We start from the raw sequence: 46830 nt of genomic DNA on the forward strand, positions 1-46830 counted from the left end.
CGGCCCGGGGCTGCCCGACGGGGCCGTGCTCGGCCCCGGCACCGGAGACAACGCCGCCGCCGCGCTCGGGGTCGGCGCGGGGCCGGGCGACGTGGTGCTCTCCATCGGCACCTCCGGCACCGTGTTCAGCGTCGCCGACACCCCCGCCGCCGACCCGACCGGCGCGGTCGCCGGTTTCGCCGACGCCACCGGCCGCTTCCTGCCGCTGGTCTGCACGCTCAACGCCGCCCGCGTGCTCGACGCCGCCGCGGCCCTGCTCCGGGTCGACCTGGAGGAGTTGGCCGCGCTGGCGCTCGCCGCCCCCGCCGGCGCGGACGGCCTGGTCGTGGTGCCCTACCTCGAGGGCGAGCGGACCCCGGACCGACCGCTGGCCACCGGCGCGGTACACGGGCTGACCCTGCGCACCTCGACCCCGGCCCACCTGGCCCGGGCCGCCGTCGAGGGCCTGCTCTGCGCCCTCGCCGACGGCCTCGACGCGCTCACCGCCCAGGGCGCCACGGTGCGCCGGGTGATCCTCGTCGGCGGGGGAGCCCGCTCGGTGGCGGTGCGCCGGATCGCGCCCGAGGTCCTCGGGGTGCCGGTGGTCGTCCCGCCGCCCGGGGAGTACGTCGCCGACGGCGCCGCCCGCCAGGCCGCCTGGGTCGCCCTGGGCGGCGCGGCGCCCCCCACCTGGTCGGTCCGGGACACCGAGGAGTACGCAGCAGCGCCCGTCCCCGCCGTCCGCGAGCGGTACGCCGCCGCCCGCGACCGCTTCCTCGACCGGCTCGACCGCGCCCCGGCCGGCGAGGGGTAAACGACTGTACGGGCGCGCCCCGGCTCGCGATCATCGACGGATGCGAACCACCCCCCAAGCGGACGAGGCGCCGGTGACCGTCGGGACCGGCATCCCCTCGATGCTCCAGTACGACGACGCGGACACCCCCTGCGACGTCATCGACGCGCTGGTCCTGGCTGACTTCGTCACCGGCCGGCACCCGTGGTCGCACACGGTCCGGCTCTCCCGGGTGCGCCCCGACGCGCCCCTGACCGCCCCCGACGGGCGGCTGCTGCGTACGGCGGTGGAGAACCGGCAGCGGTCCCGCCTGCTGGCCGGCGACGGCTGGACGGCCCGGGTGGTCACCTGGAAGGGGCGGGGCGCCGAGGTGACCGTCACGGCGGTGACCGAGGAGGTCGGCCGGGCGGCCCTCGACCGGATCGTCGACGGCGCCGCCGAACCGGAGGACCCGGGCGCCGGCCGGATCGGCTTCTGGCACCAGAACCCCCGCCGGGGCAGCCAGCGGGACGTGCGGTCGATCGCCGCGCCGGAGTGGGCGCAGATCCGGCCGAACTACGCCGCCGGGGCGCGCACCGCGCTCGACGCGCTGATGGCGACCACCCCGGAGCAGCTCGCCGGCCGGTTGGTGCTCCTGCACGGGGCGCCCGGGACGGGGAAGACCACGGCGCTGCGCGCCCTCGCCCGGGCATGGCGCGAGTGGTGCCAGGTCGACGCCGTGCTGGACCCGGACGTGCTCTTCGCGGACCCGGCGTACCTGTCGGAGGTGGCGGTCGGGGACGAGGACGGCGAGCCGGGCACGGGCCGCCGGTGGCGGCTGCTCATCCTGGAGGACTGCGACGAGCTGATCCGGGGCGAGGCGAAGCAGGCCGCCGGCCAGGCGCTGTCCCGGCTGCTCAACCTGACCGACGGGCTGCTCGGGCAGGGGCGCGACGTGCTCGTCGCCATCACCACGAACGAGGACCTGTCCCGGCTGCACCCGGCCGTGGTCCGCCCGGGGCGCTGCCTGGCCCGGATCGAGGTGGGCCCGCTGCCGTACGAGGAGGCGACGGGTTGGCTGGGCACGTCGGCGGGGGTGCCGCCCCAGGGGGCCACCCTCGCCGAGCTGTACGCGCTGCGTGCGGGCACGCCGGCCACGCCCGCGGCCCCGCCCGCGATCGGCGGCTACCTCTGAGTCGCTGACGCCCCCACGCGACCGGATCGCCCGGACACCGGACGGCGCCTGCCCGACCCGCCCGCGCGCCGTCACCCGCTCGTGACCTGACCCTGGTTGGCTGCCGCTCATGACCTTGATCAGGGGCGGGGCGGCGCGGGCCTGGGGCGGCTCGGCCGCGCACCGGTTCTACAGCGTCGTGGTCTTCGTGCTGCTCGCCTCGCTGGACAACGTGGCGATCGGCCTGGTGCCCCCGCTGTACGGGCCGATCGCCGACGCCTTCGACGTGCCGCGGCGGCTGCTCGGCCTGGTCACCGCCGTGAGCTTCCTGGCCAGCGCGGTGGCGGCGGTGGGCTGGGCGTACGTCGGCGACCGCGCGAACCGCAAGCCGCTGCTGATGGTCGGCACCCTGATCTGGGCGCTGGGCACCGGCGGCAGCGCGGTCGCGGCGAACTACCCCGCGTTCCTGGCCGCGCAACTGCTGGCGGCGGTCGGGCTGGGCGCCGTCGGGTCGGTCGGGTTCTCGGTCGTCACCGACCTGATCTCACCCCGCCGGCGGGGGCTGGTGATGAGCTTCTGGGGGCTGTCCCAGGGGGTCGGCACGCTGGCCGGCACGCTGGTCGGCGGGCTGCTCGGGGCGGCCGACTGGCGGCGGCCGTTCCTGGCGCTGACCGTGGTCGGCCTGCTGGCGACCGCCGCCTACCTGTTCACCTACGACATCCGCCGCGGCCAGAGCGAGCCGGAGTTGGCCGACGCGCTCGCCACCGGCGCCGAGTACGACTACCGGATCAGCCGGGCGGACCTGCCGAGGATCCTCGGCCGGCGGACGAACCGGTGGCTGATCCTGCAGGGCCTCACCGCGCAGGCGGCCTTCGGGTCACTGGTCTGGCTGCCCGTGCTCTTCGCCGAGCGGGCCGAGGACCAGGGCTACTCCGCCGCCACCGCCGTGGTGGTGGGCAGCGTCTTCGCCACCCTGTTCCAGCTCGGCGGGGTGCTCTCCATCGTCGGCGGGCTGGTCGGCGACGCCCTGCAACGCCGTACGCCGAGGGGGCGGGCGCTGGTCGCGGCGGTCGGCATCCTCGCGGCGCTGCCGTTCTACCTGGTGCTCTTCTTCGTGCCGATCCGCATCGACGTGCCCGACGGCGCCGGCGCGGGGACGGTGGTCCGGGCGGTGCTGGCCAGCGTGGTCACCGAGCCGACGGTCGGGCTGAGCCTGCTCACCGCCGTGGTGGCGTTGGCGCTGACCTCCGCGAACTCGCCGAACTGGTTCGCCCTGATCGCCGACGTCAACCCGCCCGAGCACCGGGGCACCGTCTACAGCCTCGGCAACCTGGTGAACGGCGTCGGTCGGGCGGCCGGCAACGGGCTGGTCGGGGTCGCCTTCCACGGGCTGCGGGCGGCCTTCCCGCCGCCGCTGAACTACGCCGTCGGGCTGGCCGCCTTCCAGCTCTTCTTCATCCCGACCGGGATCATGTACTGGCTGGCGTCGCGGACCTCGCCGACGGACATCGCCGACGTCCACGACCTCCTGCACACCCGCGCCGAGCGGCTGTAAGGAAGGGCCCCTTGTTAACGCTATGCGTTAACAAGGGGCCCTTCCTTACACGTCAGGCCGGCCGGACCCAGACCGTCACGTCGGTGGGCACCGCGTTGTCGGTGTCGAGCGGGGCGCTGGCGTGCACCAGTTCGGTGCCGGCCGGCAGCGGCACGGCGGCGTCGCCGAAGTTGGTCAGCACGGTCAGCCCGCCGTTGCGGAAGGAGAGCACCTCGTCGCCGCTGGCGAGCCACTCCAGCGTGCCCGCGCCGAGGTCGTGCTCGCGGCGCAGCCGCAGCGCCGTCCGGTACAGCTCGTACGTCGAGCCGGGCACGCCCCGCTGCCGGTCCAGGGCGTGCTCCGCCCAGACCGGTGGCTGCGGCAACCAGCTCGCGTCGGTCGGCCCGAAGCCGTACGACGGGGCGTCGGCCTCCCACGGGATCGGCACCCGGCAGCCGTCCCGGCCCCGCTCGGTGTGCGCGCTGCGTACCCAGGTCGGGTCCTGCCGCGCCTCGTCGGGCATCGTGGTGTGTTCCGGCAGGCCCAGCTCCTCGCCCTGGTAGAGGTAGGCCGAGCCGGGCAGGGCGAGCATCAGCAGGGTGGCCGCCCGGGCCCGGCGCAGGCCGAGCGCGGCGTCCGGCTGCGGGTCGCCGATGCCGATGCCGTTGGGTCGCCTGCCGCCGACGGGCAACCCGAGCCGGGAGGCGTGCCGGACCACGTCGTGGTTGGACAGCACCCAGGTGGTCGGGGCGCCGACCGCGTCGGTGGCCTCCAGCGAGCGGGTGATGACCGCGTACTGGGCGGGCGCGGTCCACGAGGCGAGCAGGTATTCGAAGTTGAACGCCTGGTGCATCTCGTCGGGGCGCACGTACCGGGCCAGCCGCTCGGCCGGCTCGACCCACGCCTCGGCGACCAGGATCCGCTCGCCCGGGTAGCCGTCCAGCAGCCGGCGCCACTCCCGGTAGATGTCGTGCACGCCGTCCTGGTCCCACATCGGCGGGCGCGGCTTGTCGACCTCCCGCCCGGAGAGGATCTCCTGCGGCTCCTGCCAGTCGGCCAGGTCGGCCTGCTTGATCAGGCCGTGCGCCACGTCGACCCGGAAGCCGTCCACGCCCCGGTCCAGCCAGAACCGCAGCACGTCCAGGAACTCCGCCCGCACCTCGGGGTTGTCCCAGTTGAGGTCGGGCTGCCCGGTGTCGAACAGGTGCAGGTACCACTGGCCGGGTCGGCCGTCGGGGTCGGTGACCCGGGTCCAGGCCGGCCCGCCGAAGACGCTCTGCCAGTCGTTCGGCGGCCGGTCGCCGTCCGGTCCCAGGCCGTCGCGGAACACGTACCGGTCGCGCTCCGGGCTGCCCGGGGCGGCGGCGAGCGCCGCGGTGAACCAGCGGTGCGCCGACGACGTGTGGTTGGGCACCAGGTCGACGATCACCCGCAGCCGGCGCGAGTGCGCCTCGGCGATCAGCCGGTCCGCGTCGGCGAGGCCGCCGAAGAGCGGGTCGACGTCGCGGTAGTCGGCCACGTCGTAGCCGGCGTCGGCCTGCGGCGACGGATAGAACGGCGACAGCCAGAGCGCGTCGACGCCCAGCTCGACGAGGTGGTCGAGGCGGGCGGTGATGCCGGGCAGGTCACCGATCCCGTCGCCGTCCGAGTCGGCGAAGGAGCGCGGATAGACCTGGTAGATGACGGCCCGCGTCCACCAACCGGTGGCCGCGTCGGCGGGCGTGTCCTGGTGTGTCGGGTTGCTGTTCAGGGCCTTCTCCCGTATGTCGAGCCGTACGGTCGGGTGCGTGGTGCCGGGGGATCGGCGGTCCCCGTCAGTGTGCCCGGGGCGGCGCGGTCGATTCCCGCACGATCAGTCGAGTGGGCAGGATCACGGGCGTCTCCGGCGTGTCGCCGGATGCCCGCCGGGCCGGGGCGAGGCCCGCGCCTGCGTCGGGGCCGGGCGGCTCCGGTCGCCGGCCGACGAGCGGGTCGAGCAGCATCCGGGCGGCCAGCCGGCCCTGCTCCGCCGCGGGCTGGGCGATCGTGCTCAGGCCGACGACGCGGGCCAGGTCGTGGTCGTCGACGCCGATGACGCTGACGTCCTGCGGCACCCGCAGGCCGGCGTCCCGCAGCGCCGTCATCGCCCCCATCGCCATCTCGTCGCAGGCCGCGAAGATCGCCGTCGGCGGCTCGCCGCGGCGGAGCAGCTCCTTGGTGGCGCGCGTGCCGCCGTCGATGGTGAACTGCGACTCCACGTCCAGGCCCGGGTCCGGGGCGAGGCCGGCGTCGCGCAGCGCGTCCCGGTAGCCCCGCCGCCGGTCGAGGTGGGTGGTGAAGGCCAGCTCGTCCTCCGGGTCGCCGGAGATGTGCGCGATCCGGTGGTGGCCCAGGTCGAGCAGATGGCGGGTGGCGGTCCGCGCGGCGTCCACGTCGTCGATGCGTACGCAGGGCCAGCCCGGCACGACGGAGCCGGAGCTGACGGTCACCCCGGGCAGCTCCAGCTTCGTCAGGGCGATCAGGTCGGCGGGGCGCAGCGGTGTGGCGACCAGCATGATCGCGTCCACCCGCTTGTGCAGGTTGGCGGCGCGCAGCACCCGCTGGCGGGTCTGCTCCCGCCCGCCGAGGTTGTGCAGCAGCAGGTCGTAGCCCGACTCATGGAGGAACTCCTCGACGGCCTCCACGACGGTGGCGAAGAACCACCGGGTGATCCGCGGGACCACGACCGCGATGGCGCCGGTGCGCCCGCCGGCCAGCCGGGAGGCGCTCGGCGAGACGGCGTACTCCAGCTGCTCGGCCGCCGCGAGCACGCGCCGCCGGGTCGCGGCCGAGACCGCCGGGAGCCCGCGCAGCGCCCGGGAGACGGTGGCCGTGGAGACCCCGGCCAGGCGTGCGACATCATCGATTTTCGTCACGGTACCCCCGCTTCGCGCCGGCTCCGCCGCCGCCGGTGTCCCGGCGGCGGCGGAGAGGCGTCAGCCCTTGACGCTGCCGGCGAGCAGGCCCCGCACGAAGTAGCGCTGGAGGGACAGGAAGACGATCAGCGGTACGACGATCGAGACGAACGCGCCGGCGGTGAGCCGCTGCCACTCGTTGCCCCGGGTGCCGGCCATCTCGGCGAGCCGGACGGTGAGCGGGGCGGTCTCGTCGTTGCCCCCGGCGAAGATCAGCGCGACGAGCAGGTCGTTCCAGACCCAGAGGAACTGGAAGATGCCGAACGCGGCCAGCGCCGGGGTGATCAGCGGCAGGACGATGGTGCGGAAGATCTTCGGGTGGGTGGCCCCGTCGACCCGGGCCGCCTCCATCAGGTCACCCGGGAGCTGCGAGATGAAGTTGTGCAGCAGGAAGACCGCGAACGGCAGCGCGAAGCAGGTGTGCGCGAACCACACCTGCGCGAACTTCTGTTCGTCGACCAGGTCCCAGGCGGGCAGCACGGTGACCCCGCCGACGGTGACCCCGGTGGAGAAGAACTTCAGCAGCGGCACCAGCGCCATCTGCAGCGGCACGATCTGCAGCGCGAAGATCGCGATGTACACCCAGTCCCGTCCCCGGAAGTTGATCCAGGCCAGCGCGTACGCGGCCAGGGCCGCGAAGGCGAGCGGGAAGAGCACCGACGGGATGGTGATCGCCAGCGAGTTGATGAAGTAGGTGGCGAGCTGCGGGGACGACGAGGAGCTCCCGAACAGCACCTCCTGGTAGTTCTCGAAGGTGAACTGCGGGTCGGTGAAGAAGGTCCACCACCCGCTGGTCTTGATCTGGTCCTCCGGCCGGAACGACGAGATGAACAGGCCGAAGGTCGGGATGGTCCAGAGCACCGCGATGACGATCGACACGAGGGTCGCGGTGCGGCTGTTCAGCCGCTTTCGCACCCGTGCGGCGCGGGACGTGGTGTGGCCGTTGGTCTTCTGGGCGCCGGCGGCGACGGTGGGCGTTGCGGTGGTCATCTCAGCCCTTCCGCTGCTGTCGGATGTTGCGGATCTGGTAGATCACGATCGGCACCACCAGGACGAACAGGAAGACCGCCAGCGCCGAGCCCTGCCCGTTCTCTCCGTACCGGAACGCCTGGTTGTACATCTCGTTGGCGATCACGCTGGTCTCGTAGTTGCCGTTGGTGGCCGTCCGGACGATGTCGAAGACCTTGAGGGTGGCGATCGACAGCGTCACCACGACCACGATCAGCGCCGGCCGGATGCTCGGCATGGTGATCTGCCAGAACATCTGCCACGGGGTGACCCCGTCGAGGCGGGCCGCCTCCACGATGTCGGCGGGGATGGCCTTGATGGCGGCGGAGAGCACCACCATGGCGAAGCCGGCCTGGATCCACACCATGATCACGATCAGCAGCAGCGTGTTCAGCGGCGACTCGAGCAGCCACTGCTTCGGTTCGCCGCCGAGGCTCACCACGATCTGGTTGAGCAGGCCGATCTGTTCCTGCCCCTCCCCCCGGTACGCGTAGACGAACTTCCAGATGATGCTGGCGCCGACGAAGGAGATCGCCATCGGCAGGAAGATCAGCGACTTGGCGACCGCCTCGAACCGGGCCTTGTCCACCATGACCGCGTAGATCAGGCCGAACGCGGTGGCGACCAGCGGGACGAGCAGCACCCAGACCAGGGTGTTGACCAGGACCCGGACGATCGAGTCCTCCGAGAACATCCAGCCGTAGTTGCGCAGCCCCACCCAGTCGTTGCTGCCCGCGTCCATGAAGGAGAGCATCGTGGTGCGGATGGCCGGCACCACCAGCCCGATGGTGAGCAGCAGCAGCGTCGGCAGCAGGAAGAAGAGCGCGAACACGCCCTCGCGCGGCTTGCGCCGGCGGGGGAGCGGGGCGCCGCTCGCGGAGGCGGCGACGAGCTGCGCCTCCCGGCGGCGGGCGAACCAGGCCGGCACCACGTCGAGGAGCAGGAGCAGGCCACCCACCACCAGGACGAAGGCGAGCAGCCCCCATCCCAGCATGATGAACTTGTCCTTCTCCTCGATGAAGTCGAACTCCATCGACCCTCCTTATAAGGGTTCGGTCACGGAGCGGTGGGCCGGCCCGCGCCTGCGGACCGGCCCACCGTTCAGATCACTTCCAGCTGCTCTCGATGCCGTTCAGCACCGTCGCGGTGTCCTTGCCGTTGATCCAGTCGACCATGCCCTTCCAGAACGTCCCCGCGCCGACCGTGGCCGGCATCAGGTCGGAGCCGTCGAAGCGGAAGACCGAGCTCTTGTCCTGGAGGATCTGGACGGAGAGCTTGTCGATCGGGTTGGCGACGTTGGCCAGGTCGAGCTTGTTGTTCGCCGACACCCAGTCACCGATCTTGGCGCGGCTGTTGGCGTACTCGCCCGAGGCGAGGTAGGTCTGCACCGCCTGGACCTCGGGGCGGTCGGTGAAGGCCGCGACGAACTCGCCGCCGCCCAGCACCGGCTTGCCCTTGGCGGGATCGATCGCCGGGAAGTAGAAGGCGAAGACGTCGCCGTCCTCGGCCACCTTGGTGCCCTTCGGCCACTGGTTCGCGTAGAAGGACGCCTGCCGGTGCAGCGCGCACTTGCCGGTGGTGATCGGGATGCCGGCCTCGCCGAAGGCGGTGGTGGCGATGCTCTTCACGCCGCCGTAGCCGCCGTTCATGTACTTCTCGTTCTTGAGGATGGTGCCGGCCTTGTCGACGGCCTCGGCGACCTTCGGGTCGTTGAACGGGATGCCGTGGGTGGTCCACTGGTCGTAGACCTCGGGGGTCTGCGTCCGCAGCATCACGTCCTCGATCCAGTCCGTGGCCGGCCAGCCGGTGGCGTCACCGGACTCGATGCCGGCGCACCACGGCTTGGTGCCGCTCGCCGCGATCTTGTCGCTCAGGGCGATCAGCTGGTCCCAGGTGCTCGGGACGGTCCAGCCCTTCTCCTTGAAGGTCTTCGGCGAGTACCACACGAACGACTTCACGTTCGAGCCGAGCGGGGCGCCGTAGAACTGGCCGTTGACGGTGCTGTACTTCAGCCAGTCGGCCGGGTAGTTCTCCTCGGCCATCTTCTTGGTGTCGGCGCCGACCGGCTTGAGCTTGCCCGAGTCGACGAAGCGCTTGAGCAGACCCGGCTGCGGGATGAACGCGAGGTCGGGCGCGTTGCCGCCGTCGACCCGGACGCCGAGCTGCGCCTCGAACTCCGCGCTGCCCTCGTGGTCGATCTCGATGCCGGTGCACTTCTCGAACTGCTTCCAGGACTCCGCCAGGCGGTCGGCCTCGATGTCCCGGATCGACGAGTAGATCGTGACCTTCTTGCCGTCGATGTCGCCGTACTTCTCGTATGCGGCGCACTCCGCGGAACCCGCGGCGTCACTCTTCTTGTCGTTGCCGGTGCCGCAGGCGGTGACGCTCAGCGCCAGCCCCAGTACGCCGGCGATCGCGAGAGCCTGGCGTGATCTGGCAAACGCCATGCCGTTCTCCTTCCTTGCCGGCGCGTGGGGGAATCGAACGCGCGCCGGTCCGATTAGGCATCAACACATGTAAGCGCTTGCATCCGACCCGGTCCACCCCAGACCGGACACGACCGAGTAACAATCCGGAAACCCTGTCGTTGCCGCATGGGCACGCTCCCATGACGCGCGTCCGCATCTTTTCAGGAGTGGCGATTTCTGTCACGCTGGAGGTAGGTATAGAAGAATTTCAACATTGGAGGTTCTGGATGCGTAAGCGATGGCTCAGCCTGCTCGCGACCGGTCTGTTGGCCGTGGGCGCGCTGCTCCCGGCGGCCCCGGCGATGGCCGCGCCGACGTTCAAGGTGCCGTTCCCCTGCGGGCAGTCCTGGTCCGGCCAGACGCGGACCGGCCACAGCCCGGCGTACGCGATCGACTTCAACCGCACCGACGACCTCGGCGACCCGGTGGTGGCCAGCGCGCCGGGCACCGTCGACCGGGTCACGGACCTCGGCGGGACCAGCTACGGCAAGTACGTCCGGATCGACCACGGCGGCGGCTACAGCACCTACTACGCCCACCTCAACGGCTTCAACGTCTCCGTCGGGCAGACCGTCGGCTACGGGAAGGTGATCGGCTGGGTCGGCAGCACCGGCGGCTCCACCGGCCCGCACCTGCACTACGAGCAGCGGCTCAACGGCAACGACATCCAGGTCCGCTTCAACGGCGCGCTCGCCCTCTACTGGGGGACAAAGACCTACACCAGCGACAACGGCTGCGGCAGCACCACCGGCTCCGGCACGGTCAACACCAGCGGGACCCCGCTGACCGTCCGCTCCGGCCCCGGCACCGGCTACGAGGCGGTGGGCACCGTCGCCGACGGCACCCGGGTGACCATCTACTGCCAGACCAGCGGCACCACCGTCACCGGCACCTACGGCACCAGTTCGATCTGGGACCGGATCGGCAGCGGACGCTACATCGCCGACGCGTACGTCTACACCGGCCACGACGGCTACATCCCCAACGTGCCCCGCTGCTGAGCGCAGGACGGGGCCCCGGGGCCGTCCGGGGCCCCGTCATCCGGCACCCGCGCCGGGAGGGGCCACCCGCGGACAGCACTGCGCCGGGATCGTCGGGTCCGGATGCTCCCGTCGGGAGGACGGAGTTCCGGTCACGACGACCCCGGCGGGTCCCGGTCGGCGGCGGACGGCCGCCACGTCAATTGAAGATGCTCACACCACCCGGCCCGACCAGCAGGCCCACCACGATGAGGACGATGCCCCACAGGATCTGCCGGCGGAACAGCGCGAGGATGCCGGCGACCACGAGTACGACTGCGAGAATCCAGAGAATCAGCTCCATGATTGCTGGATACCCGAGCCGCCGACGCGGGAAACCTCCGGTTGATCGAGGTGGTCGCCCAAATGGAAGATGCTGTAGGCCTGCTTGATCACGGGGTGGGCGACGTTGCGGACGCGTACCCCGCCGGGCGTGGTGCCCCGCTCGGTCCCGGCGTGCGCGTGCCCGTGCAGCGCCAGCGCGGTCGGCGCCGAGTCGATCGCCTGACCGAGCTGGTACGACCCCAGGAACGGGTAGATCTCCAGCGGCTCGCCGGCGAGCGTGTCCGGCACCGGCGAGTAGTGGGTGAGTGCCACCAGCACGTCGCAGTCCAGCCCCCGCAGCGCCGCGGCCAGCGCGTCCGCGCTCTCGGTGGTGGTCCGGACGAACGCCTTCATCTCCGGCTCGCCGAAGTCGCTGGCGCAGCGCCCGGCGAACCCGCCGCCGAACCCCTTCACCCCGGCGACGCCCAGCCGGCCGCCGGCGCAACCCAGCACGACGCCGTCGCCCTCCAGGACCCTGATCCCGGCGCTCTCCAGCACCTTGACCACCTGCGGCACCTGGTCGCACTGGTGGTCGTGGTTGCCGAGCACGGTCACCACCGGCACGCCCAGTCCGCCGAACTCGGTGGCCACGCACCGCGCCTCCGACTCCGTCCCGTGCCGGGTCAGGTCACCGGCGAGCAGCAGCACGTCGGCGTGCTCGGGCAGCTCCTCCAGCGCCGGCCGGAACCGGCCGACCACGTCCTCGTCCAGATGCACGTCACCCACGGCGGCGATCCGGATCACCATGGCACCTCCTCAGGGCAGTTGCTCGATCTCCGTGGGCGCCTGCGCGCGGATCACCCCGATGTCGCTGGTGATCGGCACGTCCGGGAAGCGCTCGGCCACCCGGCGCAGGATCTCCTCCCGCCGGTGCGGGCTCTCCACCTCGCCGTACAGCACGAGGCCGCGTTCCCGGCGGACCACGGTGATCCCCTGCTCGGCCACGTCCGGGTCCTCGGTGAGCAGCCGGTGTATCTCCGCCTCGACGTACTCGTCGGGCGGCCCGGTGGCGACGTCGCGGTGCTCGGTCACGGTGTCCCCTCTCCCTGTGGGGTGCCGGAGTACGGCACCACGTCCAGCCGGTCCAGCAGCACCAGGAACGCCTCCGCGTACGGCGAGTGCTGCGTCTCCTTGCGTACCCGTTCCCAGTCGATCTGCTCCCGCAGGGAACGGGCGAGTGGCAGGCCCCGGGCGAAGTCGCAGTAGTGCTGCGAGAAGCTGAGCAGCTTGTGCACCATCAACTGGGTGGCCGAGAGCACCGGCATGTGGATCGCGTCTACCGGCCGGACCATCGTGTCGGCGAACGTCTCCTCGGTCACCGGCGTCTCGATGGGCCGATGGATGAGGTCGACCATCCGCCCGTCGTCGAAGACCTTGACCAGCCAGTCCTCGGGCGGGCGCTCGGCCGTGAAACCCGCCGCGACCAGGGCCTCCAGGGCGCGTTCCACGTCGACCTCCCGGATGAGGAAGTCGACGTCGTGCTCGCTGGAGTGGCCGCCGTGGGCGTACACGGCGAAGCTGCCGCCGAGCGCGAAGGGAATCTCTTCCTGCTTGAGCACGGCGGCGACCTTCTTCAGCGTGTGCACCAGGCTCTCGTCCCCGCGCTCGGCCATTGGCGTCTCCCGTCGATGGTGGTAGGCGGGCTGATCCAACTCCGGTACCCGGCATCCCGGGGGGCCACACCTGGCAGGAGGCGCGGGTGGGGCCAACCGGGAGCAGACGGTACAAATCTCCGGCAACGCGAGCGCGGATCGGATAGCCTGTGCAGGGTGTCCAGATCACCGGAGGCACGGCGCGGGAGGGCCCGATTGCGCGCCGTCGCCCTGATCGGCATCGACGGCTCGGGCAAGACCACCCAGGCGTACCGGCTCGCCGACGCGCTCACCGCGGCGGGGCACCCCGCCACCTATCACCGCAACGCGGGCGGGCGCCGCTGGCTCGGCCGTGTCGCGCACCGCCTCGGCCGGCCGGACGCCCAGCGTCTCGTCGGGCGCGGCGGCATGCTCGCCGTGGAGTCCGTGCTGCGCTGGCTCGCCATCGCCGCCGCCCTGCTCGGCTGCCTCGCCACGGGCCGGATCGCGGTCATGGACCGCTACTCCGCCTGCCAGTACGCGAGCATCCGCGCCCACGGAGGCCAGCGCTGGGAGCGGCTCGCCCGGGTGGGCTACCGGGTCTTCCCGCGGCCGCAGGTGACCTTCCTGCTGACCGTCGACCCGGCTGAGGCATACCGGCGGATCGAACAGCGCGGCACCGACCACGAGAGCATGCGGTACCTGACCGCGGCGGACGCCGCGTACCGGGCGTTGCCGGAGCACCCGACCTTCGTGGTGGTCGACGCCGGGCGCCCGCCGGAGGAGGTGTCCCGGCAGATCAGGGGTCACCTCGCCGGCTGGCTCGACGCCGCCGACGGGCGCGACGGCCCGTCCCACGCGGTGGCCGGCCCCGCCGTCGTGGCCGCGCCGGCCGTGGCGCCGGTCGCGGCGGGCCGCCTGACCGTCTGACCCCGGCGTGACCGGCCGGCTGGTCGCGGGCGACCGGGCCGGTCAGGCGCGGCCGTAGACCGGGATGCTCGCGCCGCTGGTCGGCGCCGACTCGTCGGAGGCGAGGAAGCGGACCACCGGCGCGATCTCGGCCGGCGTGGCCCAACGCGAGTGGTCGGCGGTGGGCTGGGCCGCGCGGTTCGCCGGGGTGTCGATGACGCTCGGCAGCACCGTGTTACAGCGCACCCCGGCCGCCCGGTACTCCACCGCCACCGCGTTCGCGAAGGCGAGCACGGCTGCCTTGGCGGTCACGTAGCCGGCGGCGCCGGGGAAGGGGGCGACAGCCGCACGGGAGGACACGCAGACCACCGCGCCACCGCCGGCCGCGACCAGGCGCGGCAGCGCCGCCCGGGTCACCAGCCAGGTCGGTCGCAGGTTCACCGTCAGCATCCGGTCGAACTCCTCGACCGGGGTCTCGTGCACCAGCCCGCCGCCGGCGTACCCGCCGACGAGGTTGACCACCGCCCGCAGCGGTGCCGCGGGATCGTCGGCGGCCGCAGCGACCGCCCGCTCCGCGCCGGCCGGGTCGGTGAGGTCCGCGACCAGCCGGACCGGAGCGCCCGCCGCCGGCTCCGTCGCCGGCGGTCGTTCCCGCCCGGGTACGACCACCCGCCACCCCGCGTCGAGGAAGGCGGCCGTGACCGCCCCGCCCAGTCCGCCCGTTCCCCCGGTGACCAGCACACTGCGATTCGCCATGCGCCACACGCTAGTGCTGGCCCGGCCCCGGCGCCGCCCGTCGCGAGGTCGTTCCGGAGGCGTGGGGCGGTCCGGGGCGCCGCCGCGATGACGGGGCGTCGCGGAAGGCGGAAAGGTGGCATGGTCGTTCGGAAGACGGTGGTCGACGGCGGCCGACGGGCAGGGGCCGGACCGCCCTCCCGGGGGAGGCGACGGCGTCGGGGGAGTGGCACCCTGAGCAGATCCGACGGTCCCGGCGGGCGGTGTTTTCCCCAACACGTGGAGTCATGGTTGACGCTCACGCCTCATGAAAGTAAGTTTCATCCGTGGCGAAGAGTCCGAAGATTTCTGCGAGTCACGAGCCGGGTGGACTGATCGTCCACATCAGCGGCCTGCTCCCGTCGTTGTCGCCGGCCGAGCAGCGGGTCGCCCGGCTGGTCGTCGCCGACCCGGCCGACGCCGCGCGTCGGACCATCACCGACCTCGCCACCGCAGCCGAGACATCCGAGGCGACCGTCATCCGGTTCTGCCGGTCGGTCGGCATGGACGGCTACCCACAGCTGCGGATCCGGCTCGCCGCCGAGGCCGCCCGCCGGGTCGAGCCGCCGGACGCCCGGGTCGTCGGCGGTGACATCCCGCCCGGCGCCGACCTCGCCCAGATCATCGCCACCATCGCGTTCAACGACGCGCGCGCCGTCGAGGAGACGGCCGAGCAGCTCGACCCGGCGATCTGCGAGCAGGTCGTCGAGGCCATCGCGGGCGCGGGCCGGATCGACGTCTACGGCGCCGGCGCCAGCGGCTTCGTCGCCTCGGACTTCCAGCAGAAGCTGCACCGGATCGGCCGCACCGCCTTCTACTTCCCGGACGTGCACACCGCGCTGACGTCGGCCGCGCTGCTCGGCCGGGGCGACGTCGCGGTCGGCATCTCGCACACCGGCACCACCTCCGACGTGGTCGAGGTGCTGGAGCAGGCCCGGGCCCGGGGCGCCGCCACGGTGGCGCTGACCAACTTCCCCCGCTCGCCGATCACCGAGGTCGCCGACTTCGTGCTCACCACGGCGGCCCGCGAGACCACCTACCGTTCCGGCGCGATGGCGAGCCGGCTCGCCCAGCTCACCGTCGTCGACTGCCTCTTCGTCGGGGTGGCGGCGCGCAACCGGTCGCGGGCCCGCAAGGCCCTCGAGGCGACCGCCGAGGCGGTCCAGTCGCACCGGGTCGGCTCGGGACGGAGGCGGGCATGACGGCCGGCGCGGTGGAACCGCAGGACGTGACCACCCCGGTGGCGGCCCGCCCGGTGATCCGGGTCGGCGCGCCGACGGAGCGGCGCAATCCGCACAGCGTCGACCTCGACCTGATGTCGACGCGGGACGTGCTCTCCGTGATCAACGAGGCGGACCGGCGGGTGCCCGGCGCGGTCGCGGACGTCCTGGACGAGATCGCCGCGACGGTGGACCTGGCGGTGGCCGCGCTGCGCGGCGGGCACCGGGTGCACTACTTCGGCGCCGGCACCTCCGGCCGGCTCGGCGTGATCGACGCCGCCGAGCTCGCCCCCACCTTCAACTCGCCCCGGCACTGGTTCTGCGCGCACATCGCGGGCGGGCCGGAGGCCATGTGGCGGGCGGTCGAGGACGCCGAGGACGACGACCGGGGCGGGGCGGCCGAGGCCGCCGACTGCGTACGCGCCGGCGACCTCGTGGTCGGACTCGCCGCGAGCGGGCGCACGCCGTACGTCCTGGGGGCGCTCGCCGCGTCCCGGGCCAAGGGCGCCTCGACCGTGCTGCTCTGTGCCAACCCGGAGGCGGAGGCCGCCCGGTCGGTGGACGTCTTCATCGGCGTGGACACCGGACCCGAGGTCGTCACCGGGTCGACCCGGATGAAGGCGGGCACCGCGCAGAAGCTGGTGCTCAACACCTTCTCCACGGCGGTCATGGTGCGGCTCGGTCGGGTCTACTCGAACCTGATGATCGACATGGTGGCCACCAACGCCAAGCTCCGCGGCCGGATGATCTCGATCCTGATGGAGGCCACCGGCTGCTCCGAGGAGATCTGCCGGCGGGCCCTCGGCGAGGCCGACGGCGACATGAAGACCGCGCTGGTCTCGCTCGTCTCCGGGGCCGAGGTGTCGGCCGCGCGGGCCGCCCTTGCCCGCTCCGCCGACCAGGTCCGCGGCGCCCTGGCCCTGCTGGTCTCCTGACCGCGGCGCCCGCCGTCACCCTTCGGCCCACCCACGCCTTCATCCCGCCCCCGCGTCACCCCTGACCTCACCCGGCCGCCCGTATCAAGCCCGTTGCCCGAGTCACCCCGCACCTCGCCCGCCGCCACGTCGCAGCGCCTCGCGTCGCCGTGTGGCCCCTCGCGCCGGTCGGCGTGGCGCTGCTGGACCCCGCCCCCGGCAACGCCGCACCGCCTCCCGTTCGCCCCTTCCTGCGAGCTGCGTCACGTGCCGGGCATAGATCTGGGGCGCGGATTGTTCATCGGGGGGTGGGGTATTACCACGGGCGTGGATGAACCGACCGGCCCACGGGCGCGTGTCTGGCTAGTGACCAGGATCGCAGCGCTGCGGTGAGCCGGGTCGCTGTGCCACCGGGGTGGGCGATGTTGCCATAGACCGGGGAAACGGCGACGCGTCGACCCGCCGACCCCGCGTGGTGCCCATCGGAGCGTCGCCACACGGGGTGCTGACAGCAAACGTGGATCGTGCTCTCAGCGGATTATCAGGCATTCGTGACACTTTCGACTCACGACAAGGAATCCCCGACGCGTCTCATCTGTTGTGTAGGTGTCAGCACCGGTGGGCACAGCGGAAGTTACGGGGGAGGGCTGATGGACGTGGGGATGGCAAGGAACCGGGCAACCGGCGCGAGCGAGGGGACCGTGGGCAACGTGGACAAGAACATCGGCATGCGAACCGACGAGGTTGCCGAGGAGCGCGACCTGGTCGGCGTCTACCTTCACGAGATCTCCCGGACGCCACTGCTGGACGCCGCCAAGGAGGTCGACCTCTCCAAGGCCATCGAGGCCGGCCTCTACGCCGAGCACCTGCTCGGCGAGGACCGCGTCCCCGCCGGTGCCGACCGGGAAGACCTGGAGCGGCTGGTCGCCGAGGGTGAGCGGGCCAAGGACCTGTTCATCCGGGCCAACCTGCGGCTGGTCGTGTCGATCGCCCGCCGCTACGTCCGCTCGGGCATGCCCATGCTGGACCTGATTCAGGAGGGCAACACCGGCCTGGTGCGGGCGGTCGAGAAGTTCGACTACGAGCGCGGCTACAAGTTCTCCACCTACGCGACCTGGTGGATCCGTCAGGCCATCAGCCGGGCGATCGCCCAGCAGGAGCGCACGGTGCGCCTGCCGGTGCACCTGGTCGAGGACGTCAACCGGATGCGCAACGTGGCCCGGCAGCTCACCCGCGAGCTGGGCAGCGACCCGGAGCCGGAGCAGATCGCGGCGGCCCTCGGGGTCACCGTCGAGCGGGTCAACGAGCTGGTCCGCTGGTCGCAGGACACGGTGTCGCTGGACACCCCGGTCGGCGACGACGGCGACACCAACCTCGGCGACCTGGTGGCCGACAGCGACGCCCCGTCGCCGGAGGAGATCGTCCTCACCGGCCTGGAGCGGCAGCGGATCGAGGGCCTGCTCAACCACCTCGACGACCGGTCGGCCGGCATCATGCGGGCCCGCTACGGGCTGGAGGACGGGCGTGAGCACTCCCTCACCGAGGTGGCCTCGCGGTTCTCGCTCTCCCGGGAGCGGATCCGGCAGCTGGAGATCCAGGCGCTCGGCCGGCTCCGCGAGCTGGCCCGCGCGGAGGGGCTGCAGGCAGCCTGAGCTGGTAGGAATGACGGCGAACGGCCGGCGTCCGATAGGGGGACGCCGGCCGTTCGCCGTCTGCGGGTACTGGCGCGGTGCGGTCAGCGCACCCGGCCGTAGCCCTGGATGGGCATCAGGTTCATGCCCCGCTTGAGCACGTTGCGCCCCGCGCTCGGCGCGTCGATCACCTGGCCGCCGCCCACGTACAGCGCGACGTGCCCGAGCCCGCGGTAGAAGACCAGGTCACCGGGGCGCAGCTCGCCCTTGCTGATGTGGGCGACCGCGCCCCACTGCATGCGGGCGTTGTGCGGCAGCGACTTCCCGGCCGCCCGCCAGGCCGCCGAGGTCAGGCCCGAGCAGTCGTAGCCGTTCGGTCCGTCGGCGCCCCAGACGTACGGCTTGCCGAGCGCGCCGTAGGCGTACCGGACGGCGACACCGGCCCGGCCGGAGACCGCGGGAGCGTCGTCCGCGCTGCCGGGCCGAGCAGCCGGCTTCTCGGTGGCCCGGCCGTACGCCTGGCGGCGCAGCTCGTAGAGCTGGGCCAGGTCGCGCTCGATCCGCTTCTTCGCGGCGGTCAGCTCGCGCGCCTGGGCGGCCTGCCGGCCGAGCGTGACGTCCAGCCGGGTCTTCTCGGCGAGCAGGCGGCGCTGGTCGTTGGTGAAGGTGGCGATGGTCTCCTGCCGCTGCCGGGTGAGCCGGTCGATCATGTGCAGCCGGTCCAGCAGGGTGTCGGAGCCGCCGGGACGCAGCAGCGCCTCGGTGGTGGACAGGTGGCTGCCGGTCTTGTACGCGGTCACCGCCAGCTCGCCGACGTCCGCCCGGCTCCGCTCGGCCTGCTGCTCCAGCGGCCCGATCCGGCCCTGCACCCGGGTCACGGCGGCCTGGTTAGCCTTCATCTCCTCGCGGAGCTTGTTGTACGCCTCGACGACGTGCTCCAGCTCGGTGGAGGACTTCTCGATCCGCCGGGTCAGCTCGGCGGGGGAGGGTTCGGCCCGGGCCGGCACCGCGGGCGCGACCAGTGTGGCCGTCACCGCGGCGACCACCAGGGCGCGCAGCGTGTTCCTGAGGGACGACAAGAGCGGAAGGCTCCTCTCCCAGCACGCCGCCGCGGGCTGCTGAGGCCCCCGGCGACACCGGGCCGGTGCAGTCCTGGTGGACGGCGGTCGACCGGCCGGCCCGGACAACGTAACCCGGGGCAGGAGTCGCCCGCAGTTGAAGCCGGGGCGAATGTTGGCAAAGTGGCGGGGGTGTCGGTCGCGCCGGTGGGCGTACGTGCCGGCGATCGTGCGCTGTAGCCGGACGGTGACGCTGATTGTCGTCGATCGGGTGGTACGCGGCTTTCGTCGTTCTGGGCGTATGCCGGCGGAGCCTGGGGCGCTATGACCGACAAGACGGACATGGGGGCCGCTACCCGACGGCCTCGCCGCCGGCCGCCCGCCGGGGTGGGTGAAAAGCGCCGTATCGGCTGGCACGTGCGCCACACAATGAACCGCGGAGCCGGGAATCCCGTCGACCGGCATTGATGCGATCCGTCGGCGGGAGCCGACCCCGGCACACAGCCGCGGGAGGTAACGCAGTGAATCCTCAAGGCGCCACGACACGACAGACGCGGTCACCGGGGGCGACCGGCGGCCGGAACACCCTGCTCTATGCCCGACCCGGGATCATCGTGACGGTCGACCGGTTCACCGTCGGACGCAACAGTTGGCGGGTGACGGAACTGACCCACCTGGAGACCAGCCGCGGGCCGCACGACCGCGTCGCCGTCCGCGCCGTGGCGGTCACGGGCGCGATGCTCGGCGGCGTCGGGCTCCTGCTCGGCTTCACCGGCGGGCTGCAACGGCTCACCGCCGGGGCGTACCTCATCCTGGGCGCCGTCTTCCTGCTGCCGGTGCTGGTCGCGGTGGTGGGGGACCGGTGGCGACCGCCGGCGTACGAGCTGTGGGGCCGGCGGCGCGGCGAGCAGGTGCTGCTGTTCAGCAGCGACAACGAACGCCAGTTCGGCCAGGTCACCCGGGCCCTGCGCCGGGCCCGGGAGATGAACCGGTACGGCGGCTGGGAGGATCCGCTCGCCTCCGTGGACCCGTGGCGGCCCCGCCGGTAGCTCGGCTCAGCCGGCCACCGGCTCCGGGGTGCGCTCGGCCCGGTCGGCGGTCACCCAGTTGCTGACCCGGCGCTCGGCGTAGAACGAGACGAACGGCACCGTGCCGGCCAGCATGACCAGGACCATCCGCTTCAGCGGCCAGCCGGCCCGGCGGGACAGGTCGAAGGCGGCCACCAGGTAGAGCATGTAGAGGAAGCCGTGCGCCTGGCCCACGGTCTCCACCAGGATCGGGTTGTCGAAGCCGTACTTCATCGGCATGCCGATGACGACCAGCAGGATCAGCGCCACGCCGACGATCCAGGCGATCACGCGGTACCGGGTCAGGGCTGCGCCCACCTTCGTCCGTCCTTCCGCGCCCGGCCTCAGCCGGGGTAGTCACCGGGCTTGGCGCCCGGGTTGTCGGTCAACCATTTCAGGTATCGGTTGTAGGCGGTGAGGTCCGCGTCCTCGCCGTGGACGGCCGCCGCGGGCACGCGGGCGACCCGCACGGGGCGGCGTACGACCGGACGCGCCGGGGCGTCGGCCGGCCGCGACCCGGCGGCGGCCGACGGCTCGGCGGCCGGGGCCTGCGGGCCGCGCAGCGTGTGCCGGACCTCACGCCACCACACGAACACCACGAAGCCGGCGAAGATCGGCCACTCGACCGCGTAGCCCCAGCTGATCGCGTTGCCGCCAGCGGCCCGGCTGACCTGCCACCAGCCCAGCCCCAGGAACCCGACGACCAGCACGACCATGGCCACGTGGCGTGCGATCCACGCCGGGGTCCAGAGCCGCTTCATGGCATCGAGAGTACCGGGGCGGCCCGCGGTCTCCGACGCGGTGTCGTAGTGCGGGGGATGGTTTGGTGTCACCCGGTGTGGGCATCCGTTTAGACGCCAGCCCAAAACGACCAGGGGGGCGATGATGACCGGATCGATACGGCAGGACGAGTACGGGAGCCCGGAGCAGCGGATGCCCGCGTGGGACGGCGACCACGTCCACGACGTGGCCTCCGGCGAGGCGGACGTCGACGGCGAGCTGCTCGGCGTCGACCCGGCCGAGCTGGGAGACGAGGACCTGATCCGCGAGATGCACAGCCTGCACCGCACCCGGCTGGACACCTTGCGGCACGCGGCCGACTCCGCGCTCGCCAACCACCTGCGGCGCACGGCCGAACTGGAGACCGAGTACCTCGCCCGGCACCCCGGGCGGGAGGTGGACCCCAGCCGCCTGCGGGACGCGTGATGGCGCACGCCGAGCGCGGGATGTCCGCGCCCCCGGAGGTGGTGTTCAACACCGCTACCGACCCCGACCGGGCGTCGGCCTGGCTGCCCGACCCGCTGCGCGGCGACGGCAGCCCGGCGGAGGAGGTCAGCGTGGAGGAGCTGCGGGCCCGGTGGAGCGCCGCCGGGGACTGGTGCGCCGAGATCCGGGTGGACCCGGCCCTGGCGGGCGGCGCCCGGACGCGGCTCGACCTGACCGGCGGGCCGGACGCCGACCGGCTGGCCGAGGAGGCGCTGGACAGCCTCGCCCGTGAGGTGGCCGACAACCTGCAGGCCGGCTGAGCCGGGCCGGCCGACCCGAGGAAACCGAGGGAGACCGGGGTGACCAACGTGGAGGAGAAGGTGGCGCGGTTACGCCGGGCGTACGCGCCGCACGAGCACCGGCCGCTCGGCGGCTACCTGGCGGCGATGGGCACTTACGCCGCGGTGACCGGGACGCTCGCCGGGCTGGTGAAGGCGGCCGGCCGGCACGTGCCGGAGCGTCCCGCCACGGCCGACGTGGTGCTGCTCAGCATCGCGACGCACAAACTCAGCCGGCTGCTGGCCAAGGACGCGGTAACGAGCCCGCTGCGGGCGCCGTTCACCCGCTACGACCGGCCCATCGGCAGCGGCGAGGTGATGGAGCAGGTCCGCGACCAGGGCAGCAGCGCCCGCCATGCCATAGGGGAGCTGCTGAGCTGCCCGTTCTGTCTCGCCGTCTGGGTCGCCACCGGGCTCACCGGCGGGCTCGTGCTCTCGCCCCGGCTGACCCGGCTGGTCGCGACCGCGCTGACCGCCGTGGCCGCCTCGGACTTCCTCCAGATGGCGTACGCGACGGCGCAGCGGGCCGCCGAGGGCCCCGGGCACGACGACGACTGAGCACGCGAGGAGGCGGAGACGTCCCGAAGGGGGCCGGCGGTGTGCCGGCCCCCTTCGCGACGTCCCGCCCATCCGTCGGGTCTGCTGGTGCCCGGTCACGTCGGGGTCGTGCCGTGGTCCTCACCGGCCCAGCCCCGGGACGCCTCCGGCTCCCGCTCGTCCTCGTCCGCGCCGGTGATGACCTCACGGTCGACGGCGGTCCTGTCGTGCTCGTTGGCGAAGTCGGGTTCCGGCAGGGTGTCCGTGCCCTCGGGGGGTTGACCGAGCGCCGGCAGCTTCTTGTGCTGCTCCTCGTGGTGGGACATCTCGCTCTCCTCACTCCTCGTCGGCCGCCCGTGCCGGGAGGCTGCCCGCCCGCCGTGACGCCACGAGCCGTACGGGCCGCCCGGGTCGTCAGGTGACCGATCCGCCGAGCAGGTCGGCCGCCTCGTCGACCGCGTACTCGCCCTCGGGCAGCGCGGCGATCCGGGTGAGGAGCTGCGCGGGAAGCTCCGCGGAGACGGCGCGGCGGTAGATGTCCGCCTGGCTGATCCGTTCCTGGCCGCGGTAGAGGTCCTCGAGCAGGTCGTCGAGGCGCCGGATGTCCGGCTCCTCGGCCGCCTCGGTCACGGGCGCCTCGGTCACGGGCGCCTCGGTCACGGGTGCGTCGTCGGTCACGTCGGCTCAGCTACCCGCGACCGAATCGGTCAAACGTCACCACGCCGGCCCCCGCGCGCCCCGAGCACGGCACGTCGGAGCAACCGGTGGCGCCTCGGTCCCGGACGAGTGCCCGGCGTGGGGCGCGGGAGGTGTGACGGCGGCCATGGTCGGGGCCGGAACACCGGAGGCGGGGGGCCGGTTGAGTGAGGTGTCGGTGTGTCCAGTGTCCCCGGGCCTCACCCATATAGCCCTCGCGGAGTTCCGTCCGGCTGGAGCCGCGTCGCGCCACTCGCCGAGAGGCGACCTGCACACCGACGCCAGCGCCGCCCCCGAGCCCACAAGGCCCGGGGGCGGCGCTGTCCTTTCTCCGTCTCCCCGGCGTCGACCACGGGATCGGCGGCGAGGTGGATCTCCTCGACCGCCGCCGACCTCATGATCAACGTCGGGTGGGTGGGTCAGGCGGGAGTGGGGGCGGGGGTGCGGCGGCGGGTGCGGACGGCGGTGGCCAGGTGGGTCAGGACCTCCTCCGTCGTCTCCCAGCCGATGCACGCGTCGGTGACCGACTGGCCGTAGGTCAGCTCGCGGGTCGGGTCGAGGTCCTGGCGGCCGGGGAGCAGGAAGCTCTCCAGCATGATCCCGACGATGCCGCGCTGCCCGGCGGCGAGCTGGGCGGCCACGTCGGCCGCCACCCTGGGCTGGTTGCGGTGGTCCTTGCCGCTGTTGGCGTGGCTCGCGTCGACGACCAGGCGCTCGGGCAGCCCGGCCGCCCGCAGCAGCTCCAGCGCGCCGGCGACCGACTCGGCGTCGTAGTTGGGCCGGCCGCCCCCGCCGCGCAGCACGAGGTGTCCGTCGGCGTTGCCCCGGGTGTGCAGGATCGCCGGGGTGCCGGAGACGTCGATGCCGGGGAAGACGTGCGGCACGCCGGCGGCGCGGATCGCGTCCACGGCCGTGCCGATGCTGCCGTCGGGGCGGTTCTTCATGCCGATCGGCATCGACAGGCCGGAGGCGAGCTGCCGGTGCACCTGGCTCTCCACCGTCCGTGCGCCGATCGCGCCCCACGCCACCGTGTCCGCGATGTACTGCGGGGTGATCGGGTCGAGGAACTCGCAGCCCACCGGCAGGCCGAGGCGCAGCACGTCGAGCAGGAGCGCCCGGGCCGTACGCAGGCCGGTGTTGACGTCACCGGAGCCGTCCAGCCCCGGGTCGTTGATCAGGCCCTTCCAGCCGACCGTCGAGCGCGGCTTCTCGAAGTAGACCCGCATCACCACCAGCAGGTCGTCGGAGACCCGGTCGGCGGCGACGCGCAGCCGGCGGGCGTAGTCGAGCGCGGCGGCCGGGTCGTGCACCGAGCACGGGCCGACCACCACCAGCAGGCGGTCGTCGGCGCGGTCCAGCACCCGGCCGACGGCGCGCCTCCCGGCCAGCACGGCCGAGGCGAGCGTGTCGTCCAGGGGCAGCTCGTGGTGCAGCAGGGCCGGGGTGGTCAGCGGCACGACACGGTCGATCCGCTGATCGCTGACCCGATCGGTCTCCGGGGTCGTCACGGTGGGCATCCTTCCGCCGACCGTGCCCCGGGGCCGGTGCCCGGGTACGAGCCGGCTGCTCGTACGCAAAAGGGCAGGAACGAAAGCTCCTGCCCGGCCGGCTCGATGGCGGTGACGTCAGATCATGGTGAAGTCACCGGCGTGCGAGCCGGCTGCCTAAACCATCGATACGAACGCGTCACGCCGCCCAGCGTACCCGACGGCCCGGGAAGGTCCCGGCCCAGTCCGGCGCCAGCCCGTACGGGCCGCTCGGTGCCGCCGACGCCCGGGGCATCCAGCTTCCCGCCGGCTTCACCAGCCGGGTCGTCGCGCGCTCCCGGCAGGCGGTGGCCGGCACGGCGTACACCTGGCACGACGCGCCCGACGGCGGCGCGTGCTTCGCCGCCGGCACGGGCTGGATCTACGTCTCGAACTCCGAGATCTCCACCACCGGCGGGGCCTCCGCGGTGCGCTTCGACGCCGACGGCAGCATCGCCTCCGCGTACCGAATCCTGTCGAACACCAACCGCAACTGCGCGGGCGGCGCGACCCCGTGGGGGACCTGGCTCTCCGGGGAGGAGGTCAGTCGGGGGTACGTCTACGAGACGTATCCGCAGGGCGGCCGGGCCGGAGTGCGGCGGGCGGCGATAGCCGGTTCACCCACGAGGCCGCCGCCTGTGACCCGGACCGCCGGGTCGTCTACCGCACCGAGGACGAGACGAGCGGCTGCTTCTACCGGTTCCGGCCGACCACCTGGGGCGATCTCTCCGCCGGCACGCTGGAGGTGCTGGTCGCCGGCACGGGCACCAGCGGCCCGGTGAGCTGGGCGCCTGAGCGCGGCCCGTTCCGCTTTCGAGCGCGGCCCGCCCGCCGCCGCGCCACGGCACCCGGCCGGCGGTGACCCCGCGACGGGGGGAGGTCACCGCCGGTTGGGCGCGATCATGCGGGCGTGCCCGTCCACCCGGCGGGGTATGTGGGCGGGCATGAGTGACGAGCAGAGCGACCAGGAACGGGTCGAGTCCCGCGCGCACCTGCTGCCCGAGGAGGCGGCCGTCGGCAGCGAGGACCCGCAGGCACAGGCCGAGGTCATCCTCGATGAGTCGGACATCCGGGAGGAAGACCGCAACGCCGCGCCGGACACCGTGCTGGAGCGGCGTACCTCCGATCAGACGATGACCCCCGTCGAGCCCCCCGACTGAGGCACGGCGCCGCGCGCCCGTTGCGAGGCCGGGTAGGTGTGCTCCCGGAGCCAGGCGACGGGGCCGGCCGCCCGCAGCCCCGGCGGCAGGCTGCCGACCGGGTCGAACGCCCTGGCCGAGCTGGTCGAGCTGGGCGAGGTTGAGGCCAAGGACGGGCCAGCGCGGCGTCCTCCCCGGCGCCGAGCTGCTCGCCGAGGGTGACCTGCCCGAACGGCCGCCACGGCCCGACTGCGGACGCGACCGCCAGCACCAGGCGCGGCGCGTCCGTCCGGGCCGCGGCGGCCACCTCGGCCAGACTGCGACCCAGATCGGGCGACTCCGGGTCGGCCAGCTCGGCCAGGAGGAGCCGGCGCCGGCCCGCCCGGAACGACATGATCGTGCTGTACGTCCCCGCGAAGCGCTGCGGCAGCGGCAGGCGCCGCAGCACCGGCGCTGCCCCGCTGGAGCTGACCAGCAGGTCGAACGGCTGCCCGGCGTCCCGGTGCAGCCGCACGGCCAGCCCCAGCACGTCCGGCCACCTGGCCGGCGTGGGCACCCCCTTGGAGAGGCGGACGGTCGCCCGGAAGCGCCCCGGGTCGTCCAGCAGCGGCACCCCGGTCGGCGGTCCCGGCGTACCCCAGACGGTCACCTCGCCGGCGAAGGAACGGCCCGCCGGGTGCAGCAGGCGGCCCCGGCGGAGCCGGGTCAGGGCGGCGGTCACGCGGTCGACCGCGACGGCGGCGCGGTCGGTCACGGTGGCGGCAGGTGGCATCCTCCCCCGGTACCCGGCCGCCGACGGTCGATACCTCGCCCTAGGCGGCGTATCCCCTTCCGGTCCGCCCGATCGGATAGCGTCGTGCCATGCCCGACAGCGGTTACCCCTGGCCCATCGAGACGACCCGACTGGACAACGGCCTGCGCGTGGTGGTGAGCGAGGACCGCACCGCCCCCGCGGTCGCCGTGAACCTCTGGTACGACGTCGGCTCCCGCCACGAGCCCGCGGGGCAGACGGGCTTCGCCCACCTCTTCGAGCACCTGATGTTCGAGGGCTCGGTCAACGTGGCGAAGACCGAGCACATGAAGCTGGTGCAGGGCTCGGGCGGCTCCCTCAACGCCACCACCAACCCGGACCGCACCAACTACTTCGAGACCGTCCCGGCCGAGCACCTCGAACTGGCGCTCTGGCTGGAGGCGGACCGGATGGGCGGCCTGGTCCCGGCGCTGACCCAGGAGACGCTGGACAACCAGCGTGACGTGGTGAAGAACGAGCGGCGGCAGCGCTACGAGAACGTCCCGTACGGCGACGCCTGGCTGCGGCTGCTGCCGCTGCTCTACCCGCCCGGGCACCCGTACCACCACGCCACGATCGGGTCGATGGCCGACCTGAACGCCGCCGACCTGGCCACCTTCCAGGCGTTCCACCGGACGTACTACGCGCCCAACAACGCCGTGCTGACCGTGGCGGGCGACGCCCCGGCCGCCGAGGTCTTCGCGCTGGCCGACAAGTACTTCGGCGCGATCCCGCCCCGCGAGGACATCCCGTCCGCGCCCGACGGCCGGACGGTCCCGGCCACCGGGCGGCCCGCCGTGGAGACGGTCACCGGCGACGTCCCGGCGCCCCGCGTCTACGTCGCGCACCGCACCCACCCCTTCGGCAGCCCCGGCTACGACGTGGTGACCGTGCTCGCCACGGTGCTGGGCAGCGGTCGCGGCAGCCGGCTCTACCAGCGCCTCGCCGACGGGGAGCGGATCGCCCAGCCGGACCTCGTCGGCGCGTACGGGGTGGACCTGGCGCACGCCCCCGCGCCGATGATCGCCACCGCCACGGCCCGCCCCGGGGTGAGCGGCGAGCGGCTGGCCGCCGGGCTGGCCGAGGTGGTCGACGAGCTGGCCACCGTGCCGGTCACCGCCGCCGAGCTGGACCGGGCCAAGTCCCTGCTCAGCACCATGTGGTGGCGGCAGATGTCCACGGTGGAGGGCCGGGCGGACACGCTCGGGCGCTACACCACCCAGTTCGGCGACCCGGCGAAGGCCGCGGAGCGGCTGCCGGCCTGGCTCGCGGTGACCGCCGAGCAGATCGCCGAGGCCGCTGCCGAGGTGCTCGCCGCCGACGACCGGGTGACCCTGACCTACCTGCCCGAGGAGAAGCCCTGATGACGCTGATCACCGACCGACCCGGGCCGGGCGTCGCCCGCCCCTACCGGTTCCCGCAGGTGGTCCGCCGCACGGTGGCCGGCGGCCAGGTCGTCGCCGCGCACCTGCCCGGGCAGAACCTGGCCGTGGCGCTGCTGCTGCTCGACGCGGGCGCCGGGCGCGAGCCGACCGGCAAGGAAGGGCTCGGCGGGGTGCTCGCCAAGGCCCTGGAGGAGGGGACCGCGCAGCGCGACGCGACCGCGTACGCCCTGGCGATCGAGGCGCTCGGCACCGAGCTGGTGACCGGGCTGGACTGGGACTCCTTCCAGGTCAGCGTGCAGGTGCCGGTGGAGCGGCTGAGCGCCGCCGTGGAGCTGCTCGCCGAGGCGGTCCGCACCCCGAAGCTGGACCCGGAGGACGTCCGGCGCGTCCGCGACGACGAGGCGACCGCGCTGCGGATGGACTGGGCCAACCCCGGCCCCCGCGCCGACGCGGCGCTGCGCGCGGACCTGTTCGGCGCCCAGAACCGCTGGGGCCGCCCCATGTACGGCGACCCGGACTCGGTCGCCGGGCTGGACGTCGAGGACGTCACCGTCTTCCACTCCGAGTGGTTCATCCGCCCCGGCACCCTGGTCGTCGCCGGCGACCTGGACCGGCTCGACCTGGACGCGCTGGGCGCGGCGGCGTTCGCCGGCACCGGCGGCGGTCCGGTCGACCGGGGCGGCCCGATCGAGGTGCCGACCCGCCCCGGCCGGCGGATCATCCTGGTGGACCGCCCCGGCTCGGTGCAGTCCACGCTGCGGCTGGGCCACCCGTCGCCGCACCGCGCCCACCCCGACCACGTGCCGATGGCCCTCGCCGGCACGGTGCTCGGCGGGGCGTTCACCTCCCGGCTCAACCACCTGATCCGCGAGGTGCACGGCTACACGTACGGCATCCGGGGCGACTTCGCCTCGTCCCGGCGGTTCGGCCGGTTCGCGGTCAGCTCCGGCGTGCAGACGGCCGTCACCGCGCCGGCGCTGGTCGAGGCGGTCGGCGAGATCACCCGTACGCAGGAGACCGGGGTGACCGAGGAGGAGCTGGTGGTGGCGCGCTTCTGGCGGGCCGGGCAGCTCTCGGTCGAGCTGCAGAGCCCCCGGGCGATCGCCTCCGCGCTGACCACCCTGGTCGTGCACGACCTGCCGGACGACTACCACGCCCGGCTGCGGGAGTCGCTGCTCGCCGCCGACGTGACGCAGGTCTCCGCGGCAGCCGCCACCCACCTGCGCCCGGAGGCGCTCACCCTGGTGGTGGAGGGCGACGCCGCGGTGATCCGCGACGAGCTGGTCGCCACCGGCCTGGGCGAGGTCGTCGACGCTGCCCCCTGACCGCTGCCCCGCCGCCCCGGGGGGTGGCCCGCGATGTGATGTCGGTCGCGGTCGGGGCGGGGCGGGTGCTCCGACACGGGCCGGCCGGCCGGCGGCAATGCTCCGGCGGGGCGCGGTCGGGGCCCCGGATCTTTTCGCCGCGGGCGCGATCGGGCGGTGACGTTCCGGGCGGGTGGCCGCCCCGGGCGCGCCTCGGCTGCCGCCCGCCCGGCGTGACGTCCGTCCGCGCGGTGGGAAAGCGTTCCCGACCGCGGGCCCGGGCTGGGTAGCCTCGCGGGCATGAGGATCGGCATTGTGGGGGCCACCGGCCAGGTCGGTGGCGTGATGCGGCAGGTGCTGGCGGAGCGGGAGTTCCCGGCGGAGCAGGTGCGGTTGTTCGCCTCGGCGCGGTCGGCCGGGCGCACCCTGCCCTTCCGGGGCGGCGAGGTGACGGTGGAGGACGCGGCCACCGCCGACTACTCCGGGCTCGACATCGTGCTCTTCTCGGCCGGCAAGGGCACCGCCAAGGAGTTGGCGCCCCGGGTCGCCGCGGCCGGTGCCGTCGTCATCGACAACTCCTCGGCGTTCCGGACGGACCCGGAGGTGCCGCTGGTCGTCGCCGAGGTCAACCCGCACGCCGCCGCCGTACGCCCCAAGGGGATCATCGCCAACCCCAACTGCACCACGATGGCGGCGATGCCGGTGCTGCGCCCGCTGCACGCCGAGGCGGAGCTGGTCGGCCTGGTCGTCTCGACCTACCAGGCGGTCTCCGGCACCGGCCTGGCCGGCGTGGCCGAGCTGGACGAGCAGGTCCGCAAGGTCGCCGAGCACGCCACCGGGCTCGCCTTCGACGGCGCGGCGGTGGAGTTCCCCGCCCCCCGCTCGTTCGCGCGGCCGATCGCGTTCAACGTGCTCCCGCTCGCCGGCTCGATCGTCGACGACGGCTCCTTCGAGACCGACGAGGAGCAGAAGCTGCGCAACGAGAGCCGCAAGATTCTGGAGATCCCCGGGCTGAAGGTCTCCGGCACCTGCGTCCGGGTGCCCGTCTTCACCGGCCACTCGCTCCAGATCAACGCCCGGTTCGCCCGCCCGGTCACCCCGCAGCGGGCCCGCGAGCTGCTCGACGGCGCACCCGGCGTGGCGCTGAGCGACGTGCCGACGCCGCTGCAAGCCGCCGGTCAGGACCCGACCTACGTCGGCCGGATCCGCGCCGACGAGACCGTCGAGCACGGGCTCGCCCTGTTCTGTTCCAACGACAACCTGCGCAAGGGCGCTGCGCTCAACGCGGTGCAGATCGCCGAGCTGGTCGCCGCCGAGCGCCGCTGACCGACGCGCGTGCGACGGGCCCGCCGACCTCGGCGGGCCCGTCGTGTGGGTGCCCCCGCAGGGCGTACGCCGTGGTTCGATGGGGCATCGGGACCGATCGAGCGGGAGGATGCCGTGGCGGACGACGAGACCCGGCGGGCGTTGACGGACCTGATCGCCGGTCACCGGCTCGGGGTGCTGGCCACCCTCAAGCGGGACGGCCGGCCGCAACTGTCCACCGTCATCTACGCCTTCGATCCCGCGTCGGCGGTCATCCGGGTCTCGGTGACCGACGGCCGGGCGAAGACGGCCAACCTGCGCCGGGATTCCCGGGCCAGCTTCCATGTCAGCAGCGACGACGGCTGGGCGTACGCGGTGGCGGAGGCGCGCGCCGAGCTGACGCCGGTGGCCGCCGACCCGGACGACGCGACCGTGGCGGAGCTGGTGGACCTCTACCGGACGGTGCAGGGCGAGCACCCGGACTGGGCCGACTACCGGCGGGCGATGGTCGCCGAGCGCCGTCTCGTGCTCCGGCTGCACGTCGAACGCCTCTACGGCGCCCCGCCGCACGGCTGAGCCCGCCAGGGCGGCGGCCTGGGACGACGTCGCGGACCTCCCGTTCGTCGTCGGCCGTCCGGCGGGGGCCGGGCCGGGTGCACCGCGTGCCTCCTCGGATCGTGTTCGCGTTACCCGCCTCTGCCGGCGGGTAGACGGCCTGTGCCGACACCGAGAGGGGAGCACCATGACAACGGTCGGAGAGTTCATGACGACCCGGTTGGTGACGATGGACGGCAACGACACGCTGACCGCCGCGGCGCAGGAGATGCGTGACAGCGCCATCGGCGACGTGGTGGTGACCGACGGCGACGATGTCATCGGCATCGTGACGGACCGGGACATCACGGTCCGGGGCGTGGCGGAGAACATGGACCCGAACACGACTCCGCTCAACCGGATCACCTCCAAGGACGTGATCACGGTGAGCCAGTACGACGACGCGGTGGCCGCCGCCGACCTGATGCGGACCTACGCCGTGCGCCGGTTGCCGGTCATCGACGACGGGCGGCTGGTCGGCCTGGTCTCGATGGGTGACCTCGCCGTGGAGCGGGAACCGCAGTCGGTGCTCGCCGACATCAGCGCCGACGAACCGAACAACTGACTGTCCGCCGCGGGGACGCCGGCTCCCGTCCCGGGGGCCGGCGTCGCGGTCCGCGCGGCGGCGCGCCCCGCACCGTGCGCCGTCCGCCGGTGGACCCGCCGGTCCTGGAAGGCCCGTTCGGGGGCCGGCTGGTCAGGCCCCCTCGACCGTGACCCGGACGTCGGCGGCACCGCGCGCGGCGGCAACGGCGGCGCCTCGGTGTCGACCTCCCGACGCGCCCGGGCCGACAGCGCGCCCCACGGCGTCACGGCCACCTCCAGCACGCCCCGGACGGCCTGCTTCGCGCGCCAGGTGCCGGAGACGTCGCCGTCCACGAGCAGCGCCCCGGGTTTGCCGATCATTCGCCAGAGCTGCGACTGGCGTGCCCTGTCGGGCACCAGCACCTCGGCGAGCCACTCCGGCCACAGGGGGCGCAGCGCGGTGGCGCTGGTGCCGAGGAAGCCCGCGATGTCGTCCGGCGTCGCCGGCCCGAGCAGCCGCAGGCAGGTAGCACCAGGGCGGTGGTGCCCGTCGCCCGCTCGGGAGGCCCGTGCCAGCCCGGCATCGGCGCGAGCGTCGTCACCCGCCCCGACACCTCCAGGCGTACGCCCCCGGCCAGGCCGGCCTGCTGGAAGAGCGACCCGGAGACGTGCCGGGCGCCGCACGGGCCGCAGTCGTACGTCAGCTCGGCCGGCACCCGGTCGCTCACCGCGCGGCTCGCCTCGCCGTGGGCCGTCGGCGCCGTCACCACCTCGGCGAACGCGCGCGCCGTCCCGACTCGCCCTGCCCGCACGCTACTGCGCGGGGACGACCTCGCCGCCGTCGCCGGCTGGCCCGCCTCACCCGATCCGGGCGAGGTTGACCCGGCACGGGACGGGGACCCCGTTCGGGACATGACCGACGGGGAGGAGAGGACCCGATGGTGGACGCGACGACGAGGTTCTTCGAGGACCTCGACCGGCGGGAGTACGAGCCCCTGCTGGACAAGTCCTCCGGGACCCTGCGCCTGGACCTGCACGAGGGGGCGCAGACGACGCACTGGCTGGTGCGGATAGACCGGGGCCGGGTCCGGGTGAGCCAGGAGGACCAGGACGCCGACACGGTGGTCGGCACCACCCCGGCGCTCTTCGAGGACCTCGCCACCGGGCGGGAGGACGGGATCGCGGCGCTGCTGCGGGGGGACCTGACGGTGTCGGGGGAGCTCCGGCTGCTGGTGCAGTTGGAGCGGCTCTTCCCCGGCCACCCGGACGCCCGCGGCCCCCGCCGGCGTTTCCAGGGTCAGAGGGAGGTGCGGTGATGGCGCAGAGCAACACGATCCGGATCCTGGACGGCAGCACCTTCGTGGTGTCGGAGGACACCGGGGACATCGAGGCCACGCCGACCGAGCCGACCGGCTTCTTCGCCCTGGACACCCGGTTCCTGTCCACGTGGGTGCTGACGGTGAACGGGGAGCGGCTCACGCCGCTGTCGTACGACGACCTCCAGTACTACGAGGCGCGGTTCTTCCTGGTGCCGGGAATGGCGACGCACTACATCGACGCCAAGCTGTCGATCATCCGGGAGCGGACGGTGGGGGGCAGCTTCCAGGAGCAGCTCACCATCCTCAACCACGACGAGAAGCCGGTCGACCTGGAGATCAGGATGGATGCGGCGTCCGACTTCGCCGACCTGTTCCAGGTCAAGGACGAGATCCTGAACAAGAAGGGCGAGATCTTCACGGAGGTCGAGACCGACCGGCTGCGGCTGGGCTACCGGCGGGGCAACTTCAGGCGGGAGACGACCATCTCCGCGTCCCCGCCGGCCCGGTTCGACCGCAACGGCTTCGCCTACACGATCCACCTCGAACCCAACCAGAGTTGGGAAGCCCAGATCGAGGTCAGCACCTTCGCCGGCGCTTCCGGCGGCCGGGACCTGCGGATGGGGCTGAGGGCGCACGGCGACGAGCGGCTCGCCCTCCAGCACGACCTGGAGGAGTGGATCGCCAAGGCGCCCAAGGTGAACAGCCAGCACGAGCAGGTCGCCGCGACCTACCGGCGCAGCCTGATCGACCTGGCCGCGCTGCGCTTCTCGCCGCTCTCCCTCGGCGGGGCGTCACTGCCGGCCGCCGGCCTGCCCTGGTTCATGACGATGTTCGGCCGGGACAGCATTCTCACCTGCCTGCAGGTGCTGCCGTTCACGCCGGACCTGTCGAAGACCACGCTGCGGATCCTGGCCCGGCTGCAGGGCACCCGGTTCGACGACTTCCGGGACGAGGACCCGGGCCGGATCCTGCACGAGATGCGGTACGGCGAGACCGCCGCCTTCGAGGAACAGCCGCACTCGCCGTACTACGGGTCGGTGGACGCCACCCCGCTGTTCCTGGTGCTGCTCGACGAGTACGAGAAGTGGACCGGCGACGTCGAGCTGGTCATGGAGCTGGAGCGGGAGTGTCGCGCCGCGCTGAAGTGGATCGACGACTACGCCGACCTGGTCGGCACCGGCTACATCTGGTACGAACGGCGCAACACCGACACCGGCCTGGAGAACCAGTGCTGGAAGGACTCCTGGGACTCCATCTCCTACCGGGACGGCACGCTGCCGCCGTTCCCCCGGGCCACCTGCGAGGTGCAGGGGTACGCGTACGACGGGAAGCTGCGGGCCGCCCGGCTGGCCCGGGAGTTCTGGGGTGACCCGGAACTCGCCGACCGGCTGGAGCGGGAGGCGGCGGCGCTGAAGGAGCGGTTCAACCGGGACTGGTGGGTGGAGGACGGCGAATACTACGCGCTGGCGCTCGACCCGGACGGCCGCCAGTGCGACGTGCTGAGCTCGAACATCGGCCACCTGCTGTGGAGCGGGATCGTCGACCACGAGCGGGCCGAGAAGATCGCCCACCATCTGGTCGGGCCCCGGCTCTTCAGCGGCTGGGGGGTGCGGACGCTGGCCGAGGGGGAGGTCCGCTACAACCCGGTCGGCTACCACAACGGCACGATCTGGCCGTTCGACAACTCGTTCATCGCCTGGGGCCTGCGTCGGTACGGCTTCGCCGAGGAGGCGGCGGTCATCGCCAGCGGCATCCTCGACGCGAGTACCTACTTCCAGGGCCGGTTGCCGGAAGCGTTCGGCGGCTATCCCCGGGAGCTGACCAAGTTCCCGGTCGAGTATCCGACGGCGTGCAGCCCGCAGGCCTGGTCGACCGGCACGCCGCTGCTGCTGCTGCGGACGATGCTCGGCCTGGAGCCCCACGAGGGGCACCTCGCGGTGGACCCCCGGCTGCCGATCGGGATGGGCCGCATCGAGGTGCTGGACATCCCGGGCCGGTGGGGCCGGGTGGACGCGTTCGCCCGGGGCCGCCTCGACATGCACCGGCTCACCGAGTGACGACCGGTCCCAGCCGGGCGCCCGGCCCGGCCAGCCGCGCCGGCCCCGCCCGACTCCTCACCGGCTGGCGCCCCCTGGGCCGCCGCCCGCCGGCCGGCCGTAGTACCGCGGCCGGCGGCGGCGCGGCCCGGTGACCCACGCGCCACCGGTCGGCGGGCCGGCGTGCGGCTCAGGTCGGCAGGGTAAGTTCGCGCCATGCCGGAACTCGTGTACCCGCCCGTGATCGCCGCCGCCAAGACGATGTTCCGGGTCCTGGACCTGAAGATCACCGTCGAGGGCGACCACCACGTCCCGCGTACCGGCGGGGCGGTCCTGGCCAGCAACCACGTCAGCTACCTGGACTTCATCTTCTGCGGGCTGGGCGCGCACCCGTCGAGGCGGCTGGTGCGGTTCATGGCCAAGAAGTCGGTGTTCACGCACAAGGTGTCCGGCCCGCTGATGCGCGGCATGCGGCACATCCCGGTGGACCGGCGGGCGGGTGCCGGGTCGTACGCGACGGCGGTCAGCGCGCTCAGGCGCGGCGAGGTGGTCGGCGTCTTCCCCGAGGCGACGATCAGCCGCTCGTTCACGGTCAAGGCACTCAAGAGCGGGACCACCCGGATGGCGGCCGAGGCCGGCGTGCCGGTGCTGCCGGTGGCGCTCTGGGGCACCCAGCGGCTCTGGACCAAGGGCCGGCCGCGCACCCTGACCCGCCGGCACACCCCGATCACCATCCTGGTGGGCGAGCCGATGGACCCGGCCGCCTACCCGGACGCCAACGCGATGACCGTCGACCTGAAGACGCGGCTGAGCGCACTGGTCGACCGGGCCCAGCGGGAGTACCCGGACCAGCCCGCCGGCCCCGACGACACCTGGTGGCTCCCGGCGCACCTGGGCGGCACCGCCCCCACCCCGGAGGAGGCCGCCGCCCTGGACGCCCCCGCCCGCCGTCCCGCCACCCCCTGACCCACCCCCCACCCCCTGCCCTCCGCGATCTTGCACTTCCGGCCCCGACATGTCCGGCAAAAAAAGCGCTAAGCGGGGGCCCGAAGGTGCAAGATCGCCGCGTGGAGGGGTGAGGGGCGTGGGGGTGGGTGGCTGGATCGGTCCGGGGTGGGGCGGGATGGTGTCTGACGTGTCGGCGTCCGTCCGGTCAGGATTCACCGTATGAGCAGAGCAGCACTCGTCGTCATCGACGTGCAGGAGTCCTTCCGGCAGCGCCCGATCTGGGCGTACGCCTCGAACCCCGACATCGTCGCCCAGGTCGGCCGGCTGGTCGACGCGGCCCGCGAGCGCGGTGACCTGGTCGTCTGGGTCCTGCACGCCGAGCCGGGCAGCGGCGGCGTCTTCGACCCGGCCGGCGGGCACGTGCGGCTGATCGAGGGCCTGTCGGCGGCCCCGGGGGAGCCGACGCTGGTGAAGACGTCGCACAACGCGTTCACCACCACCAACCTCCAGCAGACCCTGACGATGGCGGGCGTCCGCGAGATCACCGTCTGCGGGATCCGCACGGAGCAGTGCGTCGAGACCACCGCCCGGGTCGGCTGCGACCTCGGCTACGAGGTGACCTTCGTGACGGACGCGACCGTCACCTTCCCGATCCCGCACCGGGACCTGCCGGCCACCGCCACGCTGGAGGAGGTCCTCGCCGACCCGCGCACCCTGTCGAACGAGGACATCATCGCCCGCACCGAGTACGCCCTCGCGGGCCGCTTCGCCACCGTCCGCACCGTCGCCGAGGTGACCGGCGCGGTCCCGGCCGGCGTACGGGGCTGAGCCGATGGCCCGGGTCGTCTTCCTGCTCGTCCCGCAGGTGCACCTGCTGGACCTCGCCGGGCCGGCCCAGGTCTTCTCCACCGCCGCCGACCTCGGGCACGACTACCGCCTGCACTACGTCGCCGACCGGGAGGTCGTGCCGACCGTGCAGGGCGTACCGCTGGTGGCCGGGCTGGAATGGCCCGAGCTGACCCGCGACGACCTGGTGGTCGTGCCCGGGTGGCGGCCCCGCGCGCACGGGCCGCAGGGACCGGTCGGGCCGGACGACCTGCGGCGGCTGGCCGACCACCACGCCGCGGGCGGCACCGTCGCCAGCGTCTGCGCCGGGGCGTACGCCCTCGGCCGGGCCGGCCTGCTCGACGGCCGTCGCTGCACCACCCACCACGAGGTGCAGGACGAGCTGGCCCGGCGGTTCCCGGCGGCGCGGGTGGTGCGCGACGTGCTCTATGTGGTCGACGACCGCGTGGTCACCTCGGCCGGCATCGCCAGCGGCATCGACGTGGCGCTGCACCTCGTGGCCACCCGGCACGGCCCGGCGGCGGCGGCCCGGATCGCCCGCACGCTCGTCGTCCACTCCCGGCGCAACGGCCACGAGCAGCAGGCCAGCGCCATGATGCGGCACCGGTCGCACCCGTCCGACGCGGTGCATCGGGTGCAGGACCTGATCGACCACCACTTCGCCGAGCCGCTGCCGCTGGCCGACCTGGCCGCCGCGGGCGGGGTGGCCGAGCGGACGCTGACCCGGCTGTTCCGGCAGGCCACCGGGCTGACCCCGCTCGGCTACCAGCAGACCCTGCGGGTGGAGCGCGCCGAGCACCTCATCGGGCACGGCGCCACCGTGGAGGCGGCCGCCCGCACGGTCGGCTTCACCGATGCCCGGATGCTGCGCCGGCTGCGGGCCCGTGCCACCCAGGGTCGAAGCGTCCCCGCTGGTAGTAGTCGTCCCGAGAACGGAACTCCACCGGCAGCGACCCCGGCAGGGTGATCCGGGCGATGCCGGCGGACAACCCCGCCCCGGCCCGCACCGCCAGCACGTCCCGCTCGGGCGGCGAGAGGTCCACCAGCTCGGGGTGGGCCAGCCGGAACGCGGCCACCGTCCGGCGCACCCGGCGCGCCAGCCCGGCGACCTCCTCGGCGGGGCCGGCGAGGCCGAGGGCCGGCTGCTGGATGGTGCGCAGCGCGTCGCAGACCACCAGCAGCCGCGCCTGCTCGTCCGGCCCGGGCGGCAGCAGCTCCAGCCGGGACGGCCACTGCCAGCGGATCTGGCCGCTGACCAGGCCCGGCGGCCGGACGACCCGGCGGTGTCGAGCGCCGGTGCCCGCCCCGTCGGCCAGGGCGAGCCGCGGCCCGCCCCCGACGTACGCGATCCGCCGGTCGGTGACGGTCACCGCCACCGGCGCGGGCAGCGCCCACCGCCGCCGCGCCTCCGTGGGGCCGAGCAGGTGCCCCGAGGCGCGCAGCCGGTGCCGGGAGAGCACCCGCTCGCCCGCCTCCGGGACCAGCTCGTGCCGCCGGTCCAGCACGGGAGCCACGTCGTCGGTCCCGTCGAAGCGGTGCGGGGCGATGAAGAAGGGGGACGCGTCATCGTGCATCGTCATGACCTCCGGTGCGGACGGCATCTCACCACGAGCGTCGCCGACCCCCGTACCAGCTGTCATGACGCCCGCCGCACGTCAGGCGCAGCAGCGCCGGCAGCCTGGTGAAGATGACGGCGAACGCGCCGCCGGCCGGGGTGTCCAGCGTGGTCGGCGACGTGCTCGGAACGGCAACGGCCGGCATCGGGGAGAGGCGTCCTTCTGCGACAACGACCCGATCCGGGCCCGCGCGGCGGAGATCGAAGCCGGAGAATAACACGAGGATCGCCCTGATATCACCCTCGGTGCGCGTCGTGTCGCCGGTCCGTCAACCAGTCGTCCTCCGCCAGTCGGCGTCGGGCTCCACGGCTGTCGCCACCTGCGTCACCGCCGACCCGGTCGGCTCCGAGCCGTGCTCGCCGCCGCCCCTCATGCCGCTGGCCCGGTCGGCTCCGCGTCGCGCCGCCGCCAGCAGGTGCCCGCTGGCGCCGATCACCTCCGGATCGCGCTCGAAGAGCGTCGCGCAGCGCAACACCTCCGCGAACAGCGGCCCGTCGGCCTCCGGCCCGCCCGCCACGGCCAGCAGCGGCCACAGCGGACCCTCGACGCCGTACAGGTCTGGCCGGGGGAGTCCGGCCGTCTCGAACTCGTCGACCACCTCGTGCGGCCGGTGGAAGTAGGCGGTGGTGAAGCCGCTGCCCGCGTCGTTGACGCCGGTCGCGTAGGTGCGCAGCAGGGCGGGACAGGTGTGGTCGTCCACCCGCCCCTGCCGGGTGAGATCCATCAGCGGCGCCTGCCGGCTGATTGTCGCCGTGACCACCAGGCCGCCGGGCCGGGTCGCGCGGGCCGCCTCGCGCAGTGCGGCGACCCGGTCCGCGCGACCGGTCAGGTGGTAGAGCGGCCCGAGCAGCAGGGTCACGTCGGCGCAGCCGTCGGCGAGCGGCAGTCGCCGTGCGTCGCCGACCGTGGCGCTCACCCCGGGGTGCGCGCGCCGGGCCGCCGCCGCGTGCGCGGGCACCAGGTCGACCAGGTGCACCCGGTGACCGGCGGCCGCCAGCCAGCCCGCGTACGCGCCGGGGCCGCCGCCGACGTCCAGCACCGTCGCCGGTGCCGGCGGCAGCAGCCGGGTCAAGACCTGGCGGGTGCGCAGCCCCTCCAGCCGCCCCAGCGGGGTGCGCTCCAGCCGGTCCGCCTCCACCAAGACGTCGGTGTAGTAGCGCACGATGTCCGGCTCCGCCGGTCGGGACCCCGCCATCCGTCGATGCTGGCCACGAGCCGGCAGTGCTGTCACGTCAATTTGTCGGCCGGGCGCTCAGTTGACCGGCAGGGCCCTGGCGCCGCCGCCGGCGATCGACCGGGTCAGCTTCCGTCCACCCGACCAGAACCAGCAGCGCACCCCCCGGTCACCGCGTGCCCACGCCTCCTCGGACGGGAACCGGTAGGTGGTGCCGGTGCGGTAGCGGAGCAGGCCGTCGACCGGCACCTTCGCGTAGCGGGCGATGACTGTCCGGCACTTCGCGTGGATCGCGTCCTCGTCCTTCGTCGCGTCGTCGTACCGGCCGTCCGGGGCGGTCCAGATGCCCGCGTACTCGAACCGGTGCGGCTTCGAGCACGCGACCGCCCGCATGCGCCCCCAGCCGTCCTCCTCCCCGCAGCCGTATGCCAGTGGGTTGGGCACCTTCAGCACGCCCCGGAGGCTGCCCGACCGGTTGGCGGTGCCGTCGTAGCCGTCGTTCATCGCGGGCACTTCGAACAGGTCGCAGCGGTACCACCGGCTGCCGCCAGCCCAGCCGGGCGGCGAGGCGGGCGCCACCTGCACCGACAACCGTGCGCCGCGCCACTCGCCCCCGACGAACGTCTTCGCCCTGGCGTCGCAGTCGGCGAACGCGACGCGCATCGCCGCCGACCCGACGCGGGGCGGGATCGGGCGCGCGGCGATCTCACCGGTGAACGTGCCGATGTGGAACGTCTCGACCAGGTGAGGCTTCGCGCAGTCGACCGGCTGATGGCTGGTCAGATAGGCGGTCGCCTCGGCGATCACGTGGCACTCGCCTGCCTGCGGCACGAACTGGCGGGCCTCGGCGACGGGCCGCCAGTCGTCGGTCAGGTCGCCGTCGGTGCCCGGCGGGGTGCCGCACCCGCTCAGCACCCCCGCGACCAGCGCGGCCGAAAACGTAACGCCCAGCCAGCGTCGCATGTCGCCCTCCCCGTGCCCCGTGACAGCCGGCGCAGCATATGGCACCGGCCGGCGGCCCGGTGCGCCGCCGGCGTCGCACCGTCCTGTTTCGACGCCGGTGCTACGTTCACGCCATCGCCGCCTCACCAGCCAGGAGCCGACCGTGAAGAGGTACGTGGGCCTGTTGGGCGTCATCGTGGCGACGGCGGGCCTCGCTGTCGTCGGCACCCTCGGCGGCGCGTACCTGGCCGACCGCACCGTGACCCGGCAGCCCGACCCCACCGCTGCCGTCACCGGCGGCACCGGCCGCCCGTCGACCGGATCCGGGAACGCCGACCCTGGCCCGTCGGCGTCGTCGGGCCGGTCGGCGTCGTCGGGCCCGTCGGCGTCGCCGAGCAAGCCGCAGCCCGCGCCCCGGACGTACCGGCTCGACCGGCCGATCTACGAACAGGCGTCACTGAGCGTCACGCTGGTCAGCGCCGAGACCAGCGGCGGAAAGCTGCGGCTGAACATCAGGTACCGCAACGACTCGCGGGTCGCGTGGCCGGTGAGCTGCCCGACCGTCGACGTCGATCTGGTCTCCTCACACCTCACCCTGTCGGACGGTCGGACCGTGCGTCCCGAGAGGACCTGGTGCGCCACGACGCGGGCCGGTCAGTCCTTCAGCATCGGGCCGGGCGAGCAGATCAACAGCTGGGCCGTCTACCCGGTGGTCCCGGAGGCCGCGTCGTCCTTCGAGCTGAGCTGGTACGACTTCCCCACCCTCGACGTCCGGCTCGGGTGACCGCCCCGACGCTGCGGCCACGTGTCGTAGGCGTCGCCTGCGCGGCGCCACATGACGTCGCCCTCAAGCCTGGCCGGCGTCGGCGCCGGAACGGCGTGAACCCACATCCTGGGCTGCGGGGGGTGTGCCGAGGTCCTCTGGTCCGCGATCCCTGGATGCCCCGCCGGCATCCCGTCACTGTTTCACGGGCTGCTCGATCAGGTTGCCGCTCCCGAGGCCGCGCGCGTGCTCACCAACGTCCTGATGGACGGCGTTTTCCAGTTGAGCGTGGCAATGCCCGCAGCGTTGCCGTTCCTGCTCCGCCTCGCGGCCGACCCGGACGTGCCGGCGCGCTCCGAGCTGCTTGACCTCGTGATGATCACCGTGGAGCTGTCCCAGCCGGTCGACGGGAACGGCGAGCGTGCGGTGCTGCTGCTCGGCAGCGACAGCGATCACCCTGAACGCGAACGGTGCAGGAAGGTGCTTTCCGACCATGCCTCGCTGCTGCGCATGCTGCCCGACGGCACCCTGACCCAGGCGAGCTGGTGAACCCTGTCGACGGATCATGTCTTCAGGTGTGGTGTGAACGGCGACAGGAGCTTCTCGTCGAGATCGCCCGGCAAGAGGGCATGCGGCGACGGTGGTGCGCCCGGCAGGATTCGAACCTGCGGCCTTGGGATTAGAAGTGGCATTAACCCAATGGCCTCTGGTTTCAGCAGGCGCTCTAGCTGCAAAAACTTCTTCCCTGGCATGCCTGACTTCGAGGGCTGGCTGCCGTGCTTGTCGACGTGCCGGGCGATGAGGCGCTGCGTCTCGTCCTCGATCTCACGGCTGCGGGAGGAGAACTCCTCGATCAGCTCCTCCGACACCGGTGCGAGTTCCCACGCCGGGTTGCGATCCCGGCCACGCTCCCGCGCCTCCCACACCAAGCCGAGGGTGCCCGTGATCCGATCCGCGAGCGTCGCGTTGTACAGCTCGGAGAGCGCCACGACGGAGGCGTGCACGGGCCGGCCCGCGAGCGTGCGCCACTTCTGGTCTTGCACGGTAAGACCTTGTTGCTCACCACGACGTGAGTATGCAACTGAGGGTCGCCCGCCCTGCTGTCGTAGTGATCGAACGCCGTCGCGAGAACCCCAGCGACGTCGACGTGGGCGACCGATCCTTCCGGGCCGGCAGCCCCGACCCGCGTTGTTGCAACCTCGCGTTCGAGGAATGCAATCACCTCGGCAACCGCCTGGTGATGCGCGTCGGCGATCAGCGCTTGCGTGCCCGCGTCGGCAACACCCCACAGCACCGACAGCGATTTCGGCACCGAGAACGTCAGATCGTAGCCGGCGACCGCGCGACGGGTGCCGCGCTCGTGCTCCTCGGCCTCAACCGCGGCGATCTGCTGGGCGCGGCTCACCGGCCCCAACCCTGGGTCGAGGGCGTCGACGCGCTTGTCGATCCGCTCCTGCACGCTGGTGTACTTCCGATACGGCGACCCCAACGCCTCACCCGTGATCGGGTCATGGCCCATGCCGATCAGAAGCTGCAGCTGCGCCTCCGAGACCCGGCCGCCAGGCGCCAGCTCGCCGTGCCCGAGATGCGGGAGGCCTGCGCCCATCCAGACCCCTGGGGGTGTTCCCTCCTCCGTGTAGTACCTCGTCAACGGGGTCGAGAGGGAACGGTCACCGTCACCGGCAGCGACGGTGCGCAGGAGATACTCGTACCCGTCACCGGCGCTCATCACCCGCATCGACACCGTCATGCCGGGAGGTGAATTCGCCGATCACGACGGGGGCGCGTGTGCCTTACTGCGTCTGTCTGCCCACGAGCGCGGCAAGGGCCAGACGACGCACGGTCTGCGATCGTCTGGCCCTTGTTTCACTCTCACTGCATCGAGTGACAGAGCTCCTGCACTGGCAGTTGCGTGGTTTTGCGTGTTCGGAGCGCGATCGCTCCGGTGAGGGCGAGCGCGAGCGCGGCTGGGATGAGCGCCCAGGCTGCAAGGTCGACGGCGCTGGTGTCGGCGGTGAGGAGGCTGCTGCCGAGGGCTGCGCCGACGGCGGAGCCGAGGTACATGCCGGCCATCTGGAACGCGATGATCGGCATCGCCTGCGCTGGCCGGTCGGCGGTGAGCGCCTGCTGCAGGGTCGGCACGCTCGCCCAGCCCGCCGCGCCCCAAACCGCTGCCGCGATCAGCCAGGCGATCGGAGAAGCGACCAGCCAGGCCAAGGCGAAGCTCACCCCGAGCAACGCAGGCAGAGCGATGAGCAGTGGCTTCGGCCCGTAGCGATCGAGCGGTCTGCCGATGATCGCGGATCCGGTGACGCCGCCGATGCCCCAGGCCCAGACGAGCGCGAAGCCCCAGTCTCCGAGCCCGGCGGATTCGGCCATCGGCAGCAGGTAGGTGTAAAGACCGAGGCTGGCGACGCCGAGCAGGAACGCGGCGATGACGCCGACGCTGGTCTTGCCGACGCGCAAGACGCGGATCGCCGGTTCGCTCGCGGCAGCGTCGAGCAGTGGGAGTGTGCGCGCACGCGCCCAGAGGGCGGCCATGCTGAGCACGCCGATGAGGACGACGAGCGCCATCGTCCAGCGCCAGTTCAGGCTCTGCCCGATGAGCATGCCGACGGGCACGCCTGCGACGGTGCCGGTGGAGAGGCCGAAGGTGACCATCGCCATCGCCCGCCCGCGCTCGGCGCCTGTGACCATCGCGGCGGCCGTTGCGGTCGCGACGGCGGTGAGGATGCCGGCACCGGCGCCCGCGATCACGCGCGACACCAGGAATACCTCGATGCCCGGCGCGATGGTGGTGATGAGGTTGCCGAGATTGAACACGCCGAGTGCGAGCAGCAGCGCACGCGCGGTGCTGCCCCGCGTCAGCCGGCCCGAGAGCAGCGGCCCGGCAACAGCGTAGGCGGCGGTGAACGTGGTGACGCCGAGTCCGATCATCGCCACCGTCGTCGCCAGGGAGTCTGCGATCTGCGGCAGCACTCCCGCGAGGACGTAGGCGTCGATCCCGAGGGCGATGGCGGCGACGACCAGGGGCCAGACCTTGCGGATCATGCGTCACCCTCCGGCTCGTTCGCCGATGCATCCTCGGCTTGCTCGTAGCCGGAGAGCACCGTGTTCAGCAGACCGGGGAACCGCCGTTCGAGATCTTCGGCGCGGAGCCGGATCATGCACTTGCGACCCTCGCCCCTGACGAACACGACGCCGGACTCGCGCAGCAAGCTCGTGTGGTGTGTGAGGGTGGAGCGCGGCAGATCGGGGCCGAGCTCGATGCTGTCGACCTCACCCCGCTCGGCGAGCATCCGCACCATATTCAGGCGCAGCGGCTCGCTCAGGGCGAAGAGCACGCGCGGGATCGCGATGTCGTCGGTGTCGGGGTGTTCGTAGCTGCGTGGTGGCACGTCGGCCTCCAATCGTTCGAAAATAATCGCACATTAACTGTGCGAAGATTCTCGCACGGTTGGGTTCGCATCTCAACTCGGCCCCCACTCCGAGGCCGTCGGCCGAGGTCCCGCACAACGCGTTGAAGGAAGTGTGGCAGCTCCTAACGACCTCGTGCACGGTTGTCAGGAGTCGCCGTCTCCTCGGGGATTGGCCGCTTCATCGGTGGTGGGGTGTGGCTGGTAGGGCCTTCGGTCGCTTGGTGGTGTGTTTGGTGCGGTCGGTGTGTTGGTGGTCGGACAGCAGGCCTGCGATGGCGCGGATGGAGGCGTCGAAGTGTTCGCGTCGGCCGTGGTAGCGGGCCAGGATCCGCCAGTTCTTGAGGTGGCCGATGACGTGCTCGACTCGGATGCGCTGTGACGAGTGCCGTTTTCGAGCCGCGTCGTGGGCGGCGATGACGCTCGGTGGCAGCGACTTCTGGCCTTTCCGTGGTTTGGGTTTTGGGGTGATCACCGCGCCGGCGGTGTCTGTACCGAGTCCTTGGTATCCGGCGTCGGCGAGGACCTGAACCCCGATCGGCGTGTGGAGGAGCAGGTCGACGAGGCCTGCGGTCCGTGCCTGGGTGATGTCGTGCATCGAGCCCGGCCGGGTCTCGCCGCAGAAGAGCAGCCGACCGGCCGGATCGCAGATCACCAGGGCTTTCATCGTGTTCAGCCGGGCCTTGCCGGATACGAAGCGGTCCCGGCCTGCCCGGCCCTCGACCGGTCGGCGGACCCGCACCTCGGTGGCGTCCATCAACGCCTGCGGGTGGTGGCCCAGGTAGGCCACCACGTCCGCGAGGGTGCGTAGCCGCACGCCGTCGGGCACCCGGCAGCCACGCTCGGCCAGCAGCGGCCGTACCTCGGCGACACTGCGGGTGATCGTCGAGCGGTGCACTCCGAACCAGGCGGCCACCACGTCATGGGTCAACCCGTGCCGTAGATGCACCAGCGTGGCCAACAGGCGATCCCTGAACGCGAACCGGTGTTTCGCCCCAGCGCCAATCCCGCGCCGACGCGCCCGCGCGGCAAGCCGATCGCGGTGCCGGGCCTGCCAGCGCGGCGCCAGCTCCACAACCAGGCCCTCGATCACCAGCCGGGACAGCCCCGTCATCCGACGATTCATCATGATCGCAGCACCAACCATGACAGGAACAACGATCATCGATACTTAAAGATCCGCAACCGTGCACGAGGTCGTAAGGGACGTCTCGTAACTCGGTGGTCGGTCCATGGTGGATCATGGCGGGGTGCAGGTGATCTCGGCGGCCCGCCCGGAGTGGATCTTTCCGTTCACGGGGCTGCAGCCCGCCCAGTTCCGCAGGCTGGTCCGGCTGGTCGCCGAGCGTGGCGGTGACGCAATCGCTGACGGTCGTCCGGGCCGGCAGTGGTCTCTTGACCTCGCCGACCGGGTGTTGCTGGTCGCGGCGTACTGGCGCACGAACCTGACGATGCGGCAGATCGGCCCGCTGTTCGGGGTGTCGCACTCCGCCGCCCACCGGGTCATCGACACCGTCGGACCCCTACTCGCTCTGGCGCCGGGCCGCCGACGTCGGGTCGACCAGATCACCATCGTCGACGGCACCCTCATCCCGACCCGGGATCACCGCCTGGCCGCCCCGAGCAAGAACTACCGCTACAGCACGAACCTGCAGGTCGCCATCGACGCCCACACCCGCCTCGTCGTCGCCCTCGGCGACCCGCAACCCGGCAACCACAACGACACCATCGTCTACCGCACCAGCGGCATCCAGCAGAAACTGCCGGGCGTCCCGTCCCGCCGTGATGGTCTCGGTGAGGTAGTGCCGCTTACCGGTGAGCGGGTCGACTCCCGCGTAGACCCTCACGCGGAGTGACCCGCTGGGGAGTTCCATGATCTCGCCGCGTTGCCGTTTCGCGCCTGCCACGAGGCCGCCAGTAGCGCGATGGCTCCACGAATAGCTCCACGCGAGGTGTCATGCTGAGAGAAAGTGCTGTGCGCCCGGCAGGATTCGAACCTGCGGCCTTGGGATTAGAAGAACTCCCGCCCTTAGCGCTGTAGCGACGTGCGTAAACGCAGGTCGCTGAAGA

General features: G+C 72.9%; 49 protein-coding genes and 4 pseudogenes. 27 read left to right on the forward strand and 26 right to left on the reverse strand.

Annotation, left to right across the window (positions count from 1 at the left end; all coding sequences use genetic code 11):
* The 3 genes from ACGF5C_RS19400 to ACGF5C_RS19410 form a co-directional block, all read left to right on the forward strand.
* On the forward strand, positions 1 to 793 hold a 793-nt coding region (locus ACGF5C_RS19400; protein WP_393303391.1), incomplete at its 5' end, for an FGGY-family carbohydrate kinase.
* 40 nt (positions 794 to 833) lie between these two features.
* Positions 834 to 1946 carry a DUF5925 domain-containing protein gene (locus ACGF5C_RS19405; protein ID WP_393303393.1) on the forward strand — a complete coding sequence of 371 codons (1113 nt, stop codon included), beginning with the start codon at positions 834 to 836 and terminating at the stop codon, positions 1944 to 1946.
* A 109-nt stretch (positions 1947 to 2055) separates the two neighbouring features.
* The gene (locus tag ACGF5C_RS19410; RefSeq protein ID WP_393303395.1) at positions 2056 to 3480 is read left to right on the forward strand and encodes an MFS transporter; all 1425 of its coding nucleotides are present in this window, start codon (positions 2056 to 2058) and stop codon (positions 3478 to 3480) included.
* A 52-nt stretch (positions 3481 to 3532) separates the two neighbouring features.
* Here the strand turns inward: ACGF5C_RS19410 and ACGF5C_RS19415 are convergent, their stop codons facing one another.
* The 5 genes from ACGF5C_RS19415 to ACGF5C_RS19435 form a co-directional block, all read right to left on the reverse strand.
* Entirely contained in the window at positions 3533 to 5209 is a 1677-nt protein-coding gene (locus tag ACGF5C_RS19415) for an alpha-amylase family glycosyl hydrolase (RefSeq protein ID WP_393303490.1), read from the reverse strand.
* 64 nt (positions 5210 to 5273) lie between these two features.
* The gene (locus tag ACGF5C_RS19420; protein WP_393303397.1) at positions 5274 to 6353 is read right to left on the reverse strand and encodes a LacI family DNA-binding transcriptional regulator; all 1080 of its coding nucleotides are present in this window, start codon (positions 6351 to 6353) and stop codon (positions 5274 to 5276) included.
* Between the two features lie 60 nt (positions 6354 to 6413).
* Positions 6414 to 7382, reverse strand: coding sequence for a carbohydrate ABC transporter permease (locus tag ACGF5C_RS19425; protein ID WP_393303399.1), 969 nt, complete (start codon positions 7380 to 7382; stop codon positions 6414 to 6416).
* Between the two features lies 1 nt (position 7383).
* Positions 7384 to 8433, reverse strand: coding sequence for a carbohydrate ABC transporter permease (locus ACGF5C_RS19430; protein WP_393303401.1), 1050 nt, complete (start codon positions 8431 to 8433; stop codon positions 7384 to 7386).
* Between the two features lie 73 nt (positions 8434 to 8506).
* A complete protein-coding gene (locus ACGF5C_RS19435; protein ID WP_393303403.1) occupies positions 8507 to 9847 on the reverse strand; it encodes an ABC transporter substrate-binding protein in 1341 nt (446 codons plus the stop codon).
* Positions 9848 to 10095: 248 nt separating this feature from the next.
* On the opposite strand from ACGF5C_RS19435, the gene ACGF5C_RS19440 reads away from it, so the two are divergent.
* Entirely contained in the window at positions 10096 to 10869 is a 774-nt protein-coding gene (locus tag ACGF5C_RS19440) for a peptidoglycan DD-metalloendopeptidase family protein (RefSeq protein ID WP_393303405.1), read from the forward strand.
* Positions 10870 to 11047: 178 nt separating this feature from the next.
* Here the strand turns inward: ACGF5C_RS19440 and ACGF5C_RS19445 are convergent, their stop codons facing one another.
* The 4 genes from ACGF5C_RS19445 to ACGF5C_RS19460 are packed head-to-tail and all read right to left on the reverse strand — an operon-like array spanning position 11048 to position 12863.
* A complete protein-coding gene (locus tag ACGF5C_RS19445) occupies positions 11048 to 11191 on the reverse strand; it encodes a GPGG-motif small membrane protein (protein ID WP_007464364.1) in 144 nt (47 codons plus the stop codon).
* On the reverse strand, positions 11182 to 11958 hold the full coding sequence (locus ACGF5C_RS19450) for a metallophosphoesterase (RefSeq protein ID WP_393303407.1): 777 nt from the start codon (positions 11956 to 11958) through the stop codon (positions 11182 to 11184). Before ACGF5C_RS19450 ends, ACGF5C_RS19445 begins: the two co-directional genes overlap by 10 nt.
* A 9-nt stretch (positions 11959 to 11967) precedes the next feature.
* The gene (locus tag ACGF5C_RS19455; RefSeq protein WP_350651478.1) at positions 11968 to 12243 is read right to left on the reverse strand and encodes a hypothetical protein; all 276 of its coding nucleotides are present in this window, start codon (positions 12241 to 12243) and stop codon (positions 11968 to 11970) included.
* On the reverse strand, positions 12240 to 12863 hold the full coding sequence (locus ACGF5C_RS19460; RefSeq protein ID WP_393303409.1) for a nucleotidyltransferase: 624 nt from the start codon (positions 12861 to 12863) through the stop codon (positions 12240 to 12242). The genes ACGF5C_RS19455 and ACGF5C_RS19460 overlap by 4 nt, the downstream gene beginning before the upstream one ends.
* Positions 12864 to 12980: 117 nt before the next feature.
* Between ACGF5C_RS19460 and ACGF5C_RS19465 the strand changes: the two genes are divergently transcribed.
* Entirely contained in the window at positions 12981 to 13712 is a 732-nt protein-coding gene (locus tag ACGF5C_RS19465; RefSeq protein ID WP_393303411.1) for a dTMP kinase, read from the forward strand.
* Positions 13713 to 13754: 42 nt separating this feature from the next.
* Here the strand turns inward: ACGF5C_RS19465 and ACGF5C_RS19470 are convergent, their stop codons facing one another.
* Positions 13755 to 14447, reverse strand: a complete 693-nt coding sequence (locus tag ACGF5C_RS19470; protein ID WP_393303413.1) for an SDR family NAD(P)-dependent oxidoreductase — start codon at positions 14445 to 14447, stop codon at positions 13755 to 13757.
* Between the two features lie 305 nt (positions 14448 to 14752).
* On the opposite strand from ACGF5C_RS19470, the gene ACGF5C_RS19475 reads away from it, so the two are divergent.
* The 3 genes from ACGF5C_RS19475 to ACGF5C_RS19485 all read left to right on the forward strand — a co-directional run bounded on the left by ACGF5C_RS19475 (position 14753) and on the right by ACGF5C_RS19485 (position 18251).
* Complete coding sequence (locus tag ACGF5C_RS19475; protein WP_350708619.1) at positions 14753 to 15667, forward strand: MurR/RpiR family transcriptional regulator; 915 nt, start codon at positions 14753 to 14755, stop codon at positions 15665 to 15667.
* On the forward strand, positions 15664 to 16620 hold the full coding sequence (gene murQ, locus ACGF5C_RS19480; RefSeq protein ID WP_393303415.1) for an N-acetylmuramic acid 6-phosphate etherase: 957 nt from the start codon (positions 15664 to 15666) through the stop codon (positions 16618 to 16620). Before ACGF5C_RS19475 ends, murQ begins: the two co-directional genes overlap by 4 nt.
* Before the next feature lie 641 nt (positions 16621 to 17261).
* Positions 17262 to 18251: a sigma-70 family RNA polymerase sigma factor gene (locus tag ACGF5C_RS19485; RefSeq protein WP_357699892.1), complete on the forward strand. Its 990-nt coding sequence runs from the start codon at positions 17262 to 17264 to the stop codon at positions 18249 to 18251.
* A gap of 83 nt (positions 18252 to 18334) precedes the next feature.
* On the opposite strand, the gene ACGF5C_RS19490 is transcribed toward ACGF5C_RS19485, so the two are convergent.
* Positions 18335 to 19309, reverse strand: coding sequence for an NlpC/P60 family protein (locus ACGF5C_RS19490; RefSeq protein ID WP_393303417.1), 975 nt, complete (start codon positions 19307 to 19309; stop codon positions 18335 to 18337).
* 593 nt (positions 19310 to 19902) lie between these two features.
* Between ACGF5C_RS19490 and ACGF5C_RS19495 the strand changes: the two genes are divergently transcribed.
* A complete protein-coding gene (locus tag ACGF5C_RS19495; protein WP_393303419.1) occupies positions 19903 to 20337 on the forward strand; it encodes a DUF6232 family protein in 435 nt (144 codons plus the stop codon).
* A gap of 6 nt (positions 20338 to 20343) precedes the next feature.
* Here ACGF5C_RS19495 and ACGF5C_RS19500 read toward each other — a convergent pair whose 3' ends face one another.
* Together ACGF5C_RS19500 and ACGF5C_RS19505 are read right to left on the reverse strand one after the other, a co-directional pair.
* Positions 20344 to 20673 carry a DUF3817 domain-containing protein gene (locus ACGF5C_RS19500; protein WP_357456058.1) on the reverse strand — a complete coding sequence of 110 codons (330 nt, stop codon included), beginning with the start codon at positions 20671 to 20673 and terminating at the stop codon, positions 20344 to 20346.
* A gap of 26 nt (positions 20674 to 20699) precedes the next feature.
* The gene (locus ACGF5C_RS19505) at positions 20700 to 21116 is read right to left on the reverse strand and encodes a hypothetical protein (protein ID WP_393303422.1); all 417 of its coding nucleotides are present in this window, start codon (positions 21114 to 21116) and stop codon (positions 20700 to 20702) included.
* 121 nt (positions 21117 to 21237) lie between these two features.
* On the opposite strand from ACGF5C_RS19505, the gene ACGF5C_RS19510 reads away from it, so the two are divergent.
* From ACGF5C_RS19510 to ACGF5C_RS19520, 3 genes are read left to right on the forward strand one after another with little or no spacing between them, the layout of a single operon-like run.
* Positions 21238 to 21561, forward strand: coding sequence for a DUF6158 family protein (locus tag ACGF5C_RS19510; protein WP_393303424.1), 324 nt, complete (start codon positions 21238 to 21240; stop codon positions 21559 to 21561).
* On the forward strand, positions 21561 to 21881 hold the full coding sequence (locus ACGF5C_RS19515) for a hypothetical protein (protein ID WP_393303426.1): 321 nt from the start codon (positions 21561 to 21563) through the stop codon (positions 21879 to 21881). The genes ACGF5C_RS19510 and ACGF5C_RS19515 overlap by 1 nt, the downstream gene beginning before the upstream one ends.
* A 48-nt stretch (positions 21882 to 21929) precedes the next feature.
* A complete protein-coding gene (locus ACGF5C_RS19520; protein WP_393303492.1) occupies positions 21930 to 22457 on the forward strand; it encodes a DUF1360 domain-containing protein in 528 nt (175 codons plus the stop codon).
* A 95-nt stretch (positions 22458 to 22552) separates the two neighbouring features.
* On the opposite strand, the gene ACGF5C_RS19525 is transcribed toward ACGF5C_RS19520, so the two are convergent.
* The 3 genes from ACGF5C_RS19525 to ACGF5C_RS19535 all read right to left on the reverse strand — a co-directional run bounded on the left by ACGF5C_RS19525 (position 22553) and on the right by ACGF5C_RS19535 (position 24649).
* Positions 22553 to 22762, reverse strand: a complete 210-nt coding sequence (locus tag ACGF5C_RS19525) for a hypothetical protein (RefSeq protein WP_393303428.1) — start codon at positions 22760 to 22762, stop codon at positions 22553 to 22555.
* A gap of 88 nt (positions 22763 to 22850) precedes the next feature.
* The gene (locus ACGF5C_RS19530; protein WP_393303430.1) at positions 22851 to 23114 is read right to left on the reverse strand and encodes a hypothetical protein; all 264 of its coding nucleotides are present in this window, start codon (positions 23112 to 23114) and stop codon (positions 22851 to 22853) included.
* Between the two features lie 437 nt (positions 23115 to 23551).
* Positions 23552 to 24649 (reverse strand): 3-deoxy-7-phosphoheptulonate synthase, encoded by a 1098-nt coding sequence (locus ACGF5C_RS19535; protein ID WP_393303432.1) that lies wholly within the window; start codon positions 24647 to 24649, stop codon positions 23552 to 23554.
* A 206-nt stretch (positions 24650 to 24855) separates the two neighbouring features.
* Here ACGF5C_RS19535 and ACGF5C_RS19540 point away from each other — a divergent pair.
* The 7 genes and pseudogenes from ACGF5C_RS19540 to ACGF5C_RS19570 form a co-directional block, all read left to right on the forward strand.
* Positions 24856 to 25448: pseudogene (locus ACGF5C_RS19540) on the forward strand (alkaline phosphatase PhoX); the annotation flags it as partial.
* 154 nt (positions 25449 to 25602) lie between these two features.
* Entirely contained in the window at positions 25603 to 25818 is a 216-nt protein-coding gene (locus ACGF5C_RS19545; RefSeq protein ID WP_393303434.1) for a hypothetical protein, read from the forward strand.
* An 840-nt stretch (positions 25819 to 26658) separates the two neighbouring features.
* Positions 26659 to 27951, forward strand: a complete 1293-nt coding sequence (locus tag ACGF5C_RS19550; protein ID WP_393303436.1) for a M16 family metallopeptidase — start codon at positions 26659 to 26661, stop codon at positions 27949 to 27951.
* The gene (locus tag ACGF5C_RS19555; protein ID WP_393303438.1) at positions 27951 to 29297 is read left to right on the forward strand and encodes a M16 family metallopeptidase; all 1347 of its coding nucleotides are present in this window, start codon (positions 27951 to 27953) and stop codon (positions 29295 to 29297) included. Before ACGF5C_RS19550 ends, ACGF5C_RS19555 begins: the two co-directional genes overlap by 1 nt.
* A gap of 279 nt (positions 29298 to 29576) precedes the next feature.
* Positions 29577 to 30602, forward strand: a complete 1026-nt coding sequence (locus ACGF5C_RS19560; RefSeq protein ID WP_393303440.1) for an aspartate-semialdehyde dehydrogenase — start codon at positions 29577 to 29579, stop codon at positions 30600 to 30602.
* Between the two features lie 114 nt (positions 30603 to 30716).
* Positions 30717 to 31157 carry a PPOX class F420-dependent oxidoreductase gene (locus tag ACGF5C_RS19565; RefSeq protein WP_393303442.1) on the forward strand — a complete coding sequence of 147 codons (441 nt, stop codon included), beginning with the start codon at positions 30717 to 30719 and terminating at the stop codon, positions 31155 to 31157.
* 166 nt (positions 31158 to 31323) lie between these two features.
* Entirely contained in the window at positions 31324 to 31740 is a 417-nt protein-coding gene (locus ACGF5C_RS19570; protein WP_357699865.1) for a CBS domain-containing protein, read from the forward strand.
* A gap of 203 nt (positions 31741 to 31943) precedes the next feature.
* Here ACGF5C_RS19570 and ACGF5C_RS19575 read toward each other — a convergent pair.
* A pseudogene (locus ACGF5C_RS19575) lies at positions 31944 to 32384 on the reverse strand (DNA glycosylase AlkZ-like family protein); the annotation flags it as partial.
* Between the two features lie 254 nt (positions 32385 to 32638).
* Between ACGF5C_RS19575 and ACGF5C_RS19580 the strand changes: the two are divergent.
* The 5 genes from ACGF5C_RS19580 (at position 32639) to ACGF5C_RS19600 (ending at position 37816) form a co-directional block, all read left to right on the forward strand.
* Entirely contained in the window at positions 32639 to 33016 is a 378-nt protein-coding gene (locus ACGF5C_RS19580) for an SCP2 sterol-binding domain-containing protein (protein WP_393303444.1), read from the forward strand.
* The gene (locus tag ACGF5C_RS19585) at positions 33016 to 35076 is read left to right on the forward strand and encodes a glycogen debranching N-terminal domain-containing protein (protein ID WP_393303446.1); all 2061 of its coding nucleotides are present in this window, start codon (positions 33016 to 33018) and stop codon (positions 35074 to 35076) included. Before ACGF5C_RS19580 ends, ACGF5C_RS19585 begins: the two co-directional genes overlap by 1 nt.
* A 195-nt stretch (positions 35077 to 35271) precedes the next feature.
* Positions 35272 to 36021, forward strand: a complete 750-nt coding sequence (locus ACGF5C_RS19590; RefSeq protein WP_393303448.1) for a lysophospholipid acyltransferase family protein — start codon at positions 35272 to 35274, stop codon at positions 36019 to 36021.
* A gap of 201 nt (positions 36022 to 36222) precedes the next feature.
* Positions 36223 to 36831: an isochorismatase family protein gene (locus ACGF5C_RS19595; protein WP_393303450.1), complete on the forward strand. Its 609-nt coding sequence runs from the start codon at positions 36223 to 36225 to the stop codon at positions 36829 to 36831.
* Positions 36832 to 36835: 4 nt separating this feature from the next.
* Positions 36836 to 37816: a GlxA family transcriptional regulator gene (locus tag ACGF5C_RS19600; RefSeq protein WP_393303452.1), complete on the forward strand. Its 981-nt coding sequence runs from the start codon at positions 36836 to 36838 to the stop codon at positions 37814 to 37816.
* Here ACGF5C_RS19600 and ACGF5C_RS19605 read toward each other — a convergent pair.
* The 4 genes from ACGF5C_RS19605 to ACGF5C_RS19620 all read right to left on the reverse strand — a co-directional run bounded on the left by ACGF5C_RS19605 (position 37698) and on the right by ACGF5C_RS19620 (position 40602).
* Positions 37698 to 38423, reverse strand: a complete 726-nt coding sequence (locus ACGF5C_RS19605; RefSeq protein WP_393303454.1) for a hypothetical protein — start codon at positions 38421 to 38423, stop codon at positions 37698 to 37700. The two genes, ACGF5C_RS19600 and ACGF5C_RS19605, sit on opposite strands and share 119 nt — an antisense overlap.
* 28 nt (positions 38424 to 38451) lie before the next feature.
* Positions 38452 to 38610, reverse strand: a complete 159-nt coding sequence (locus ACGF5C_RS19610; RefSeq protein WP_393303456.1) for a hypothetical protein — start codon at positions 38608 to 38610, stop codon at positions 38452 to 38454.
* A gap of 123 nt (positions 38611 to 38733) precedes the next feature.
* Positions 38734 to 39660 carry a class I SAM-dependent methyltransferase gene (locus ACGF5C_RS19615; RefSeq protein WP_393303458.1) on the reverse strand — a complete coding sequence of 309 codons (927 nt, stop codon included), beginning with the start codon at positions 39658 to 39660 and terminating at the stop codon, positions 38734 to 38736.
* A 57-nt stretch (positions 39661 to 39717) separates the two neighbouring features.
* The gene (locus ACGF5C_RS19620; RefSeq protein ID WP_393303460.1) at positions 39718 to 40602 is read right to left on the reverse strand and encodes a septum formation family protein; all 885 of its coding nucleotides are present in this window, start codon (positions 40600 to 40602) and stop codon (positions 39718 to 39720) included.
* A 142-nt stretch (positions 40603 to 40744) separates the two neighbouring features.
* Here ACGF5C_RS19620 and ACGF5C_RS19625 point away from each other — a divergent pair, with 142 nt between their 5' ends.
* Both ACGF5C_RS19625 and ACGF5C_RS19630 read left to right on the forward strand, forming a co-directional pair.
* Entirely contained in the window at positions 40745 to 41365 is a 621-nt protein-coding gene (locus ACGF5C_RS19625) for a hypothetical protein (protein WP_393303461.1), read from the forward strand.
* A 225-nt stretch (positions 41366 to 41590) separates the two neighbouring features.
* Positions 41591 to 41893, forward strand: a complete 303-nt coding sequence (locus tag ACGF5C_RS19630) for a hypothetical protein (protein WP_393303463.1) — start codon at positions 41591 to 41593, stop codon at positions 41891 to 41893.
* Positions 41894 to 41907: 14 nt separating this feature from the next.
* On the opposite strand, the gene ACGF5C_RS19635 is transcribed toward ACGF5C_RS19630, so the two are convergent.
* The 5 genes and pseudogenes from ACGF5C_RS19635 to ACGF5C_RS19655 all read right to left on the reverse strand — a co-directional run bounded on the left by ACGF5C_RS19635 (position 41908) and on the right by ACGF5C_RS19655 (position 45925).
* Entirely contained in the window at positions 41908 to 42387 is a 480-nt protein-coding gene (locus tag ACGF5C_RS19635) for a relaxase domain-containing protein (RefSeq protein ID WP_393303465.1), read from the reverse strand.
* A 14-nt stretch (positions 42388 to 42401) separates the two neighbouring features.
* A pseudogene (mobF, locus tag ACGF5C_RS19640) lies at positions 42402 to 43094 on the reverse strand (MobF family relaxase); the annotation flags it as partial.
* Positions 43095 to 43216: 122 nt separating this feature from the next.
* The gene (locus tag ACGF5C_RS19645; RefSeq protein WP_393303467.1) at positions 43217 to 44395 is read right to left on the reverse strand and encodes an MFS transporter; all 1179 of its coding nucleotides are present in this window, start codon (positions 44393 to 44395) and stop codon (positions 43217 to 43219) included.
* A complete protein-coding gene (locus tag ACGF5C_RS19650) occupies positions 44392 to 44754 on the reverse strand; it encodes an ArsR/SmtB family transcription factor (RefSeq protein WP_393303469.1) in 363 nt (120 codons plus the stop codon). Before ACGF5C_RS19650 ends, ACGF5C_RS19645 begins: the two co-directional genes overlap by 4 nt.
* A gap of 187 nt (positions 44755 to 44941) precedes the next feature.
* The gene (locus tag ACGF5C_RS19655) at positions 44942 to 45925 is read right to left on the reverse strand and encodes a transposase family protein (RefSeq protein WP_393303471.1); all 984 of its coding nucleotides are present in this window, start codon (positions 45923 to 45925) and stop codon (positions 44942 to 44944) included.
* 85 nt (positions 45926 to 46010) lie between these two features.
* Between ACGF5C_RS19655 and ACGF5C_RS19660 the strand changes: the two are divergent.
* Positions 46011 to 46550 (forward strand): annotated as a pseudogene (locus tag ACGF5C_RS19660) (transposase family protein); the annotation flags it as partial.
* Positions 46551 to 46830: the final 280 nt, after the last annotated feature.

Source organism: Micromonospora sp. NPDC047620 (genome assembly GCF_043205005.1).
Lineage (GTDB): Bacteria > Actinomycetota > Actinomycetes > Mycobacteriales > Micromonosporaceae > Micromonospora.

Excerpts from the sequence above, each read along its gene's own strand:
- ACGF5C_RS19405 (WP_393303393.1), top strand. The coding sequence starts at position 834 with ATGCGAACCACCCCCCAAGCGGACGAGGCGCCGGTGACCGTCGGGACC.
- ACGF5C_RS19410 (WP_393303395.1), top strand. The coding sequence starts at position 2,056 with ATGACCTTGATCAGGGGCGGGGCGGCGCGGGCCTGGGGCGGCTCGGCC.
- ACGF5C_RS19425 (WP_393303399.1), bottom strand. The coding sequence starts at position 7,382 with ATGACCACCGCAACGCCCACCGTCGCCGCCGGCGCCCAGAAGACCAAC.
- ACGF5C_RS19430 (WP_393303401.1), bottom strand. The coding sequence starts at position 8,433 with ATGGAGTTCGACTTCATCGAGGAGAAGGACAAGTTCATCATGCTGGGA.
- ACGF5C_RS19435 (WP_393303403.1), bottom strand. The coding sequence starts at position 9,847 with ATGGCGTTTGCCAGATCACGCCAGGCTCTCGCGATCGCCGGCGTACTG.
- ACGF5C_RS19440 (WP_393303405.1), top strand. The coding sequence starts at position 10,096 with ATGCGTAAGCGATGGCTCAGCCTGCTCGCGACCGGTCTGTTGGCCGTG.
- ACGF5C_RS19445 (WP_007464364.1), bottom strand. The coding sequence starts at position 11,191 with ATGGAGCTGATTCTCTGGATTCTCGCAGTCGTACTCGTGGTCGCCGGC.
- ACGF5C_RS19450 (WP_393303407.1), bottom strand. The coding sequence starts at position 11,958 with ATGGTGATCCGGATCGCCGCCGTGGGTGACGTGCATCTGGACGAGGAC.
- ACGF5C_RS19470 (WP_393303413.1), bottom strand. The coding sequence starts at position 14,447 with ATGGCGAATCGCAGTGTGCTGGTCACCGGGGGAACGGGCGGACTGGGC.
- murQ (WP_393303415.1), top strand. The coding sequence starts at position 15,664 with ATGACGGCCGGCGCGGTGGAACCGCAGGACGTGACCACCCCGGTGGCG.
- ACGF5C_RS19485 (WP_357699892.1), top strand. The coding sequence starts at position 17,262 with ATGGCAAGGAACCGGGCAACCGGCGCGAGCGAGGGGACCGTGGGCAAC.
- ACGF5C_RS19505 (WP_393303422.1), bottom strand. The coding sequence starts at position 21,116 with ATGAAGCGGCTCTGGACCCCGGCGTGGATCGCACGCCACGTGGCCATG.
- ACGF5C_RS19510 (WP_393303424.1), top strand. The coding sequence starts at position 21,238 with ATGATGACCGGATCGATACGGCAGGACGAGTACGGGAGCCCGGAGCAG.
- ACGF5C_RS19515 (WP_393303426.1), top strand. The coding sequence starts at position 21,561 with ATGGCGCACGCCGAGCGCGGGATGTCCGCGCCCCCGGAGGTGGTGTTC.
- ACGF5C_RS19525 (WP_393303428.1), bottom strand. The coding sequence starts at position 22,762 with ATGTCCCACCACGAGGAGCAGCACAAGAAGCTGCCGGCGCTCGGTCAA.
- ACGF5C_RS19535 (WP_393303432.1), bottom strand. The coding sequence starts at position 24,649 with ATGCCCACCGTGACGACCCCGGAGACCGATCGGGTCAGCGATCAGCGG.
- ACGF5C_RS19545 (WP_393303434.1), top strand. The coding sequence starts at position 25,603 with ATGAGTGACGAGCAGAGCGACCAGGAACGGGTCGAGTCCCGCGCGCAC.
- ACGF5C_RS19550 (WP_393303436.1), top strand. The coding sequence starts at position 26,659 with ATGCCCGACAGCGGTTACCCCTGGCCCATCGAGACGACCCGACTGGAC.
- ACGF5C_RS19555 (WP_393303438.1), top strand. The coding sequence starts at position 27,951 with ATGACGCTGATCACCGACCGACCCGGGCCGGGCGTCGCCCGCCCCTAC.
- ACGF5C_RS19560 (WP_393303440.1), top strand. The coding sequence starts at position 29,577 with ATGAGGATCGGCATTGTGGGGGCCACCGGCCAGGTCGGTGGCGTGATG.
- ACGF5C_RS19570 (WP_357699865.1), top strand. The coding sequence starts at position 31,324 with ATGACAACGGTCGGAGAGTTCATGACGACCCGGTTGGTGACGATGGAC.
- ACGF5C_RS19580 (WP_393303444.1), top strand. The coding sequence starts at position 32,639 with ATGGTGGACGCGACGACGAGGTTCTTCGAGGACCTCGACCGGCGGGAG.
- ACGF5C_RS19585 (WP_393303446.1), top strand. The coding sequence starts at position 33,016 with ATGGCGCAGAGCAACACGATCCGGATCCTGGACGGCAGCACCTTCGTG.
- ACGF5C_RS19590 (WP_393303448.1), top strand. The coding sequence starts at position 35,272 with ATGCCGGAACTCGTGTACCCGCCCGTGATCGCCGCCGCCAAGACGATG.
- ACGF5C_RS19595 (WP_393303450.1), top strand. The coding sequence starts at position 36,223 with ATGAGCAGAGCAGCACTCGTCGTCATCGACGTGCAGGAGTCCTTCCGG.
- ACGF5C_RS19600 (WP_393303452.1), top strand. The coding sequence starts at position 36,836 with ATGGCCCGGGTCGTCTTCCTGCTCGTCCCGCAGGTGCACCTGCTGGAC.
- ACGF5C_RS19605 (WP_393303454.1), bottom strand. The coding sequence starts at position 38,423 with ATGCACGATGACGCGTCCCCCTTCTTCATCGCCCCGCACCGCTTCGAC.
- ACGF5C_RS19610 (WP_393303456.1), bottom strand. The coding sequence starts at position 38,610 with ATGCCGGCCGTTGCCGTTCCGAGCACGTCGCCGACCACGCTGGACACC.
- ACGF5C_RS19615 (WP_393303458.1), bottom strand. The coding sequence starts at position 39,660 with ATGGCGGGGTCCCGACCGGCGGAGCCGGACATCGTGCGCTACTACACC.
- ACGF5C_RS19620 (WP_393303460.1), bottom strand. The coding sequence starts at position 40,602 with ATGCGACGCTGGCTGGGCGTTACGTTTTCGGCCGCGCTGGTCGCGGGG.
- ACGF5C_RS19645 (WP_393303467.1), bottom strand. The coding sequence starts at position 44,395 with ATGATCCGCAAGGTCTGGCCCCTGGTCGTCGCCGCCATCGCCCTCGGG.
- ACGF5C_RS19655 (WP_393303471.1), bottom strand. The coding sequence starts at position 45,925 with ATGATCGTTGTTCCTGTCATGGTTGGTGCTGCGATCATGATGAATCGT.